Raw genomic sequence first — 57,671 nt, 5'->3', positions numbered from 1 at the left:
AAGTTCGGTCTATCTCATAGGACTGAATAACGGCCGGCTTGGTCAAAGCCAGCAGGTCAAACTCAGCCAGTTTATCCTCATAAAGAAAGGCCAGGTCTTTATCCGTGACCATTTTCACTAAATCTGACTGCTTCTGCTGAGGGGAAAACAGCAGCCAGCAGGAGCATCGCTCCGATAATATATAAAACCCTTTTCATATTAAATTGATTATAGCATAAAAAAACCGTTTCCCTGTCCTTTATTTGCTTGCCAGACAGGAGCTTTTTCCTGCCAAGATAAAATCTTTGAGCCCTGTTTCTGACCCGCTTTTTATGGTATAATAGAACCACTACTCAGAAATAAGGACAGCCTATGACACCGCAAGAATTTTACCAGATTTTAAGCCAGCAAGGGATTGAGCTGACCAACCATCAAAAAGCCCAGTTTGAGCGCTATTTTGAACTTCTGGTCGCTTGGAATGAAAAGATCAATCTGACGGCTATTACAGAGAAAAAGGAAGTCTATCTCAAGCATTTCTATGATTCGATTGCGCCTGTTCTGCAGGGGCTGATTGAAAATCGCGGGCTGAAACTGCTGGACATCGGAGCCGGAGCTGGCTTTCCCAGCCTGCCCATGAAAATCCTCTGTCCCCAGCTGGACGTGACCATCATCGACTCACTCAATAAACGGATTAACTTTCTTAAACTTCTGGCAGAGGAGCTCGGTCTGGAGCAGGTGCACTTCTACCACGGCCGTGCAGAAGACTTTGCCCAAGACAAGGCCTTCCGGGCCCAGTTTGACATCGTGACGGCACGGGCTGTTGCCCGCATGCAGGTACTGGCTGAGCTGACCATTCCCTACCTCAAGGTCGGCGGCAAGCTTCTGGCTCTCAAGGCTTCCAACGCCCCAGAAGAGCTAGAAGAAGCCAAAAATGCCCTCAGCCTTCTCTTCAGCAAGGTCGAGGACAACCGCAGCTATGCCCTGCCTAACGGCGATCCTCGCTTTATCACAGTGGTTGAGAAGAAGAAAGAAACACCTAATAAGTACCCCCGTAAAGCCGGCCTGCCCACTAAACGGCCTCTATAACTGAAAAAGCAAGCAATTCAAGATTGCCTGCTTTTTCTCTTTAGTAGGTGGTATAGCCTTTTAGTTTACTTTTAGTATAGTCTTTTAGTTTGCTTTTAGTACGAGGCAGCGAGCCGCAGACAGTACTGGCGTACGGCAAGGCGAGCTAACAAAGTAATAAAAGATAAACTAAAGGACGATACTAGGCAACGAGCCGCAGGCTGTACTGAGGTACGGCAAGGCGAGTTAACGACGCAATAAAAGATAAACTAAACGACGGTAGTAAATCAAGAGAGCAAGAAGGGATAGGGTCTGGGCTATGCTAATGCGAACGGTCAACAGCTGGTCGGCTCCGTTTTTTGACAGCACATGAAAGAGATTAACCACCGTGTTATTGACAAAATGCGCAGCCATCCCCATATAAAGACTGCCTGTCAGCTTGGTCATCAGAGAAAATTGGAAACCGATAAGAAAGCTGGTCACAACCAAAATCAGGCTGTTAAACCAAAAACCGGTCAGGCTCATTTCCCCATCCAGAAGACTCCTGAGCGGTGCCATGATATGCCAAAGTCCAAAAAGGATATTGGAGCAGACTGCTGCTGTCATAAAGCTGTGTTTCCGTTCAAAAAGTTTTTGAAAGAGACCGCGGAAAATTCCTTCCTCCATAAGGACATTGATCAGATTGCCTGCAAGACAGAGCAAAACGAAGATCATTTCTCTGTGCTGGCCGATATTACCGCTGACGGAGTAGGCAGAGACATAAAAATCAAGCCCCCGAAAACCGCCTTGGCTAATCAGCACTGCCATTTCCAGCAGGTAAGCCAAGGCAAAGGCGATCAGCCCCCAGATAAAGCCGATAAGCGTATTGCGGATAAAACCTTCTTTCTGAAAGCCAATCTGTTCAAGCTTTAATCTGTATACATAAAGGGCTGCCAGCATGAAACCAAGTCCTAACAGCTTATGAACAAAGGCTTCGCCCAGAATGGTCTGATCGGTTCTTAAAAATAAGTATTCCGCAATCCGAAACGAGAAACAGGCCATGTAAATCAGTAAAATTCCCGTTAAATTATGTTTTCTTAATTCCTGCATCACAGCTTCCTTTCTTTGATTGCACTTATTCTAACAACTCAATCTGCTTCATTCTTTCTTTTCTGACTTTCTCAAGATTTCCTGGATAGAGCTTATTAACCAATGTAATGGCAACATCTGCTGCCCACAGCCCATGGTATTTTACATGTGGGCTGGCTAAAATCTGCGCCATTGTCCTATAAAATTTAACCTTTACTGGATTTTTTCCCTATTTTGCCAAACGACCGACCTCAAAGCTCTTGTTTCTCGCAGCATGATAATTGGTCTTTCCAGCTAGCCAATCATCCATAGCTGCAAATCCCTGATACATCTCTTCTGTAAAGGAGAAGCCCGTCAATTCAGAGAGGTGGTCAGCATACATCCTGCAAAATCTAACTATATCCTCATGTGTCTTCTGCTCATCAATTTCGATAAAGGCTGACTTCAACTCTGGAAGATCCTCAATCTTTCCCAAGGGTTTTTGATAAGCGTAACTATCCATAGTCTTTCCTCCCTTATTCTAGGCCCAGGGATTGTAAAACCGTCCCTGATTGACGGCGAAGAGAGACAGGCTCAGCAGGAAGAGAGCCGCTGCCAGAGCCATGACCAGAAAATCCAGCTTGCCGAAAGCCTGATAAGTGTACCAGGTGCGCTTTTTATTTTTGCCGAAACGGCGCAGCTCCATGGCTGTCGCAATGGTATTGATCCGCTCCAGCGAACTGAAAATCAGGGGAGTGATAATCTGCAGATTGCCCTTGACCCGCTGAGCCAGCTTGGCTTTCTTGGAAAGCTCCAGACCGCGCGCTTCCTGCGACATCTTAATCAGGTAAAACTCCTCCTGCAAATCCGGGATATACCGCAGGGTCAGACTGACCGCATAGGCGATTTTATAGGAAATACCGATTTGATTGAGGCTGGAGGCAAACTGGCTGGGCTGGGTAGTCATCAGAAAAATAAGCGCCAGCGGAATGGTAGAGAAATATTTGAGCAGCAGATTCAAAAGATAAAAGAGCTCCTGACTGGTCAGATTGTAGGCACCAAAGCCTGTCCACAGGACATCTTTTGCCCCGTAAATTTCCACCGCATACTGAGGAGCAAAGAGATAGACCATGAGGATATTCAGAGCCGCAAAAGCTCCAGCAAAAGCCAGGACAAAGGAAATATCCCTGAGCCGGATATGAGACAGCCGAAAGAGAGCCAGCGAGGCCAGCGCAATAAAGAGCAAAAAACGCGTATCATAGCTCACCATAGCCGCCACCGAAACGACCAGAAAAAAGATCAGCTTGCTGGCACCTGACAGACGGTGCAGAAAGGTCGTCCCTGCATGATAGCCGATTAACTTCTGTTGATTAAGCATGGCTGTCCTCCTTGTGCTGCATATAGAATTGAGTCAGAGCCAAAGGATCTGCGCCGATTTTCTGGGCTAAAGCAAAAATCGAGGTTTCCTTGAGATTGGCTGCCTGAATCAGCGCTTGATCCGTCAGTACCTCAGCTGGCGGCTTATCTGCCAATATCTGCCCATCTGCCACGACAATCGCCCGATCAGAATAGTCCAGCATGAGCTGCATATCATGGGTAATCATGATAATGGTATGCCCCTGCTGATGAAGCTCATTCAGGAATTCCATAATTTCCGTGTAATGCCGCTGGTCCTGCCCCGCCGTCGGCTCATCTAGCAGGATAATCTCCGGATTCAGCACCAAAATAGAGGCAATAGTCACCCGCTTCTTCTGACCAAAGGACAGGGCAGCAATGGGCCAGTTGCGAAATTCGTACAGACCGCAGGTCCTGAGAGCCGCATGGACCCGCTCCTCAATCTCCGGCTCAGCAACGCCGCGCAGCCGCAGCCCCAGCGCCACTTCATCAACAATCATGGTCGTCGAAATCATTTGATTGGGATTCTGCAGGACATAGCCAATCCGTTCAGCCCTCTCCTTGATCGAATCCCCTTTGATGTCCTGCCCCTGCCAGCTACAGCGGCCCTCGGTCTCAATAAACTGACAGAGAGCCTTGGCCAGGGTAGATTTGCCGGCACCGTTTTTACCAACAATGGCCAGCCGCTGGCCCTTGGGGATGCTCAGGTTAATATCCTGCAGCACCGGGCGGTCGCTGTAGGCGAAGCAGACAGCTTCCAGCCTCATCAGCTCTTCAGGCTGAAGCGGATTTGGAGCAGCTATCACTTGCTGCGGCTGCTCAAAAGCTTCCAGCTGCAGCTGCTCTATACTGGACAGGTGCGCAGCCTTTTCCACATCAAAGCCCAGCTGGCGCAGGGTCGTGATATAAAGCGGCTCCCGAATCCCATTGTCAGCCAGCAGCTGCGTCTGCAGCAGGTCATCCGGCCGGCCGTTAAAGAGAAGCTGCCCGTCATTGATGAGGACGATCCGATCCACCGGCCGATAGAGGACATCCTCTAAGCGGTGCTCGATGATGATTGTCGTCGTTCCTGCTTCTGCATGGATCTGGTCGATGAGATCAATGGTATCCTGACCGGACTTGGGATCCAGATTGGCCAAGGGCTCATCAAAGAGCAAAATCGGACTTTCGTCAATGAGCACACCAGCCAGACTGACCCGCTGCTTCTGCCCCCCTGACAAGTCCTGCGGCCGATGCTGCAAGAGTGTCTGCAGATCCAGTTTCGCAGCCCAGGTCTGAACCCTGTCCTTCATGGCTCCAAGCTCTACCATGTCATTTTCCAGAGCAAAAGCCAGATCCTCAGCCACACTGAGGCCGATAAACTGGCCGTCTGTATCCTGCAGGACCGTGCTGACCAGGTTGGACTTGTCATAGATACTAGCAGCAAAAGCTTCCTGTCCCTCAATCAGGAACTGACCGCCGGCCTGCCCTTTATAGATATGGGGGATAATGCCATTCAGACACTGACCCAGAGTGGACTTGCCCGAACCGGACGGCCCGACAATCAGGACTTTCTCCCCTTCATAAATAGTCAGATTGATCTGTTTCAGAGTAGGCTCGGACTGAGCCTGATACTGAAAAGAAAAGTCTTCAAATTGAATGATTGCTTTTTTCATTTTATTTTCCTATACCGCCAGAGCGATTTGAACCGCTAAATTGGCAATCTTATCCTTTTCATCGAGGTCAGCGTGGTTGGCCAGATTGCGCATATCCCAAGCTTCCTCAGACAAGTGGTCAGCCGCATAAAAAAAGTGGCAGACTTTGATGTTTCTGAAAGCCGCCAGAGCAGCGACAGCCGAGCATTCCATATCAACACAGACAGCCCCAGCTGCCTTGCGCTTGGCCATCTTTCCGACCGTTTCCCGGTAAATGCCGTCGGTCGTCCAGACCTTGCCCTGACAGTGGGAAATTCCCCGCTCGTCCAGAAAAGCTGTCAGAAAGTCTTTCAGTCCGACATTAACCTCCAGCTCAGGACTGGCCGGCTGGTAATGGTAGCTGGTCCCCTCGTCGCGAATAGCTGCTGTCGGCAGGATAATGGAAGCAGCAGCAATATCCTCATCCAGGACACCGCAGGTGCCAAAGAGGACCAGCTTTTTCATGCCAAAGGCAATCAAGTCTTCCAAAATTGCGACACAGGCCGCAGCCCCAACCGGGGCATTGAAAAGAGCCAAAGCCTTGCCCTCCACCCAAATCCGATAAATCGGGATGTCTATATTGGCCATGCTGGTGCTGGTCAGCACTTCATGGTCAAAATCAGCCAGCAGGCGCTCAAAGGTCGCTCTGGCAAAGCAGGACAGGGCTGTTTCCGGAAAATTAGCTATTGGCTCAATGAGATCCTCGGGATTGATAATGGCCTTCGGATTCTGGTCAAATTCTTCAAGTATCAAGTGCTTCCTCCCTTGCCTCTGCAGTCTCTGGCACATCTTGTTTTGGTTCCATCTAAACTACTATTGTATCACAAAAAGGCCGGGCTTCGGGCCCGACCGTCATAGTTTCTGTTTAGCTTTATCTATAGTCAAATCTTATAACGCAAGGCGCCTTTGCTAATGGCAGTGCCATTGTGCAGATCGAGCAAAAGCTTGTCCTTGACGATAGCCGCCGTCTCCGTGATATAGTGCTGAAAGTGCGGACTTTGGCGGTGGCTCAGATAAGCCGCTTCGCTGGCATAGACTTCAAAGAAATAGAAACGGCTGCTCCTGTCCGCATCTCTCATGGCATACATGGCCAAAACACCCGGCTCCTTGTCCATGGACTGCTGCATTTCATGCAAAACATGGCCTTCAAAGTCAACGGCACGGCAGGGTTCGGTCTCCACCTGCGCGAATTTGAGATAAAAGTCATCCGCCTGGAGCCATTGGCCGCTCGGCAGCTTCTCCTGCAAAAAGAGGGGCTCCGCCTCATAAGCCACGCGCTCCGTCAGAAGCGGCCCGCCCTGAGCCGCAAAATCCTGAAACTGCGGCGACTGCCGGTGGATCTGATAAGCCTCCTCACTGGCATAAGCTTCAAAGACATAGCTGGTCTCCTGCTGCCCCTTGACAGGACTGGCATACATGGCCAAGGTCCCGCTTTCATTCTTCTGGGAAATCGTCAGATTCCGGACACCGATTTGCCGGAAAGCTTCTCTATTATCTGCTGCTACAGTCAGACGGAAAAGATGGATGACGGGTTTCATCGCGCTGCTCCTTTACTATTAAACGTTCTGCATTGCCGGCCAGCACCTGCTGCCGCTCACTGTCAGCCAGGGGCAGACTGTCTATAGCCGCCAAAATAGCGGCGGTTGCACCGCTGGGTGCAATGCCCAAGGGTGCATCCGTTCCAAAAAGGACATGATCAACTCCAAAATAATCTATCGTCAATTCCAAAGCTTTAGGGTTGCCTAAAATAGCTGTATCGACGTAAAATTTACGAAAATCCTCCGTTTGCTTAGACGGCAATATATGGCGGATGCGTTCTGCAAAGAAAGGCGCCATGGCTCCTGCATGGTGGACGATGATTTTCAGCTGGGGAAATTCCTGAAAAAGACCAGCCTCGACAATCTGCAGCATAGCCTGACTCAGCTCATACTCCCAAGAGAAGACCATGTTATTATCCGGCTTGCGCTCATCAAAAATTGGGTGCAGCCAGATGGGCAGCCCCAAGCGGGCACAGGCCTCAAAAATGACATGAAATCCCGGGTCGGCAATGGACCTGCCCAGAGCCCGCGTAAAAAGCTGAACTCCAGCCAAGTAAGGATTTTCAGCTGTCTCCTGCAGGATTTTAACTGCCGCTTCCAGATGACTCATGGGAATCATCGCCACCCCAGCTGCAAAGATATCCGCATTCTCCTCAACGGTCCGCGTCAGCTCTGCGTTGGCCTGCCGGCAGAGAACTGCAGCCGTCTCCGGACTGACATAGTCCTCCGGATTGATGTTGACATAGGAGATTATCTGCTGGGTCTGTCCGTCCCAAAAGCTGCGCCGCAGCTCCAAATCGCTGAGATGAGGATGCCGGATAAAAGGAAAGAGTGCCGGCAGCTTGGGCTCAATCTGCAGCATCTGCTGGTAGAAATCCGGCAGCAGAACATGAGCAAAAACATCAATTTTTCTAGTCATTTTTCACCTTTTCTTATTTGATATTCAAAGAAAATCGAAGATAACAGGGGATAAGCGTAAAGTCAAGGGGCGATAAATCGTCTCATGGGCTTAGGCGATGGAGCAAAAACTGCCGCAAACCGGTGCAGCTTCAGCTAAGGCAGTTTGTGTCATCTTGGCTCCATCAAAGAGACTTCGTTGCGGACAGAGCTTCTGTAAGAAAGTGTCAGCTTCGATTTTCATAGAGTACGAGGTTGCTAGTTATAGTATACCACTGCTCTGCCATTTTTTCTTCAAAAAAAGAGACTGGAACATTCCCAATCTCAGAAGTGCGGCAGGCAGCCAGAAGACGCAGCTGATTTATAGCAAGGCCGTCACGGCTGTAATGAGGCCAAAAACAATGCCCGGCATATTAGCCGCAGCCAAAGGAATATCGCGTTTTTCTTTGAACAGTCCGTAAATCACCCAGAGAGTGCAGTTAAGGGCTGCCACAGATGGCTGGATAAAGTCCCCTTTATTTCCGGCCAAATTGTTTACAATCTGCGGAATATAGGAAACATACATCATTACTGACATAAAAGTAGCTACCCAACCCAAAATTAACATGTGTTTTTCTTTCATCAAAACTTCCTTTTCTATATAAAACTGTCCTCTATTTTATGCTTCTTTCTCGGAATTTTCAAGTTTTTTTCAAAAATGTTACAAAAACGCAATCTATCACAAAATTGTGAGAAAACCTGAGTTCAGACAAAAAACAGGGCAGCTCAGTCCGGGCAATGAAAGACAGCAGCACTCCCTTTGACGAAACCTCCGTTTCTTCATCTGCAAGCTCTCACAGTCTCCCAGACTTGACAAAAGCCGGGAACTCCGTCCCCCTTATCTCCAGCCTCCCACCGCCTGCGCGGATGCAGCCGGTCAAATCGAAGACTAGAGGCCTTTCTTTGCAGGAAGTTCTGCTAAAATCTGCTCAATTTCCGGCCGGCTGAGCGGCTGAATGCGAATCTGACTGGAATCCAGATAGACATAGCGCTGCTCAGGGATACGGGCTAAAAAGTCTTTCAAATCAGTCGTTGTCAGGTACTTGTACCCTTCGGGACTGGACGCATCCTCAACGACGATATTGAGCTTCCAGTCTATCTCTTTGAAGGAGGAAGTCCTGTTGATTTCCTGAGCTGCATAACTGTCGGGAACAGGGTCCGTCGGAATAACTATATCCACTCCCTCTGTCAGAACATAAGAGCCCAAATAAGCGCCGGACTGGTCTCGATAGTATTTAGGCTTAGCAAAATAACTGGGAACCTGCTGCATCTCAGCCAAGAGCCTGCCAAATTCCTCCACCGGATCGTCTGCTTCCAGCAGTTCCAAGGCCTTTTCATGGGTCAAATACAGATCATGGGCATAGCCGGGGAAGCAGTGCATAGCCACATCCAGCTCCTTGAGATGACTCAGGCCATAAAGAATGTCCGCTTCGAAATCGAGATTGAAAATACCATCAGCCGTATAGGTCCTGCCGACTTCATCAACAATATCATTTTTCATTTTCTGGGCCAAGCGGCTCAGAAAGAGGATTGCCCCCTTCCAGTCGCCCACCGTCGAAGGAGTCAGGAGACGAATCTGATAGGTTTCCCGCTCTTTCAGATAGGCAATTTCAAAACCGCGGCCGGCTGACTCTTGGTAGACTGCCAAAAAAAGGCCCAGATGCTCCAGAGACTGATAGCCCTGCCTGCCCTGCAGACCAAAAGTTTCCAGCCCCTCAACCATTGATACCAAAGACAGGGGTGTTTCCACTCCCTTATAGCCAAAGAGCCCCTTACGATTTTGAACGTAAAACGAAATACTCATACGAAACAGCCTCCTCGAAAAAAGTCTATAGTATGAGTATAACATTTTTGGAGTGAAAAGACGAAAAAATCTGCAGCTATGAAGAGATTTTCCGACCGGAAGCTTCATCAGTACAGATTCTAACAATATATTTGAACTTCATAAAAAGGCAATGAATAAACTTCTAAGAAAGCAAAACTCCTTCTGAGCACTTCTTATTTTTTATCCTGCTGCGTCAGCTCCTGATTGTAAGACAAGGCTAGCTTGATCCAGTAAGACAGTTCCTTTTGTCCTTCGCCATCTAAATCAATATAACCATGATAAAGCCTGCCTTTCATCACTGTGACACTGGCACCATTTTTAGGCAGAACCTGCTTTTCCAGTTCCTTACCGATGCGGACCATGACAAGCTCTTGACTTCTCGAACTCACAGTAACGGTCATCTTACCGCGGATCATAAAAGCCAAGCCACCAAACATCTTCTTCTCTGCTGCCTCTTCTTCAAAAACATGAGGAGGAAGTTCAGTAACTAAAATGGTACGGACTTGCTGGGCTAAGGATTCACTATAAGCCATCCTTCTACCTCATTTCATCACATCCCAGCCGATACCAAAGCGGTCAATCAAGCGGCCATAAAACTCTGCGAAAGCTTGTTCCTCTAAAGGATAGAGAATTTGCCCACCTTCAGCAAGCTTAGCAAAGAGCTCATCAGCTTCTCCTCTACTGTCTGGGCTCAGAACCAACCATTGATTGGGCTGATGATTGCTAGGAATTGATAGGTCGTTTAAAACGCCTAAATCCTCACCATTGAGTGTCAGATTCTCCGTATCTAAGGCAATCCAGGCAATCTTATCTCGTTTTTCTGCAGGAAGGTCAGCTGAATCTATCATCTCACTGGCTCGGGCAAGTCCCTTTATCTCTGTCTGAAAAAGATCTGCATAAAAACGAAAAGCTTCTTCGGCCTGACCATTAAAACTTAAAAACACATCTAATTTCATTATTGTTCCTCCGATTTCTTATATCTGAGAATAAATCTCTAGTATCAGTTTATCAATTAGGATAAAAATTTTCTTATTCTCAATTGCGCTTGTTTGGCTAGGGAACGCATGATTAAAACCGGAAGATTAACTGTAATAGGTGGATCGCTGAGCAAGGGCCTGCGCATGCTGATTTCCTCCTGATAGATGCTATCGCCTGAAAAAGTGAGAGGCTCATCGCTGCCCCAGCGAAAATTATGCTTCAAGACATAGTTTTTAGTTAGGCGTAAATCCTCCAGCAACTCACAGGCCAAAAGATAGTAGCGACCATCGGGAACATTTTCAAAAATAAACCGGCTCTCCTGACTCAGTGCTACTCCGATAACCGGCTCTTCTTTGGGAATGCGGGTTTTAAAAAGCCCGACACAGCTAATGCGTGGTTCATACCCCTCAGGATAAGATAGCGCCACAGTCAAGCGATTGCCACTTTTACAGTCGGGATCCTGATGCAACAAAGCTCCCTTCTCATCCAGCTGTTTGACCATAAAATCATAAGCCTTGGTTGATTCCTGGTAATATTTTTTAGGCGAAAGTCCAGTATGCCGCTTAAAAGTATTAGAAAAACTGCCTAGACTATCATAACCAGCTTCCATAGAGGTCTCGGTCACATTTTGCCGGCCTTCCACAATTTCCTGAATCCCTTTTTCCATCTTAAGAGCTTCCACATATTGCTTGATAGAAAAGCCCATCTTTTTCTTAAAAGTTCTGGATAGATGGGAAGGGCTATAATGGAAATGCTGAGCCAAATCGGTCAGACTCAGCTCTTGAGCTGCATGCTGACGCAGATAGGCTGCCACTTCTTCCATGATAGCTTTAGACATAGACTTGCTCCTTTCCCATTTATTAAGCTCATTATATCACATCATAAAGAAAGGACAAAAAATCAAAACCGCGGAAAGAAAACCAGAAAGCAAGTAATACTCCGCGAGATGTCCCAAGAACATGAGTAAATAGTCTGCTTTCCCAAATCCCTATCCAACAAGCTTTTTATCTGTAAATAAATGATGAAAAAAACTTTAGACGCTTGAATCGTCTAAAGTTTTTTGATCTTTACTATGAGATTACTGAGCCACCAATGTTTCCAAGCTTTCTCCAATCGCAGCCAAACGCTCCATCACTTCTGCTTTGCTCAAGCCGTTTTCAGCCACATAGCGGTTGCGAGGGTGAACGCGGCATTCGTGAGAACAGCCACGGAGGTACTTGTCTTCATTTTCTTCTGAAGTCAGGATGCGGCGGTTACACTCTGGATTGCCACAGTTGACATAGCGCTCGCAAGGAGTACCGTCAAACCAGTCTTTCCCAATCACAACTGGATCAACATGGTTGATATCGACCGAGATACGCTCATCAAAGACATACATCTTGCCGTCCCACAGCTCACCCTGAACTTCTGGGTCTTTTCCGTAAGTCGCGATACCGCCATGGAGCTGGCCGACATCCTTGTAGCCTTCGCGCACCATCCAGCCGGAGAATTTCTCACAGCGGACACCGCCGGTACAGTAAACAACCACGCGCTTGTCCATGAACTTCTCTTTGTTATCACGGACCCATTGCGGCAATTCACGGAAGTTGCGGATGTCTGGACGAATGGCTCCGCGGAAGTGGCCCAGATCGTACTCATAGTCGTTGCGGGTATCTAGGACAACAGTGTCTTCGTCCAGCAGCGCCTCCTTAAATTCCTTAGGCGACAGGTAAGCTCCTGTCGTCTCCAATGGGTTGATGTCGTTGTCAAAATCATTGTCTTCCAAGCCCAAGTGCACGATTTCTTTCTTGTAGCGAACAAACATTTTCTTGAAAGCTTGCTCATTTTCTTGGTCAATCTTGAACCAAAGGTCTTCCATGCCCGGAAGGCTGTGCACATAATCCATGTATTTTTGAGTGGTTTCATAATCACCAGAAACCGTTCCATTGATTCCCTCATCTGCCACCAAGATACGGCCCTTGAGACCGATGGATTTACAGAAGGCCAGATGATCAGCTGCAAATTTCTCAGCATTCTCAATGGGAACATATTTGTAGTAAAGCAGGACACGAATATCTTTTGCCATAAGATTTCAACTCTCTTTTCTCTATAAAATTTTCAGAATTTTTAATTCATCTCTTTATTATAACGCTAGAGGAGAACTGAGGCAATTTATTTGATTGAAAAATAGCATTGAATTCAAACTTCAAAATTTACAGTTTTAGCTATTTTTTACAAAAAAAGATCAGGAATTCTCCCAATCTTTCATTTTTTGATGTAATCAATCTTTTTTGAGACTTCCTGCGCGGGTGCGGGTACGGGCATAGGCAGTCAGCAAGACCGTTCCGATAATTGCTACAGTCGCAGAATTTACCAGAATGGCTACAATACTTTGAGCAATGACCTTATTGACCGGCTCACCTGATACAATGACATCCCCAATGGGACCAATCAGCCAAGCGACTGCATTGGCTCCAAACTGGATCAGGTTAAAGCGAATCATATCCTTCACTTCAAATTTACCGTCTTCCACTCGGAAAAATTTTCTGAAGAAGCCGACTAATAGGCCAAAAACCCCGCTGCCGGCAATCCAGAACCACCAAAGTCCGCCTCCGCTCATAGCATCCTTAACTGCATGGCCAATAAAGCCCATGAGAAAACCGACGATGGGGCCAAAGATAATGCTAAAAAGGGCTTGCAAAGGATACTGGAGCTGGATGCTCGTATTGGGCACAGGCGTTGGGATATTAATCATACCAACAACCACGAATAAGGCTGCTCCAATCCCTGTTGCGACTACGTTTCTGATTGTATTATTTTTCATTCTCTTCTTCCTTAATTTTCAATTCGCTTGATTTCAATGTGCCATTGGGCGCCGACACCGACATTGTAGGCCTTGGCAAAGGAACCTTGGTTGATGGCCAGACCGACCCGATAGAGGGAGTTGATATAAAGAATCGGCTGACCAATGCGGACATCAGCAAAGGATTTGCCGTAAGTGACTTGATTTTGATAGACCAGCATATCATTGTTATAAATGGTCACTTCAAAGCGATCGCCGAATTCCGGACTCAGAGTATAGAATTCTTCACGGGTAATGGAGGTCCAGAGAGAGCCAAAGCGCACATCCAGAATATCAATCGCTCCGCTGACATAGCTGTCAGCAATGGTGGTTTCCACAACCGGGATTTCAACAATATCCTCTACTCTCAGCTCCGGTCCCACTTCTTCAAAGCTGATATGGCCGCTGGCCAGCTTGGCACCTGTATAGGCGTAAACATCACGGCCATGAAAAGTATAGGAATGCTCGGTGTCCTTGCGGCGGTTTTCCACCTCAGAGATTTCCCGAATGGCCTCAATGCCTACATGCTTCTTGATGAAAGACAGGGTGCCGTTGTCAGGAGTGACGATGTACTGTCCCTGACTGGTCTTAGCGACTACGCTCTTGCGCTTGGAGCCGACACCGGGGTCAACGACGGATACAAAAGTCGTTCCCTCCGGCCAGTAATTAACCGTCTGAAAAAGGCGGTAGCTGCCCTCAAAGATATTATAAGGGGTAATATCATGGGTCAGATGATGGATTTTCAGGGTCGGTGATTCTTCCAAAGCCACCCCGATCATAGCAGAAACAGCTCCGTCTACCAGACCGAAGTCCGACTGGAGCACTAACAAATTATTCATGACTGTTTTTCTCCTTTCAGGCCAGCATTCATGGGCTGCCTGAGATTTTCGCATGTCTACTAATCTTACCAAAAATAGCGGGCTTTCGCTATAGTTTCAGTCATAGGTAATTCTTATAAGAAAACATTTCTGAAAGATATACCCTCCAGAAATGCTTTTTTATTTTCCTAGATGAAAGAGCCTGTCGGCTGTCAGTTCCAGCAGTTCCTCATCATGAGAAATCAAAACGACCACCTTGCCCTGCTTCTTCAGCTCCTGCAGCAAGCCGGCTACATGCTGCATCTGTAAATAGTCCAGACCTGAGCTGGGCTCATCAAAAATGAAGATGTCCTTTTGGGACAGGAGCTGGCTGGCAATAACCAGCCGCTGCTGCTCACCGCCGGACAGGGTCATGGGATGACGGTCCTTGAGATCCTGCAAATCCAACCTTGCCAGCAAAGCATCCGCATCAACTGCCTCCTTGACCCCCAGCAGCAGCTCCTTTTCCACACTGTCAGCAAAGAGCTGCAGGCGGACCTCCTGCATGACCAGGGCTGTCTGCTGCAGACGCTGAAGGGCTGACAAGGCCTGCCCTTTAAAACTGAAAACGGCTTCTTTGTCATCCAAAAGTCCGGCCAGATAGGCTGCCAGAGTCGACTTGCCGGCACCATTGGGACCGACCAGAGCTGTGATTTGCCCCCGGCCAAAGACGGCCTCTTCGATAGAGGCCAAATCCTGGTTCCCGGCTTTCAGTCTTAGATTTTTTACACTGAGACTTTCTTCGGGAAATGGCAGAGCAGGCCCTGTCTTTTCCGCTGCCGCTGGATAAGCCGGCAGGTGCAGGCTGCGCAAGCTCCGCTCATGCCGCTCCTGATCCGACAGGGCCAGAAAATCCTCCCGCCCATAATCTGTCAGCAGCCGGCCCTGATCAAAGTAAAGATAGCGGTCTGCCAGATCCTGCAGATAGTCCAGCCGATGCTCGGCTACAATAATGGTCTTGCCCTTAGCCTTCAAATCAGCCAAGTGACTGGCCACCTGCTCGATTCCGCCACGATCCAGATTGGCTGTCGGCTCATCTAAGACCAGAATCGGTGTATCCTGCATCATAGCGGTCAGCAGGGCCATGCGCTGCTTTTCACCGCCCGACAGGCTGAGCATTTCCCGCTCCAAATAGCCGGACAGCGAAAACTCTGCGGTCAGCTGCTCCAGCTGCTGCAGAATCTGCTTCGCAGGTTTCCCCTGATTTTCACAGGGCAGGACCAGCTCATGCTTGACGATTTTATGAAAGAACTGACTGGCTGGATTCTGAAAGACGGAGGCGACAGAGGATGAAAACTCTTCAGCCGGCTTCTGACCGGCTTCCAGACTGTCCACGCGCAGCTGTCCGCGCAGCTGTCCATGATAATAGTCCGGAATGAGGCCGTTGAGCAGGCGCAGAAAGCTGGACTTGCCGCTGCCGCTCGGACCGCAGAGGACAAGGAACTCTCCTGCTGCAATCTGCAGGTCCCCAATCTGCAGGCTTTCCGCTCTGCTATTGTCATAAGAAAATGCCAGTGAGTCCGCCGCTATTAACGGCTGATCATCCAGCACATCATGCCTAACATCCATGCACACACACTCCAATCTGCTAGTCTAAATCTGGAAGCGAAGGTTTCTGTTGATTTGCGGCCCAGCGCCAGCCCTTTGGTCAGGGAGGCAATGGTCAGGTCCTGCACTGTTCGCAAAAGCGACATCAAGAGGGGGATTATCAGATACTCAAAATAGCGCAGCGGCTGCAGGAGGATATCCCGCTTTCTGAGAAAAATACCGCGCAGGCGCAGGCTGCGGTTGATAGTGTTGGCATCTGCTTTGATAGCCGGCAGAAAGCGCATCATCACAGCTAAGGTTAAGAGCAGGCTTTCAGGCAGCCGCCATTTTCGGAGACCGTGAACCAGCTCATAAGCCGTGGAGCTCACAAGCAGCAGAGCGCCAGCCATGATGGAAGGCAGCATAAAGCGGCCGGCAGCCGCAAAAGTCGTCAGCACATGAAAAGACTGACCGGCCGGCAGATGCAGCAAGGCAGCATCAATCAGCCAGAAGAGGGCGAAAATGACCAGAAAATGCAGGGCCATTTTCCTTCTGCCGACCAGATAGATAATGAAGGCTATCCCCCCTACCAGAGCCAGCTCCAGCCAGCCCTTAACCCTGAAGAGGAAAGCCATATTGGCAAAGAGGACTAAAAGAACTTTGCTGCGGACATCCAAACTCATGACACCATCCCTGCTTTGACAAAGTGCTTTTTCAGCAGATACTGGCCAAAAAGACCGCCAATCAGCGCCCCCACAACGACCGTCAGGACAAACCAGACAACGGTTGAAGCCTCTACCGGCAGCATAACCCGATCGATATATTCCTGCGTCTTGCCGCGCGCCAGCAGGCTGTTGATATAGGTCTGACGCGCCAGCCACATAAGGATAATCGGTCCTGAATTGACAAAGGAAAAGACGACAAAAGACAGGAGATTGATTACCTTATTTTCATAGTTTCCCTGTTTGGCAATGGCGTCGGCCAAGAGACCGAAAATCATCCCCGGAAGAAAGGAAGCAAAGAAATGGCCGGACAAAAGGAAGAAAGCTCCCATAACCAGCCCCAGCAGGGTAATAGCGCCAAACTTCCTGACCTTGCTCTGCAGAAGCATATAAACCGTTCCTCCCAGCACTGCAGCGCAGGCAGGCGCATACATCATACTGCCTGAGCGGTCAAAGAGAATGCTGGAAAAGGTCCCCAATCCAACACAGAGAAAATAGAGAGCTGCAAAAGCCCCAGTCAGCATAATATCTTTTACTTTTAATTTGTTCATTATTTTATCCTCTTTATATGTGAAGCTTCTAACTCATAAATTTCATCTGCCAAGGCCACCGTTGACGGACGGTGGGAAATCAGAAAGACCATGCCGCGGCATTCCTCCTTGACAATCGCCAGAAAGGCCGCTTCGTTAAGCGAATCCAGATTGCTGGTTGGCTCATCAAAAATATAGCAGTCCGCATCCTTGAGCAGAGCCCGCATCAGCTCCAGACGCTGGCATTCTCCGGCTGAGAAATCCGCCTCCCCGTCAATCACCGTGTCCAGCCCCTGCGGCAGTTTTTCCAAACGCTCTTTCAGCCGGCACCTTTCTGCCAGCTCCCAGATATCAGCATCACTGATGTCGGTCCTGCCTAAGAGCAGATTTTCTCTCAAGCTTTGGTGAAAGAGCTGTGCAGTCTGCGGAACATAGGCAAAGAAAGCCTGCAGATGCTGGCGGCTGATGTCTCTGGAATCTTTCCCACTGAAGGAAATATGGCCTGTCTGCGCATCATACCAGCGCATGATGAGCTTCATCAGAGTGGATTTGCCGCTGCCGCTGGCACCAAGCAGGCCGATAATCTTTCCCTTATCAAAACGAGCCGATAAGTCTGTAAAAACGGACCGCTCCCGCCCCTCATAGGCAAAGGTCAGATTTTCAATCAGCACATCATCCAGAAGAACAGGCTGCTCACTCCCTGTCAGCTCAGGCTCGGCCTCATCCAAAAGGGCAAAAACATTGCGGCCGGCATTCATGGCCCGCTTAAAGCCCAAAGGCAGACGCCCCAACTCTAAGAAAGGGGCAAAGGAGCTTGAAAAAGCGGCCAGAGCCAGAACAGCCGTCTGCACTTCCAGCTCTCCTCTTTCCGCCTGAAGCAGGGCCAGCAAAGCAAAAACCGTCAGAGAAAGGCCCAAAACCAAGAAGCTCCAAGCTTGCTGCAGAAACTGCTTCTGAGCTGTCTGCAGTTCCAGACGGTTGACTGCCTGACTCTGCTCAGTCAGACGGGCAAAGCGCGCCTGTGTTTTGCCCAGCTGCGCCAAATCTCCCATCGCTTTCAGACTTTCCAAAAAGAAAGAAAGATAAGCTGAGCGCACCCGATGCTGCTCCTCCATCCCTGCCTGCAGCTGTCTCGCAAAATAGCGGGGCAGAACTGCTGCTAGCAACAGATAGGCCAGCAAGGCTGTCAGAGCAAGCCAGGGAGACAGAACCGCCAGACCAAGGGCCATCAAAAGAGCTGACAAAATTCCTGTGCAGACAGGGGCAATGGTATGAGCGAAGAAGACTTCCAGTGCTTCAATATCCTCAGCTATTATTTTAAGCAGCCGGCCGCTGTCCTGCCGGTCTAATTTGGCCGGTGCCAAACGGCGCAGCTTAGCAAAGGTCAGTTTGCGCAGATCCGCCAAGGAATGAAAGGCCACGAAATGTCCGAAATAATGCTCTCCATAACGGAAAAGACCGCGAGCAAACGCAAGGCTGATCAGAAACAGCAGCGGCCAGACTGTCAGAGGCTGCCCGGCCAGAACTGTAAAGCCCAGCTGAATCAAAAGGCTGGGAATGGCTGTCGTGGTTACAAAGCCCAGAAGGGCAAAAAAGACAGCCAGTCCGATAAAAGGCAGCAAATGCCTCATCAGTCTGAAAAGGCGGGAGAGAATCAGGCGGGTTGAGTAAGTTTGCTTAGTTTCCATCTGTCAGTCCCTCCAAAGCTTGCTGGGTATCCGCCAGCCGGCGATATTCCTCATTTTCCTCGTACAGGCGCTCAGGACTGCCCAAGTCAAAGCCATGCCGGCCCATAAACAGGACTTGGCCCGCCTTGGCCACCCGCTTCATCTTGTGAGTAATCTCAATCACCAGAGCATCCTGAGCCAGCAAGTCCAGCAGCTCGTCAATAACGGCTTCATTTTCCTTGTCTACGCTGGATGTGATCTCATCAAAGATATAAAGCGAGCGCTGGGCCAAGATTGCCCGGACACAGATAATCTGCTGGCGTTGTCCCGGCGACAGGTAGCTGCCATTCTCACCGACCGGAGTGTCCAATCCTTGGGGCAGCTGATCGGTAAAGGTCAGCAGCTTCCTTGCAGTCAGCCACGCTTCCAAGTCGGTGCGGGACCAGTCTGCAGCCAACTGCAGATTCTCTAAGATAGAGGCATTTAAGAGCTGACTGTCAGAGGAGCTATACAGGACTTGCTGGTAAATGGCGGCTTGAGGCAGGCCTGCAATGTCCTTTGACCCCAAAAAGACTGAACCTTCCTGCAGACCTGCTTTTCCCAGCAACGCTTTCGCCAGCCTTGTTTTCCCCCGGCCGCTTTCACCAGCAAGGGCAAAGACCTGACCGCGCCGAACCTTGAAACAAAGATGTTCAAAGAGGTTCCGGCCGTCAAAAGCAACCGTCAAATCCTCTGCCCTCAGTTCATCAAATGCCGGCAGAGTCTCCCTATCCGCTGCGGCCTGCCTATCGACCGAATCCAAAAAACTGAAAATCCGATCAGCCATTTTAGTATTCATCATGACCAGATGCATGCCATAGCCTGCTTCCCGAATCGGACTGAAAAATTCCGTCGCTATAAGGACGAAATAAATCAGGGTAAAGAGTGTCAGCTGTCCGGACCCCAGCATAGAAGCCGCCGCAAAACCTGAGATGCCGATTCCCAAGTACATGACTGTATCCATGTAACCAACAGACTGCAGCTGAAAGCCTAAAAGCTCCATGGTCGCATCCCGAAACTCCTCTGCCTGCTGAGCAAATTCCTGTTCATATTTGGCATCAGCCTGATAGGAATAAAGGGTATTTAAGCCTTTCAAATCATCCAGAAAGAGATTGCCTACATCCATATAAGAGGTCCAATAGCGATTCATGATACTGCGCGAACGCTTCTGCATGAGCATGATAGACACCGGTATCAAAGGCAGAGACAGGAGAAAAATCAAGCCGCCCAGCGGAAAAAGCAGGAAAACGAGAAGCAGAACGGTCAGACAGTTAAAATAGGTCCGCAGACGGAGAGTCAGATAGTAGGAATAATAGGTATCCAGACTGTCAATGCCCTGCGAAGCGACCGTTAGGATGTCCGCAGCTGTCCGGCCCTCCTGAAAGCTGCCGTCTTTATCTATGAAAGCCTGAAAAAAGGCAGCTTTCAGCCTGTCTCGGGCAAATTGGGAAGCCAGTCCCTGATACTGCTTGGCTAAGAGTGAAACTCCAAAGCCTAAACCATTAAAAAGCAGCAGCCAGAAGGCCGCCGACAGGAGCAAGACCGGCCGCCCTTCATAGAGGTCTGACAGCAGCTTAGCCAGCAGGGCAAAGCTTGCAATGCGCATAAGAAACTGAATCCAAGACAAAAAGGCTGATAGATAGACCAGCTTTATTTTAGGCTTGATTTGCTCGTTCAAGCGGGCTGTCAGCTCTTTCTTTCTGGCCCGTGAAATTTTCTCTCGCTCCTGTGCCATTGTCTCTCCTTATATAGTTTTTTAGCCTGCTCCCGCGCTCCTGCACCAAACTATTCCAAATCCAGACAGCAAGATGCTCAAAAGCTCTGCTTTGAGGCGCAACAGCCCAGCGACACGGACGGTCACGGCTAACGCCAGCCGCAACAGCCTCCCAGACCTGACGAAAGTTGAGAGGGGAACAAAAATCGGTCAGACAGAGGCTCCAATCTCATCAGCAAGTCTTCATTTCTGGCTGCTGACCTGAAACAGCCTAACCCCAGGCTGTTTTTGACACTTACTTTGTCAGTTTTATTTTCAACCCATCTCCGCACCGCTCAGACAAGCAGGGAATGATGGTCTGAGCTTGTGAATACAGTCCAGCAAAGCTGACTGTCAAAGCAGCGGCTTGTAAGGGCTGATGGTCCAAGAAATGACAAGCCGCTCAGCAGTGGTTGATTGGCGCCAAAGCGCCTAATGAACTGTGCAGGAGAGATCCTAATTGACCAAAGTCAGCAGAGGCTCTTCCACCACTGGGTCTTGCCGTCAAACGATAGAAAGATACGAAGTTGGGGGCTCTTGTCCCAGCCTCTTTATCTGCAGCTTAAAATGAGGCTGAGGCAAAAGTTCTTCAGTCCCGGCCTCGTAAGGTAAAGGAGACGATTGATTGCCCGTTGGCCTTGCTCTTCGCCCCTGTCATCTTCACTTTGGGTATAAGTTATTGAAACAAAGTGAGCTAGCGGCAGTGAGTTTAAACATGCGGGATTAAAATAGAAAGGGTTTCAGAACTGCACAGATGACAATTTCCTATATTTATTCATTATATCACTCTGCCGAGGGAAAGTAAATTAAATTTTCAGACGATTTGGCAGTCCTGCTTCTCCCTTGGTGCTCAAACCACGAGGATTTATACAAGGCTGCAGACAAGTGACTGGCCTCGCGAAAGAGCTTGCCGCAGCTGCTCAAATAGACCAAGAAACTATTTGAGGTTGTGACTAGTGCTTCTGACAGAAAGCCACAAAAGCAGGGCTTTATCGTCATTTAGTTTATCTTTGAGTATCAGCAACTATAAAAAAGACTTCCAAAAGGAAGCCGCAGTTTTTATCCCCTGTGTTCACAGAGGCCTTCAGGCAGTGGGACAGCCTCTTATTTATGGCTGATTTTTCTGGTGATGCTGTCTCCGACAAACTGGATGAAGAAAATCAAAAAGAGAATCAAGAGAGTCGCCAGAACGGTGACATCGTTGTTATAACGCTGGAAGCCGTATGCCAGAGCAACATTTCCCAGACCGCCGGCTCCGATAGCTCCGGCCATGGTCGTTTCTCCGACCAGAGAAATGAGGGTCACCGTTGTGACACGGACCAGATCCGGCAGTCCCTCCCGCAAGTAAACGCCGACGATATCCCAGAAAGTAGCGCCGCTGGCCTGAGCCGCCTCAATAACTCCCTTATCCAACTCCGACAGAACCACCTGCACCTGACGGGCAAAGAAAGGAAAGACCGCCAATGACAGGGGAACCAGAGCCGCTGTCGGACCAATCCCTGTTCCTACCAGCATGCGGGTGAAGGGGTTGATTAGAGCCAACAGGATGATGAAAGGAATCGCCCGAAAGATGGAAGTGACCTTATCTAAAATAAAGAAGACAGGTCTATTTTCCAAAATACCGCCGGGACCGGTCAAAACCAGCAGCAAGCCAGCAATAAAGCCCAAAAACCCGCCAACCAAAAAGGGGATAATGGTCATATAGAAGGTCAGGTAAATAGCTGTTCCCCAGCCCGCCTGACCCCCCCAGCCCATCCTATAAACATTGGGCAGATAGGTCTTGATTAATTCTAACATTCGCTGCTCCCTTCTTTCAGTACTTTCAGCTCTACTCCTGCTTCCTTCAGACTGGTCTGGGCAGCCTCAAGGCTGGCTGCTGCTCCAGATAAAATAACCACCATTTCTCCAACCGGCACATGAGCCAGAATTTCAATATTGGCATGAAGAATATTGGCCGAAATCTGATACTGCTTGTAAATATCATTGATAACGGCTGTATCCGTCACTGCACCCGTATATTTGAGGTGGGCCAGAATAGAGTCAGACGGCAGATTTTTCACAATCTTCTGCTGATTGATTTTCATCATGGCTTCGTTGATGCCTGTCGCTGTTGTGATAAAATCCTGAGTCAGTTCATTCTGCGGATTGCTGAAAATTTCCAGCACAGAGCCTTCCTCAATCAGCCGGCCATTCTGCATGACAGCCACACGGTTGGCAATATCCTTGACAATCTGCATTTCATGAGTAATCAGCACAATCGTCAGACCTAATTTTTGGTTCAAATCCTGCAGGAGAGCCAGAATTTGCTTGGTTGTCTTCGGATCTAAAGCGGATGTCGCTTCATCAGAAATAAGAATCTTGGGATCATTGGCCAGAGCCCGCGCAATCGCTACCCGCTGCTTCTGACCGCCGGACAGCTGAGCCGGATAGTTATCAGCCCGGTCTTCCAGACCGACCAGCTCAAGAAGCTTGCGCACTTTTTCCGCCTTGGCAGCAGCAGACAGAGGGGAATGCTTGAGGGCAAAAGCCACATTTTCTCTGGCAGTCATCTGAGCCATGAGATTAAAATGCTGAAAAATCATCCCAATATCCTTGCGTTTTTCCCGCAGCTGGGCTGCACTGAGCTGAACAGCTCCCTGGCCGTAGAGAACCGTCTCATCAACCGTAATCTGACCGGCAGAAGGGACCTGAAGCAGGTTGATCACCCGCACCAGCGTTGATTTCCCTGCTCCAGAGTAGCCCACGATACCGTAAATATCGCCTCGTTCAATATGAATGGTCACATCTTCAACAGCCTTGATTTTCTGTTTTTTCTGATGAAAGGTTACATCGATATGCTCTAATTTGATAATGTCATTGCTCATAACTTCTGATCAACTCCTTGATTAATTCAATATGGGTGTAGTAATCCGCAATTTTCACGTTTTCATCGCCGCCATGATCATGGCTGTTGGCATTGCCCAGCCCAAAAGCTGCCATAGGAACTTTAAGCGCCTTAAAAACCGTGTGCATCGGTCCCGTACCGGCCGTCGTCGGCAGGACAGATACACCTTCTGGATAAAAGTCCTTAGCCAGCTGGATAACATTGAGAATGGAAGGAGCGCTCATATCGCTGCGGTAACTCATTTCACCTAGGGTATAGGTCAGCTCTACCTGATCAAAACCGTTTTTCTGCAGCTGCCGCTGGATCTTGTCCAAGACATCATGCGGTTCCAGCCCCGGCACCAAACGGACTTCCAGCTTGGCCTGCGCTTCTGCGGGCAGAATGGTTTTGACGCCCTGCCCTTGATAGCCTGAGCCAAACCCCTCAATATTCATGGTTGGTTCGAAATAGAAGCGGCGCAGAAATTCCCTGCGATCCTCCTTCAAAACAGGCAGTTTCAGGCCGTAAATATCGGTCAGTTCCTCCGGCGTCTTCAGAGCATACTGCTCCATCAGAGCCAGCTCCCGCTCATTAGGCTCCTGCACCTGCTCATAAATCCCCTCCACCAAGATACGGCCGTCCTGGCCGCGCAGACTGGAAATGGCATTGAGCAAATACCAGGAAGCTGAGTCAATGACGCCCCCATAGCTGGAATGAATATCCACATCCGCACTCTTGACTGCCATGTCAAAGGTGACAATCCCCTTGTTGCCGCCGGAGATCTCCAGCTGGCCCAGATGATTGCGGGTGCCTTGCTCCCAGACCAGCAGGTCTGCTCCCCGCAGATGTTTCTTGTATTTGGTCAGATACTGATCCAAATCGGTAGAGGCAGACTCCTCAGCTCCCTCTATAATAAAAATGATATGAACCGGAAGACTCCCCTTTTCACGGATATACTTACGGACAGCTGTCAGCCGGGCCGTGATGTGCCCCTTGTCATCGTCCACTCCGCGGCCGTACATGACGCCGTAGTGGACAGACAGGGTAAAGGGGTCATTGGTCCAGGGCTGATCATTATCAGCCGGCACCGTATCATAGTGATTGTAGAAAATAATAGTCTTGGCATCGGGATTGTCTGATTTAAAGTCAGCCATTACGAAAGGGGCTGTATAACTGTCATCCACCGTTACCTTGGCACCGGCAGCTGTAAAAATTTCCCCCAAATACTCGGCCACTTCCTTGAGACCAATCTGCTGGGCAAAAATGGATTTTTTAGAAATCAGGGTCCGCAGCACTTCAAAATAGTGCTGGGCCACTTCGTCGTTTTCAAATTTTTTGATTTGTTCATTCTCAGTCGAGAAAGGCATAAGCAACTCCCAATATTATCAGTATCGATAGACCGTTCACAGCAGAGGACCGGCTAATACTCAAACGATTTTATACTAAATTTATTCAGAAACCGTATGTTGAGTCAGCCCGCCTTAAGCGGTCGGCCCGCAAGCAAACGGCTCCGTCCATTCATTGCTCTTCCGGACGGCTGAAGCTAATAAAGCAATAAAAGAGACATCAAATGACGATAAAATCGGATGAATGAAAGACAGAAAGAGGATAACAGCAGATAAAGGGCTGGAGAAATGAATCTCCGCCCTTCTTATCTTCAGTTTATAGAGGGAGCGGGCGGCAAACTCATGATTTGCAAAAAAACAGTATCCCGCTCCTTTGTTTGCAGGCCGGAGGCTGAAAAGGTCCGTCAGACCGTTTCATTCCGGACGCCTTCATTCTTTACCAGACTGGCTGGTCCATACCGTCAGATGATTCTTCGATGACCTTCTTGACTTCATCGGTATGGTAGGCCTTGATAATTTTCTCAATGGCTGCCGCCTTGTCAGATTCTTTCCAATTCTTATTGGCTGCAATCAGGTTGTACCATTGTTTGGAATTTTCATTGGCTTCTTCCTTGAAGAGTGCATTTTTGTAGTCCAGCTTGGCTTCGCGGACAAAAGTATTATTGACAACGGCTGCATCTACAGAAGTCAGGGAAGCCGCTGTCTGAGCTGCATCCAATTCAGAAATCGTCAGGTTCTTTTTGTTTTCCTTAATGTTAGCAACGGTCGCCAGCTCATTTCCTTCAACATCCAGTTTAATCAAACCAGCAGACTCAAGGAGATAGAGGGCGCGGCTTTCATTGGTGGCATCATTTGGCACCGCAATGGTTCCATTGTCTGGAATGTCTTTGACGCTGCTGTATTTATTTTTGCCGTCTTCAGTGCCTGAGTAAAGGCGGATTGGGGCGATGTAAGTGTCTGCGACCGCTACAAGGTCCGCATTGTTTTCCTTATTCCAGTTTTCCAAAAAGTTGTAATGCTGGAAAGCATTGATATCCACATCACCGTCAACCAATGCCCGGTTGGGCTGAGAATAGTCTGTGAACTGAGTAAAGTCCAATTTGATGCCGGAATTTTCCTTGTCCAGAATTTCCTGCACCTTGTCCCAGCGTGCCTGCTCTGTATCGCTGAGGCTCATCACCCCAACCTTAACAGTGCCGTCATCTTGCTTTTTGCTTTCTTCCTTATTGGCAGATGAAGAGGCGCATGCCGCCAGTCCAAATGCTGCAACAGCCAGCAAAGCCGCTGCACCAAACCATTTTTTCAATTTCATGAGATTGCTCCTTGTTTTAAATTTAGTAGCTGCGTTCGAATCAAAAGATCAGAAAAGATAGAATTCCTCGGAGGCAAGACTGCCAGTTCAGCTTCCTCTCGCCGCCTTTTTCAGCCGTTCGCACTTTCCTTTACTTAATATCCTTCGCATCCGGCAGATAAGAACCGCCGAAGAACTCCTGGGACAGTTTTTCCAGCGTACCGTCATCGTAGAGTTCCTTGATGCGCTTATTGACAAACTCCTGCAGGTCTTCCTGACCTTGGGCAAGAATCGGATAGACATAAGGCTGCTGGTCGCTTGGAAGTTCAATCACTTCTAGATTTTCCAGCCCTTGCTCTTTGATGATGGAGTCTACTGTGATACGCTCAAAAATCTTATAATCTGTACGGCCGTCATTCAAGTTCACCAAGGTTTGCTGAATGGTTCCGTCTGTATAGTTGATTTTTGTCGGATTGTCCGTATGCTCCTTGTTGTAGTCTTCCAGCTGCTGGGCTGTCGAAGTCCCTTGGACAACCTCAGTTGACTTGCCGCCAATGTCATCCAGCGACTTGATATCAACGCCTTTGCGCACCACTAAAACGGTCGGATTCTTGGCATAAGGGTTGGTATAGAGATATTTACCAGCCCGTTCTTCCGAGTAGCTGATATTGTTGGCACCGATTTGGTAGCGGTCACTGTCCAAACCTGAAAAGATAGAAGCCCATTTCGTTTTGTTGAATTTGACTTCATACTTGTCTGAACCCTTAAAGATTTCACGCAGAACCTCAATCTCATAACCGGTCAGACTGCCTTCCTTGTCCTCGTAGGAGAACGGTTTTGTCGTTCCTACCGTACCAACTTCTACCGTTGTTTTCCCGCTGTCGCTTTTTTTATTGGATGAAGAGCAGGCAGCCAATGCTCCTGCTGCAAGGACTCCAACTGCTGTCAAAGCAAGGTATTTAAAGGTTTTTTTCAAATTCACGTTTTTGTTTCCTCCTAAAAAAGTCTTTCTCTATCATAGCAAATAATAGACCGTTTGCCTATTATATATTTTCTATGGAAGTGATAGCTTTTCTTTATCAGAGTCTGTCTGCTCTCTGACACAACGCACCTGTTGTTCTATCATACCAAAAGAAAGGCCGCTTGCCCATTATCTATTTTTTATAGACTCTCATAGTTATTGCTTATACTCAAAGAAAATCAAAGAGAACAAGGGCTAAGAGCAAGGTCCATGGGCAATCAAGCGTCTCATTGGCCTAGGGCGGCAAAGAGGCTGAGACAGACTCCCATGATGGCTGTGCCCTCACCCACAGAGGGATGTATCTTTGGGAAGATACTGTATAAGACTCCCATGATGGCTGTGCCGCCGCCTTTCGCAGTGACAGGACGGAGCCGTCTGCTTGTGTGCCGGCCGCTTAAGGCAAAGAGACTCAGCATCCGGTTTCCGAACAAGTCTATTAAATGTAAAAGCAAGCGGCAGCTACAGCTTCTGATAGTGCTGAAGAAGAAAGCGGGCACTTTCTACATAATAGGGGACAGAGACTCTAAAGGCCTGATCGTCAATAATCATGCTGTCATGATGCAGATCCGGCGCATGCTCCGCTCCGTTTGAGCCGATAAAAGCGAAAACCCCCGGCAGCTGCTCCTGATAGAAGGCAAAATCCTCTCCAGCAGATGATGGCTCAGCCTCTAAAAGCTGTGCAAAATCCTGCGAGTTTTTAAAAAGCAGCTCCGCTAAGTCAGGGTCATTGTAAGTGACTGGCGGGGTCCAATCCCAAGCAATGTCTGCCTGAGCTCCGAAATTCTCAGCCGTATTTTCCACAATCCGTATAAAATCAGCCTTCAGGCGCTGCTGCAGGTCCGGATTAAAAGTGCGGATAGTCCCCTCAAAAAAGCCGCTTTGAGGCAGCACATTCCAAGTCGCCCCGGCTTCGATATGGGTCACCGACAGCACCGCCGGCTCAAAAGGGGAGACTGTACGGGAAACCAAGACCTGCAGATTCTGAACCATGCTGGTCAGCGCCAGCACCGTATCTACTCCCAAATCCGGTCTGGCTGCATGACTGCTGACACCACGGACCGTCACCTTGAATTTTTCCACACCGGCCATCATCGCTCCCGGCTTAAGGGCCAGCTGACCTGCAGACAGCTGCGGCATATTGTGAAAGCCAATAATGGCAGAGACGTCGTCTAAAAGTCCAGTGGCCAGAACGGCTGAGGCTCCCTGCGAAATCTCCTCCGCCGGCTGAAAAATCAGGCGGACAGTGCCCCGTAAATCATCTTCCATGGCCTTGAGCAGTTCTGCTGCCCCCAACAGGCTGGTCTGATGAAAATCATGGCCGCAGGCATGCATGACTCCCGCATTCTGACTGGCATAAGGCAGACCGGTCTTTTCCAAAATAGGCAGGGCATCAATATCAGCGCGCAGTGCGACAATCGGCCGGCCGCTGCCAATATCCGCAATCAGACCAGTGGCCAAACCCGAATCCAAAATCTTAATATCCAAATCCTGCAGATAGCGGCGCAGAAATTCAGTCGTTTCGAACTCCTGACCGGACAGCTCCGGATGCTGATGAAGATAGTGACGGGTCTGTATCAGTTTATTATAGAATGTTTTCATGGCTGACTCCTTCTGCTCTTTATAAATCTCGGATGACTGTATTTAGTCAAAAACTGCTGTCAGGCCCTGCTCCGACAGTTATCAAAAAAGAAGAGCGAAACGCTGTCCAGAATTTTGCTGCTCCCCTCCCTTAAACTTAGCTCTGCTTAATCATGGCTGATCTGCTTTTGCCAAGCCCTTTTCGCTGCCAGAAACCCTATAATCCGGTCTGAAAACAAAAGAGCAGGCTGCCAAATCAGCAGTCAAGCGCACTTATGGTCTCTCCCTCACATAAATTTTCTTTATTTTATCACACCTGAACAGCAGGGTAAATATCTTTTTAAAGAATTCACAGAATTTCCCCCAAAAATGAACAAGAAAGCAAAAACAGGCTAGAGCGATACTCCTGCTCAAAGAAGAGCGAAATCAAATCAGGCAGGAGCAGACATGATGAACAGCCTCGCTGCCATCATATCCGCTCCTGCCTGGTTGGCTGATGATGTTCATTAAGTATTGGGGCGAATCTGTTCACTGTCATAACAGATGATGAATAGACCCTCTCTTGTCTGGAGTTTGGCTGATTTTTACTGATCTTCGCCTGTCACAGCCGAAGAAACTGTGGCAGTATCAGTGACAGCTGCTGTTGAAGAAACCGGCGCAGTCTCGGTGCCCACGCTGGTATCTGTGCTCGGGTAAGAATAGGTATCATAGCCGTTATTATAAGCCGGCTGACTGTAGCCGCCATAAGTGTCTGCGGTACTGCTGTCAGCAGAGCTGGCACTGCTGCTATCTCGCAGACTGGTTCCGCCCATAATGTCCTCATAAAGGACAGCGTTGGTCTTGAGGCTGTCAACGGTCTCCTTGCCCAATGCCTTGCGGATAAGGTTCTGCATTTTAAGCAGGTGCTCTGAGGTCACCAGCTGGTAGCTCCCTCCATCTGCCAGAGTGGCATCTTCTCCGCGCAGCTGTTCGGATTGGATATTCTTAAAGGCATCCTGATAGCCCAAGAGCTGCGGGATACTTTGCGAATCAAGAGCAATATTGGTCTGCATATTGTCACTGACAGCTTTCAGAATAGCTTGATAATGGCTGACACTGTTGAGGCTGAGAACCTTCTCAACGACTTTCTTGATGACTTCCCGCTGGCGTTTCTGCCGGCCGTAGTCGCCTTCCGGATCTTGATAGCGCATGCGGGCATAAACCAGTGCCTGATCGCCGTTAATCGTCTGCTTGCCTGGTTCCACGGTCGCTGTGTATTCGGGTTCGTTTTCCTCGATAGAGATAGGGAAATCAAAGGTATTGTTGACTTCAATACCGCCGACAGCATCTACCAGCTGGACCAAGCCCTGCATGTTAATCATGACATAGCGGTCGATGTGGATATTCATCAGCCCTTCAATGGTTGAGATAGCCTGCTCCGCGCCGCCGGTTGCATAGGCCGCATTGAGCTTAGCCTCCACAGTCTGACCATTTTCATCAATCTGCGTCAGAATATCGCGCTCCAAGCTCATCATGACGGTTTTCTTTGTCTTAGGATTGACCGTCAGAAGAATCATGGTGTCGCTGTTGCCGACCCAGGTATCCTCACGCGAGCCGCTGCCGGTGTCCACTCCCATCAGCAAAATCGTCATCGGCTTGGTCGCAGAGATAACATCGGTTTCATTGCCCAGACCCTTGTAGGTCTTAGACAGGGTATCCGCTGACTGCTGGTAAATGGTCCAGGCGTAGGCACCGATTCCTGCTGTGGTAACGGCAACAAGAGTCAAAAACATCAGTACAATTTTTTTTAACATATTTCTTTATTTATCTATCAGCTTTCCCATGAGGTAAACGTCAAGAAATTTCCCTTCTTTTAGATAGGCTCCTCTTTTTAGCAGCCCTTCAATTTCAAATCCTAAATCTTTATAAAGATGAACAGCCCGCTCGTTTCTGACTTGAACGGTCAGCTCCAGCCGTCTGAGAATGCCGGATTCCTGAGCCCAGGCAACCGCCTCGTCCAGCAGTATCCGGCCCATCCCCTGATTCCAAAAAGCCTTTTTCACTACGACAAAAACCTGACCGATATGCCGGATCCGCTCGTGAAAATCAGCCGTAATGCTGACAAGGCCGGCAATGTCATCATTGAGAAGCGCCAAGAGATAGAGCTGATTGGCTGAATCGGCCTGGCGCTCGATAAAAGAGGACATTTCCGCTTCATTCATCAAGATCCCTGCCTCATCCAGAGTCATATAGTCCGACTCAGAGCCGACCTGATTGAGAAAAGCAATCAAATCAGCAGCATCCGCCCTTTCTGCTTCCCGCAGCGATAGATCAAACTGAGCCATGTTTCAGCTCCTCCAGCAGCTCCTGAGCCCGCCGACCCTTGGCTTCAAAGACTAACTCCCGTCCGTCTTCCCTTTTCAGAAGGCTTAATTTCAGATAATCATCAGGCAGACTGGAAGCCAGCAGCTCTCCCCACTCTATCACTGTAACCCCCTGACCAAAGAGAAAGTCGTCTAAGTCAATGGAGTCTGGATCCTCACCGATACGGTAAACATCCAGATGATAGAGAGGCAGGCGTCCTTCATATTCACGGACAATGGTGTAGGTAGGACTCTTAATCATTTGTTCAATAGCCAATCCCCGTGCAATCCCCTTGGTAAAAGTCGTCTTTCCGGCACCCAAATCACCTGTCAAAATCAGAACATCCTGTTCTTTCAGTAGGAGACCCAAACGGCGCCCCCACTCTATCAATTCTTGCTCATTATGACTAAACATTCTTCTATTATATCAAAAGTTTTTATTTTCTGCTTCATTTTTCACATTTTGTCCACAAAAAAACCGGCCAGATAAAGCCAGCTTTTTATACCTGTCAGGCCAAGGCCAGACTGATAAAGTTGAGGATATTGAGGGCATTGAGCACCCAGATCATCGGGTGGACTTCCTTGGCCTCGCCCTTGATGACCTTGACCAGGGCATACATGATAAAGCCAGCTGCAATCCCGTGGGTGATGCTGTAGGTTAAGCCCATAAAGATAGAGGTAAAGAAAGCCGGCACTGCTTCTGAAAGGTCATTCCATTTGATGTCAGTCATACTGGACAGCATCATGATGCCAACAATAATCAGAATAGGGGCTACTGCCACTGTCGGCACAATCGCCAGCAAAGGACTGAAGAAGCTGGCAACGATAAAGAGCAGAGCTACCACCAGAGCGGTCAGCCCGGTCCGGCCGCCGGCTTCAATACCGGCTGCTGACTCTACATAAGTCGTCACATTGGAAGTTCCGGCAACGGCTCCGACAGTCGTTCCGACCATATCTGAAAACAGAGCCTTATCCATCTTGGTCTGCAAGCCGGATGAATCACGCGCCGCTTCCTCATCTGCCACATTAAAGATTCCCGCCTTGCGGCCTGTACTGATCAGAGTCCCGATATTATCAAAGACATCCGTAATGGAGAAAGCCAAGACAGCCATCAAGACCTCTGGGATCCGCTCAGGCTTAGAAAACAGTGACACCAGGCCGTCCTTTCCCAAGGATGCACCAAAAATAGTGCCTAAATCCTTAAAAGCTGCGCCCAGATTGTTTGAAGCAAAATTGATGCTGCCCAGATTGACCACTCCGCTCAGAATAGCCACAATCGTTGTGGCTGCAATAGAAAGGACAATACCGCCTCTGACCTTCTTCAGAACCAACACAATGGTCAAAAAGATGCCAAAGAGAGCCACCAGCACAGCCGGATTGTCAAAATCAACCAAAGCAGGCGTAGCCATACCATTGGCCGTAAGAGCCGCCTGCCCCTTGTCTGCCCCTTCTCCTGCTGCCGTATAGGTTCCCGGGTCAATGGAAAATTGCAGAAGACCGGCTTTTTTAATCCCAATATAGGCCAAAAAAATACCAATCCCGCCTGAGATAGCGTGCTGCAGGGCATCTGGAATGGCCCGGATAATCGTCTTGCGGATGCTGCTCAAAGTCACAATGATACTGATCAGACCGCAGAGAAAGACCATGGCCAGCGCTTCCTGCCAGGTATAGCCCAAAGCGAAGACGACAGTATAAGTAAAGAAGGCATTCAGCCCCATGCCGGGAGCCTGTGCATAGGGGATATTGGCATAAAAAGCCATCATCAGTGTTCCGGCCACCGTCCCGATAATCGTAGCCAGAAAGACTCCCTGAGCTGGCATTCCTGTCTGACTGAGCATTTCAGGATTGACAAAAAGAATGTAGCTCATGGCAAAGAAAGTCGTCAGGCCGGCAAGAATTTCTGTACGGACAGTCGTACCATTCTCCTGCAGTTTAAAAAGTTTATCCATGATTGAAATAATCTCCTTGCTGAAAAGATCTGAGTGTTTCAAGACTCGAAAACAAAAAAACAGCAAACTTGCCCAAAAACTGTTCAAGTTCTGTTTAACTTCATTTATAAGCTGCACGTCGCTATTTACGAACGATAATATGATTATAATAAAAAACATTCACTTTTTCAAGATAAATGTTTTCTTTTTTCTTATTTTTTATTTTCTTTGGCTGAAAATACCAAACACATGAATTGCAGAAGAGCAAAACCAGCTACAAAAGGCAGCCGCTCCTGCTGCAGAGCAGACCAGAGCTTTTGCAGAACCAGCTGGGGCTGAGCGAGCAAATCCCAAGTATTGAGCCGATCATAGCGGCCGATATAAATTGCCAGACCAGAGATGAAAGACAGGCCGGCCGTCAGCAGCAGCTCCAGATACCAGCTCAGCTGCCAGCGCCCCTTGACCAGAGTCCAGCTCTCCAGGCCGCAGAACACAGCAAAGAAAATGCTGAAAACAAAGGCAAAAAAGAGTAACAGAACGTTGGGCTGAGATAAAACATCTGCCGCCCAAGTCATATGGACCAAATCCGTTATCATATAGAAGGTGTTGGGGAAAAATCCCAGCCAGACGATGAGGAAAAGAGGATAGAGCCACCTCTGTTTTTTAAATAAAAGAGTCAAAACTGCCGAATCATAAGCAATTAGGGCCAGAGTCATATTCCAGATAAGATAGGTCGGACCGCCGTTTGAAGACTGGAAATAGATAAAAAATGAAATGAACAGAAAAAAAGCATGAATCAACAGCGGCTTGCGCATGGGAAAAACCTCCTTCATCTGACACAGCTCTTTGGCTGACTGAAGCTTCATTATAACATAAGTCGTGTTATTTAGGCCTATTTCTGTTATAATAGTCTGTATTATCACTTGGAAAGAGATGAACATGACTAAAAAAGTAATTGCCGTGGATTTGGACGGAACCTTGCTGGACTCTAACAGCCAGCTGTCAGATTTCACCAAAGAAACCATCAAAAGAATATCAGCCAAAGGCCATAAGGTTGTCATTACCACCGGCAGGCCCTACCGCATGGCTCTGAAGTTTTACAAGGAGCTGGAGCTCAATACCCCCATGATCAATTTCAATGGCGCTCTGACCCATCTGCCTGAAAAAAAATGGCCGCACGAACAGTCTCTGACTCTGGATAAATCTTTCCTTTTAGACATGGTAGAGCGCAAAGAAGAAATCGAGGCCGATTTTATCGCAGGCGAATACCGCAATAAATTCTATATCACCGACCCCAACGAAAAAATTGCCGACCCCAAACTCTTTGGCATTGAAAATTTCAAGCCGGAAAATCAGTTTCAGTCGCATCTGGTCACCGAAAATCCCAATGCTATCCTCCTGCAGACCCGGGCCAATGACAAATATGCCCTAGCCGAGGAAATGAATGCCTTTTACCAGCATGAGCTGTCAATCAATACCTGGGGCGGTCCGCTGAATATTCTGGAATGTGCCCCCAAAGGTGTCAATAAAGCCTTTGCTCTCCAGTATCTGCTCAACCTCCTTAATGTAGACCGCCAGCATCTGATTGCCTTTGGCGATGAGCATAATGATACTGAAATGCTGTCCTTTGCCGGCACCGGCTATGCTATGAAAAACGCCAGCACTGATCTGCTGCCCTATGCCGACAGACAGCTGGATTTTACCAACGACCAAGATGGTGTGGCCCATGAATTAAATAAATTATTTTTATAAATCAGACACTTTGGAGACTGGAACAAAAGCGTTCCAGTCTCGCTTTGTTCTGGTAAAAAACTCTTGACGCGGCAGCTGATTGCTCAAAAGCTCCAGTGGAGGTTTTGTGGTTATAGATAAAGCTTCTAAGAGGAACAAACAAAAGCACTGCTTTGAGGTTACGGATAGCTTTTAGACTCCAAAAAGCTCCTACATTGAGGAAAACTCTGTTTTCCTCACCTTATGCCTTTTTCATGAGTTGAAGCCTTTTTTATACAGTATCTTCCAAAAGATGCATCCCTCTGTGGGTGAGGACACAGCCATCATGGGAGTCTGTCCCTGCGTCCTATGGCTCCGGATAGAAAACCAGTTAAGCATCTTTTCAAAGAGTTTCTGTAAGCGTTTGCTCTTTGTTTGACTTTGTGATATAATTAACATAATCATATTTAGTACAACAGGAGGAAACTCATCATGAAAGCAGTTGTTGTAAATGCTCAAGGAAACGGAGTCGAAATTACTGAAAATAAGGAACTCCGGCCGCTCCAAACCGGCGAAGCGCTGGTTGAAATCGAATACTGCGGAGTCTGCCATACAGACCTGCATGTTGCTCACGGCGACTTCGGAAAGGTTCCGGGCCGTGTTCTGGGACACGAAGGCATCGGCATTGTCAAAGAAATCGCAGCAGGTGTCACCAACCTCAAGATTGGCGATCGCGTCAGTGTCGCTTGGTTCTTCGAAGGCTGCGGCTGCTGTGAATACTGCACCACTGGCCGTGAGACTCTCTGCCGCTCTGTTAAAAATGCCGGTTATTCCGTTGACGGCGGTATGGCGGAGCAGTGTATCGTAAGGGCGGACTATGCAGTCAAGGTACCGGATGGACTGGATCCAGCTCAGGCTTCCTCCATTACCTGCGCCGGTGTCACAACCTACAAAGCCATTAAAGAAGCACAGCTGCAGCCCGGTCAGTGGATTGTTATTTACGGAGCCGGCGGACTGGGCAATCTGGCTGTACAGTATGCCAAGAAAGTTTTCAATGCCCATGTTGTTGCGGTAGATATCAATCCTGACAAATTGGCTTTGGCCAAGGAAGTCGGTGCCGATATAATCATCAACGGCAAGGAAATTGCGGATGTGCCGGGACTGATTCAGGAAAAGACAGGCGGTGCGCATTCTGCCGTGGTCACCGCTGTCTCCAAGGTTGCCTTTAACCAGGCTGTAGACTCTGTCCGGGCTGGAGGCCGTGTGGTGGCAGTCGGTCTGCCGTCCGAAATGATGGACCTCAGCATCGTCAAAACCGTTCTGGACGGCATTCAGGTCATCGGCTCCCTTGTGGGTACTCGGAAAGACTTGGAAGAAGCCTTTCAGTTCGGCGCTGAAGGCCTGGTCGTTCCAGTGGTCCAAAAACGCCCTCTTGCAGATGCTGTTCAAGTCTTTGATGAAATGCAGGCCGGTACCATTCAGGGCCGGATGGTACTGGACTTCACGAACTAAGCAGACCGCATTCCCAAGCTGGACGAAAGCTTGGGAATTTTTTAAAATCTCTATTCATGAAAATCTGGGGGCCTGTTCCCGTCAATCCAGGAAAAATTTGCAGAAATACCGCTAATCTTTCAAAAAGCTTGAAGCAAGTGTGACGGGGAAAGAGAAATTTTCCGAACAGATCTGCCAGACTGCAAACGAACATTTTTTCAAACAAATGCCTCTATTTCATACCTCAGGCGTTTCTTTCAAATTGTTTCATTTTCTTTCATATGTTAATCATCTAAATTTCGTTTTTTGGGTGGCTGGGCCAAAGAATTCTGCAAACAGCTTTTTGGCAAACCATGATTTTTCAGTATCTTGCCTCAGCCAGCTCATTTTGAAAGAATTTGATAAAATCGCTTGCATTTTTCATGAAAACGTTTTATAATAAACTTGCCTTAAAGTTTTCTTAAAACTTGAGTCAAACATTTTATAAGGAGGAAAAACAATAATGAGTATCGGAATCATTATTGCTAGCCATGGTGAATTTGCCGCTGGTATTCATCAGTCAGGTTCCATGATTTTCGGCGAGCAGGAAAAAGTTCAAGTTGTGACTTTCATGCCCCATGAAGGACCGGATGATTTATATGCCAAATTCAATGACGCTGTGGCTTCGTTTGACGCGGACGATGAGGTATTGGTCTTGGCTGACCTTTGGAGCGGTTCTCCGTTTAATCAGGCCAGCCGTGTCATGGGAGAAAATCCTGACCGCAAGTTCGCCATTATCACTGGTTTGAATCTGCCCATGCTGATTCAGGCCTATACAGAAAGGATGATGGATGCGAATGCCGGCGTCGATGCTGTCGTTGCCAATATCATCAAAGAAGCCAAGGAAGGCGTCAAAGCTCTTCCGGAAGAGCTCAACCCTGCTGAAGAATCAGCTGCAAGTGCTCCTGCTCCAGAAGCCGCGCCTCAGGCTGCTATTCCAGAAGGAACGGTCATCGGTGACGGCAAACTTAAAATCAACTTGGCTCGCTTGGACACACGACTCCTGCACGGTCAGGTTGCTACCAACTGGACTCCTGCATCGAAAGCAGACCGTATCATCGTTGCATCAGATGATGTTGCAAAGGATGAATTGCGTAAAGAATTGATCAAACAAGCGGCACCTAACGGTGTCAAAGCCAACGTTGTCCCTATTCAAAAACTGATTGATGCTTCTAAGGACCCCCGCTTTGGCAATACGCATGCACTGATCTTGTTTGAAACCGTCCAAGACGCCCTTCGGGCTGTTGAAGGCGGTGTTGAGATCAAGGAGCTGAACGTCGGCTCCATGGCTCACTCAACTGGAAAAACAATGGTGAACAACGTATTATCAATGGATAAAGATGACGTTGCTGCCTTTGAAAAGCTGCGTGATCTGGGCGTTTCATTTGACGTCCGCAAGGTACCAAATGATTCTAAGAAAGATTTGTTCGAGCTGATTAAAAAAGCCGATGTGCAATAATCTGCTCCTTCTGCTTAGACTTTATGAAAGGATTTAGAATATGTCAATTATTTCTGCTATCTTGGTCGTAATTGTTGCCTTCCTTGCTGGTCTTGAAGGTATCCTCGACCAATTCCAATTCCACCAACCGCTCGTTGCTTGTACTCTGATCGGTGCAGCAACTGGTAATCTCACTGCAGGCGTTATGCTTGGTGGTTCCCTGCAAATGATTGCCCTCGCCTGGGCCAACATCGGTGCAGCCGTTGCTCCCGATGCTGCTCTCGCTTCTGTAGCCGCTGCCATCATTATGGTTAAGGGCGGAAACTTCTCTCAAGAAGGTATCGGTGTTGCGACTGCGACAGCTATTCCCCTTGCCGTTGCCGGCCTCTTCCTGACCATGCTGGTGCGTACTGCTTCTGTTGCGCTGGTTCACACTGCTGATAAGGCCGCCGAACACGGCAACATTGCAGGTGTGGAGCGCGCTCACTATTTTGCCCTCCTTCTCCAAGGACTGCGTATCGCGGTTCCTGCTGCTCTCCTGCTGGCTATCCCTGCCAAATCAGTCCAAGGCGCTCTTAGCATGATGCCAGACTGGCTCAACCACGGTATGGTTGTCGGCGGCGGTATGGTCGTAGCCGTTGGTTATGCTATGGTTATCAATATGATGGCAACCCGTGAAGTTTGGCCATTCTTCGCCATCGGTTTTGCTCTGGCAGCTGTCAGCGAACTGACCCTGATCGCCCTTGGTGCGATTGGTGTTGCTCTTGCCTTCATCTACCTCAACCTCTCTAAACAAGGCGGCGGTAATGGCGGCGGAACCTCTTCAGGTTCAGGCGACCCAATTGGCGATATCTTAGAAGATTACTAGGAAAGGAGCTAGACTATCATGACAGAATTGAATACTGTAAAACCTGAAGAATCAGGAAAAGTAGCTCTTACCAAGTCTGACCGTCAAAAGGTTTGGTGGCGCTCGCAATTCCTGCAAGGTTCATGGAACTATGAACGGATGCAAAACCTGGGCTGGGCTTACTCCCTGATTCCAGCTATCAAAAAACTCTACACTAAAAAAGAAGATCAAGCTGCCGCTCTTCAACGCCACTTGGAATTCTTCAATACCCACCCATACGTTGCAGCTCCTATCATGGGGGTAACCTTGGCCCTGGAAGAAGAAAAAGCCAATGGTACAGAGATTGAAGACGCTGCTATCCAAGGGGTGAAAATCGGGATGATGGGACCTCTGGCCGGTATCGGTGACCCTGTCTTCTGGTTCACTGTACGTCCTATCCTCGGAGCTCTCGGTGCATCCTTGGCTGCATCTGGTAACATCGCAGGTCCGCTCATCTTCTTCATTGGCTGGAACCTGATCCGGATGGCCTTCCTCTGGTATACTCAAGAGCTTGGTTATCGTGCTGGTTCAGAAATCACCAAGGACATGTCCGGCGGTATCCTGAAAGACATCACCAAAGGCGCTTCTATCCTCGGTATGTTTATCTTGGCCGTATTGGTCGAACGCTGGGTATCCATCGTCTTCACTGTCAATCTTCCTGGTAAGATTTTGTCTGAAGGTGCTTATATCAAATGGCCTAAAGGCGCTGTCAATGGAGAACAATTAAAAACCATCCTCGGTCAGGTTCAGGAAGGGCTGAGCTTTGATAAGATTCAAGTTGACACCCTCCAAGGCCAGCTGAATTCCCTTATCCCTGGTCTTATGGGACTGCTTTTGACCTTCTTCTGTATGTGGCTGCTAAAGAAGAAAGTATCACCAATCACCATCATTATCGGACTCTTTATAGTCGGTATCATTGCAAGCTACTTCAGTATTATGTAAGCAAAAAGAAGGTTTCGGCCTTCTTTTTATCGTCAGTTAGTTTATCTTTTATTCCGTCCTTAACTCGCCTTGCCGTACCCCAGTGCGGCCTGCGGCTCGTTGCCTAGTACTAAAAGCAAACTAAAAGACTATATTGTGGTATAATAGAGACAGTTTTTATGATAAAGGAGCAGCTATGGCACAGTCTTTAAATAAATCAGTTGAATTTCAAACTACAGGCGTTTCCTACATGGCCATTGGCGGAAAAGTGGGGAAATTTTTAATCGGAGATGAAGCAATTGAATTTTATCCCGATGTCAATGTAGAACAATTCATTCAAATTCCATGGACAGCCATCAAGCAGATTGGGGCCAATGTCTCCGGCCGGCGGGTCAGCCGCCACTTTGAAATCTTTACCGACCAAGGCAAGTTTCTCTTTGCCTCCAAGGACTCAGGGAAAATCCTCAAAATTGCCCGGGAGCATCTCGGCAATGACAAGGTGATCAAGCTGCCGACTCTAGTCCAGACTATCGGGAAAAAGTTTAAAAATTTGTTTGCAAAAAAGTCATAATTTTTGTATAATCGTATCAACGGATAAGTACTATTGGACGCTTTTCAGAAAGTCTGCGGCGGCTGTGAGCAGATAGGGGGAAAATAGGAAATTCTACCGTTAGCATAAAAATGAATAATCAATCAAGCGCACACCTGTGAAGTTGGATGGAACCGCGGCCCTGCCGCTCCAACACTTTTCATGGGCGTGCTTTTCTTTTGGAGGTACTATGTTAGATTTAAAACGCATTCGGACAGACTTTGATGCTGTCGCTGAAAAATTAGCCAGCCGCGGGGTGGATGCAGCCACGCTTGGTCAAATGAAGGCACTCGATGAAGAACGCCGTGAGCTGCTGGTCAAGGTTGAGTCGCTCAAGGCTGAGCGCAATACCGTTTCCGCCGAAATTGCACAAGCTAAACGCAACAAAGAAAATGCAGATGATAAGATTGCAGCCATGCAGAAGCTGTCTGCCGAGGTCAAGGCTCTGGATGCTGAGCTGGCGGCCATCGATGACAAGCTGATCGACTACACCACCACCCTGCCCAACATTCCCCATGACAGCGTGCCAATCGGAGCGGATGAAGATGACAATGTTGAAGTTCGTCGCTGGGGTACACCGCGCCAATTTGACTTTGAAGCTAAAGCTCACTGGGATTTAGGTGAGGATTTGAACATCTTAGACTGGGAACGCGGGGCAAAAGTCACCGGGGCCCGTTTCCTCTTTTATAAGGGCTTGGGCGCACGACTGGAACGCGCCATCTACAACTTCATGCTGGACGAGCATGGCAAAGAAGGCTATACAGAAGTCATCACGCCCTACATGGTCAACCATGACTCTATGTTTGGGACTGGTCAATATCCTAAGTTCAAGGAAGACACCTTTGAGCTGACTGATACCAACTTTGTGCTCATCCCGACAGCTGAGGTTCCCCTGACCAACTACTACCGCGATGAGATTTTGGACGGTAAGGACCTGCCTATCTATTTCACTGCCATGAGCCCTTCTTTCCGCTCTGAGGCTGGCTCTGCCGGCCGTGACACCCGCGGGCTGATTCGCCTGCACCAATTCCATAAGGTGGAGATGGTCAAGTTTGCCAAGCCGGAAGAATCCTATGAAGAGCTGGAAAAGATGACAGCCAATGCGGAAAATATCCTGCAAAAGCTGAATCTGCCTTACCGCGTGGTTGCTCTCTCCACAGGAGACATGGGCTTCTCTGCTGCCAAGACCTACGACTTGGAAGTCTGGATCCCCGCTCAGAATACCTATCGTGAAATTTCCAGCTGCTCTAATACAGAAGATTTCCAAGCCCGCCGGGCGCAAATCCGCTACCGCGATGAAGCAGACGGCAAGGTCAAACTTCTCCATACCCTCAACGGTTCTGGACTGGCTGTCGGACGCACAGTAGCTGCTATCTTGGAAAATTACCAAAATGAAGACGGCTCCGTGACCGTTCCTGAGGTCCTCCGTCCTTACATGGGCGGACTGGAAATCATTCAGCCTCTATAAGATAAAAAATCCGAGTCCGCTCGGATTTTTGTCTATATTTAGAACGATGTCCCGTCTTTTTCTAGGAATAAAAGGCCAATGTACCCCCAGCAAACAAAAACTAGCACAGCGCATGCCAAGGCGGCTTCCAGATGACTGAGCCAAACCAGGCTTTTCCATTGCAGAAAGTCAATCCCCAGTTTCAGGGAAAAGGCTGTATTAACCAAAGGGAAGGTTAGAGCTGAACAGGAAGGCTGAAAGCCCAAACGAAAGATTTTAGGCAGGAGAAAAAGGACCAGCAGGTAAAAAGCCTGCGAGAGAAAAAGCAGCAAGACGACAAACCAGCCCTTCGCGTCAGCACCCGCTAAGCGGATGCAGCTTCCCAAGAGAAGCGAGAAAGGTGCACAGTAGATGGCCCACTGCGGCTTGAGAGCGTCCGGCAGACCGGTCTTTCTCAAAGTGCAAAAGATCAAGGGATACAGCAAGAGGCTCGTTAGCAGGCCAAAAACAATCGACAGGCAGCCTAGCATCGGCTGCTGGACAACTCCATTGGTCAGACCGACCATAGCAAGCCCTACATAGAGAACCGTCCAGCTGGGCGTAACTGACCACTGTTTAGCCCTGACCAGATACCGCCAAGTGAAAAAAACAATCAGCCACAGGTGCAGCAGCAAGGCCGCATACCACAGCAGCTGACTTATCCGCACCCAGCCCAGCTTGCTCAGATAGGAAGCCAGCAGCATACTGGCCATAGGATAGGTGGCAAAACTGGAACAGAGCGGCGGCTTTTGCAGGTCCAGCCAATATGATTGCCTAAAGAGCAAAAAAGCAGCTGTCAGATAAAGCCAGAGCAAGAGAGCCAAACCGTTAAAAAAATGAAAAAAGAAAGAATGATAGGCTGATAAAAGATTGGCCAAGCCAAAAAGCCCCAAAATCAGACCAGATAAGAGCAGAGGCGGACGACTTAGCTTCACAGATACACTCCTTATAGTCTTTTGGCAATGATACTCAAAGAAAACCGAAGATGACAAGGCAAACCCGATGCAGATAGGCGGTGGGACAGACTCCCATGATGGCTGCGCCCTCACCCACAGAGGGATGTACCTTTGGGAAGATACCGTATAAGACTCCGGCGGATGGGTCTTCCGTAAAGAAGTGTCATCTTCGATTTTCAAAGAGTACGAAATGAGCTGGAAGAGCAAAAATGAACGAGCTGACAGCTACAATCAGTCTCGCTCATTTTCTAGCAGCATGTTCCTTCCTTTAAGAAACTTCTAAAATATGCCGCAGCTGCACCGCACTGGGCGAGACAATCGGCAGAAAGGCTCCTTCATTCCACCGACGGATAAAGCCGGATGTGGAATTGCTGAAATAACCGCGGCCGCCGCCAGCCTGTAATTCTAAAAGCAGACTTTGGGCCACTACATCCACAATATCAATCCGTAGTTGAAAGAGTTCCCGGGGATGCTGGACAAAATAGCCCTCCTTCAACAATCCGCTATAAAGGGCTTCCTGAATAGCAGTCAGGGCATCCAGCTGCTCCTCCCACTCTTCTCTTAAAACAGAGCGGACGGAGAGATTGGCTTCTACCTCAGCCAGCGAACGCTCCGCCAAACCAAGGGCCAAGCCAAACTGATAGCCCAGAAAGGCCGGCCGATTTTGGGCCAGAAAGGCCTGAGCATCCTGAGCCAGAACCCATTCCTCTTTCAGAGGGACGCGGTTAAACGTCAGAGAAGCCGTATTGCCGCCCTGCAGGGAAACAAATTCCAAATCTGCTGAGCGAGAGAAGTTTTCTGCATCAGAAGGCACAGCAATGACCAACGGCTTGCGGCCGCCCTTCTCGAAATCAGCAGCAAAAACACTGATAAAACGGTCAGAGCGAGCATTGGTTACCCAAGGCAAACGCCCTTGCAGATAGAGCTGCCCCTCTTCTTCCACAATACTGACATTCAGCTCCTCCAGGTCAGACAGGAATTTGACTGCATTGGAAAGACCAGTAGCGCCGGCATATTCACCGGACAGGAGCCCTTCCAGATAATGCTCTCTAAAATAAGGATTGTCACTTTTGATAATATTGTCAATAAAGGTTCTCTGCCCCCAAGAAATGAAAGAAGCAGTCAGAGAATGCCGGGCCAGTTCCTTGAGGACTTCGATGACGTCGGCATCATTGCCGCCGCTGCCTCCCAGTTCCTCAGGAACACCGACGCGATAAGCTCCTTCGGCAGCAATCCGTTCGACCAGCTGGTCAGCTGCCTGACAGGATTCCTTATCAATTTGGTCTGCATGCTCATCCAACCAAGTGATAAATTCTTCTGAAAAAAATGTCATTGGGACCTCCTTGACTTAAGCATACGGCTGCAGCTCTGGATTAATCGGTGTATTGGCCAGATTATTGGCATAATTGCAGAGGGTTGCCAGACTGACACCCAAAACGACATCCAAAGCATTTTCGTGAGTATAGCCTGCTTCCAAAAAGTCCGCAAAGGCTTCCTCACCGACCCGCCCCTTGGTATTCATAACTGCAATGGTAAATTTTGCAAGAGTATCCAGTTTTGGCTCAGAATCAATAGGTGTCCGGTTGCGGAGGGCTTCCAGAAGATCATCATTCATCTGAATCTGCTTAATCGAGAAAGCAGTATGACCAGCCACACAGAAAGCACAGCCGTTGGTTACAGCAGCCGTAATCTGCACCACTTCCCGCTCAGTCGGTGTCAGGCTGTTGCGGCGGTTGATGGCTCCCACTGTGCGGTAGGTTTCCAAAGCCGTCGGCGCATTGGCCAAGAGACCGATTAAGTTTGGAATAAAGCCGCCGTTGTCTTTTTGGACTGTTTCCAAAACTTCCTTAACCTCGGCTGGTGCGGACTCAATCGTGTGGATTGTAAATTCTGGCATAAAATTTCCTCATTTCTTTTGTTTAAGTTTTATCTTAACATAGGAGCAGAAACTTGTATAATATATATTTTATATCAGCTTGATAAATAGAATTTAACCCTTATTATCAAACTAAAATATTATAAGCCTTCTGTTTCATCCCTATGACCTTCCCTCGCTTTCCTGCTTTTAGGCTGAGGCTGAGACAAAAGTTCTTCAGTCTCGCTTTGTTTTGGTAAAAAACTCTTGACGCGGTAGCTGATTGGACTTTTTGTTCGTCTTTTAGACTCCAAAAAGCTCCTAATCATCCTCGCGGGGCTGGGACAACGAACTAAATTTTTAAAAATTTAGTTCTTATACGGTATCTTCCAAAAGATCCATCCCTCTGTGAGTGAAGGCGCAGCCATCATGGGCGTCTGTCCCACCGCCACTACTAAAAGCAAAGGAAAAGACTATCAGAGGAAAATGGAGTGCAACAAAAAAAGAAGCCTCCCGGCTCCCTCTTAGTATTTTCTAAATCGCTGGTAGCGATTTTCCAGCAGTTCTTCCAGCGGCAGCTGTGAAAGGCTGTCCAGTTCAGCTGCAATTTCTTCCTTGACAGCTGCCAGCAATTCATGATTATTAAAGCCTCTTTCAGGAATGACCTTATCCACCACTTTCATCTGCAGCAGCTCATGAGACGTGATTTTCATCAGCTCTGCAGCCTCCATGGCCCGGCTGCCGTCCTTCCAAAGAATAGAAGCAAAGCCTTCCGGACTGAGCACAGCATACATGGAATTTTCCAGCATCCAGACCTTGTCAGCAACCGCCAAAGCCAAAGCTCCGCCAGAGCCGCCCTCACCGATGATAATGGCAATAATTGGTACCTTGAGATTGCTCATTTCCATGAGGTTGCGGGCAATGGCTTCTCCCTGACCGCGCTCCTCTGCACCGACACCGGGGTAAGCTCCCGCAGTGTTGATAAAGGTCACAACCGGACGGCCGAATTTCTCAGCCTGCTTCATGAGCCGGAGAGCCTTGCGATAGCCTTCCGGATGCGGCTGACCGAAATTGCGGCGGAGATTGTCCTGCAGATTGCGGCCTTTCTGAATACCGACTACCGTCACCGGACGGCCCTTTAAGCTTCCAATACCGCCAATCACTGCACCGTCATCCCGAAAAGAGCGATCCCCATGCAGCTCGATGAAGCCATCCAAGATTCCCTGCGCATAGTCCAGTGCAGTCATCCGCCCCTGATCACGTGCCTCTTTGATAATCCGAGTAATTCTTGTCATACTTCTCCTCCATGAAATGCCAAGAGACTGCCAATCGTCGCCCGCAAATCACCGCGTTTGACAATCGCATCAACAAAGCCGTGTTCCAGCAGAAATTCTGCCTTTTGAAAATCATCCGGCAGTTTCTCCCGCACAGTAGACTCAATCACCCGACGGCCTGCAAAACCAACCAAGGCCTGTGTTTCCGCCAGAATAATATCGCCTTCCATGGCAAAAGAAGCCGTCACGCCGCCAGTCGTCGGATCCGTCAAAACCGTCAGATAGAAAAGACCGGCCTGAGAGTGCTTCTGCACTGCAGCCGAAATCTTGGCCATCTGCATCAGGCTCATAATCCCTTCCTGCATGCGGGCACCGCCGGAAGCCGTGAACAGCGTCACTGGCAGCTCCTCTTCCAGCGCATACTCAAAAAGGCGGGTGATCTTTTCTCCGACAACTGTCCCCATGGACGCCATGATAAAGTTTGAATCCATGATTCCCAGAGCAGTTTTTTGCCCCTTAATCACCGCTGTTCCAGTCAGAACAGCCTCATCCAAGCCGGTCTTTTGGCGGGTCGCAGCCAATTTATCACGATAATTAGGAAAATTTAAGGGATCCTTGGTTTCAATCCCTGTAAACAATTCCTCAAAACTGCCCTCATCCACTGTTAGATGCAGCCGCTCAAAGGCAGAGATACGGAAAGTATAACCGCAGTTAGGGCAGACATGATCGTCCCCCAAGTCCTTTTGATAAATGGTGTGCTTACAGCCGGGACATTTTGAAAAGAGTTCATCAGGAACCTCAGGCTTCGCTTGAGGTTTCTCGCGACTCGCCCGGTTGGGATTGATTCGGATATATTTATCCTTTTTTGAAAACAAAGCCATCGTTTACCTTTTCTCCTTTTCAAGTTTGGAGGCTCAGACGACTCCCATCGTTTGAGCCTGGCCTTTTCATTTCACGCCAGCGTCTTGTCTTTGATTGGTAAAAGCCGGCAGCCTATACTCAATGAAAATCATCAGCACACTCGGCAGGAGCTGACATGGTTGGAAGAGTATGAAACCGACAAATCAGCGAACAGGCAGAAATCAGAAAAGACCCTGTCACTTGAAGTTCTTTATTGTTTTTCCTGATAAGCCGGCAGGAATTTTTCCATCAAAAAGGCGGTATCATAGTCGCCGGCAATAACATTGGAATCGGAAATCAGATCCAGCTGAAAACCGCTGTTGGTCACGACACCGTCAATTTCCAGTTCGTAGAGGGCCCGCTGCATCTTCATCAGGGCATCAAAGCGATTTTCCCCGTGGACAATAATCTTAGCAATCATACTGTCATAGTATGGGGGAATAGTATAGCCGGGATAGACCGCTGAGTCTACACGCAGGCCCACTCCTCCGCTCGGCAGGTAAAGATTGGAAATCTTACCCGGGCTGGGCGCAAAGTTAAAGGCAGGATTTTCAGCGTTGATTCGGCATTCAATAGCATGGCCCTTGATTTCAATGTCGTCCTGACAAAAGGACAGCTCCTGACCATCTGCGATTCGGATCTGCTCCTTGACAATATCCACACCAGTGACAAATTCTGTCACCGGATGTTCCACCTGAACGCGGGTGTTCATTTCCATAAAGTAAAATTCACCCTTGTCCTCGTCCAGCAGAAACTCAATCGTGCCGGCGTTTTCATAGCCGACTGATTGAGCCGCCCGAACGGCAGCCGCCCCGATTTGCTGGCGGAGAGTCTTGCCGATAGCCACAGACGGTGCTTCTTCCAAGACTTTCTGGTTGTTGCGCTGCAGCGAACAGTCACGCTCCCCCAGATGCACGACATGACCCTGCTGATCGGCCAAAATCTGCACCTCAATGTGCCGAGCTGGATAGATGACCCGCTCCATATACATGGCACCATTGCCAAAGGCCGCTTTGGCTTCACTGGAAGCAGACTCAAAAGCCGCTGTCAAATCCTCAGCCTTTTCGACCTTGCGAATCCCCTTGCCGCCCCCGCCGGCAGAAGCCTTGAGCATGACAGGATAGCCAATCTTTTCAGCTACTTGCAGGGCTTCTTCAGAAGTATGAACTTCTCCGTCAGAGCCTGGGATAACCGGAACCTTGGCCTCAATCATCTGCGTCCGGGCATTGATTTTATCCCCCATTAGGTCCATAACAGCACCAGACGGTCCGATAAACTTAATGCCGACTTCCTCGCACATGGTCGCAAACTTGGAGTTTTCACTCAAAAAGCCAAAGCCAGGGTGAATGGCTTCTGCACCTGTTAAAACAGCTGCTGACAGAACTGCATTCATATTGAGATAAGAATCAGTGGACTTGGCTGGTCCGATACAGACCGCTTCATCAGCCAAGAAAGTATGGAGAGCCTCCTTATCAGCCGTTGAATAAACGGCTACTGTATCAATTCCCAGCTCGCGGGCTGCACGGATAATTCTGACCGCAATTTCCCCACGGTTGGCAATTAAAATTTTACGAAACATGGTGAAATCTCCTCTTCTCTACTGGCCGATTGCAAAAGTCAGGGTGCCGCTGGCTGCTAATTTGCCATCCACCTCTGCTTTAGCTTCCACCACTGCGATAGTGCCGCGGCGCTTGACAAACTTAGCCGTCATGATGAGCTGATCGCCGGGAACGACCTGCTTCTTGAACTTAACCTTGTCCATACCGGCATAGAAAACCAGCTTGCCCTTATTTTCTTCCTTCGACAGCTCCAGCACACCGGCTGTCTGAGCCAAGGCCTCCATAATCAGCACACCCGGCATGACCGGATACTGAGGGAAATGCCCATTAAAGAAAGGCTCATTGACCGTGACGTTTTTCAGAGCTACAATCTCATCTTCACTGACTTCCAAAACCCGGTCAACCAAGAGCATGGGATAGCGATGCGGAAGTGCTTCTTTTATTGCATTGATATCAATCATTTGATACGTACCAGCCCTTTCCCAAATTCAACCATTTCTTCATTTTGGACCAAAATTTCTGTGACGAGGCCGTCTTTCGGTGCCGGTACCTCATTCATCACTTTCATGGCTTCAATAATCATCAGGGTCTGGCCTTTCTTGACCTGATCCCCGACAGCTACAAACGGCGGCTTGTCTGGGCCGGCTGCCAAGTAAGCAACCCCAACCAGAGGGCTTTCAACGACCTCACCTTCGGCTGCTGCAGCTGGGCTGTCTGCCGAAGCGGCTTCCTCTGCCGGAAGCGGCCCAGCAATTTCTGCGGAAGCTGCTGGGACAGCAGGAGCTGCCGGAGCCTGAATCGGTGCGGCTTGCGGCACTGCGCTGACAGCAGAAGCAGCGGCCTGTCCTTCGTTCTTACTGAAAGTCAGCTCATCGCTCTGATTCTTATAAGAAAATTCACGCAGACTTGATTGGTCAAACTGCGCCATCAAATCTTTAATTTCATTGATATTCATAGACTATTAAGCCTCCCAGCGTTTAAAGGCGAGTACGGCATTATGGCCGCCGAAGCCGAAAGTATTGGAAACAGCGTATGGAATTTCCTGCTCTTTTCCTTGGCCATAGATGACATTGGCTTCAATATAGTCCGGCAGTTCTTTGGTTCCGGCTGTTTTGGGCACAAAACTGTGGCGCATGGCCTCAATTGTTGCAATAGCCTCTACAGCACCGGCTGCACCAAGCAAGTGGCCTGTAAAGGACTTTGTGGAGGAGACCGCCACATCTTTGCCCAAAACGGAAACAATGGCGCCGCTCTCTCCTTTTTCATTTGCCGGTGTTGAGGTACCATGGGCATTGACATAGGCCACTTCCTTAGGCTCAATCTCTGCCTCTTCAATGGCTTGTTTAATCGCTTTGATTGCTCCCAAGCCTTCTGGATGCGGAGAGGTCATATGGTAGGCATCGCAAGTATGGCCGTAGCCTACTACCTCAGCCAGAATGGCTGCGCCGCGTTTTTCAGCATGCTCCAGACTTTCCAGCACCAAAATACCAGCTCCTTCTCCCATGACAAAGCCATTGCGGTCCTTGTCAAAAGGAATAGAAGCGCGCTCTGGGTCTTCTGTCGTAGACAGGGCCGTCAGAGCTTGGAAGCCAGCGATTGCAAACGGTGTGATAGAAGCTTCTGAACCGCCTACCAGCATGACATCCTGATAGCCAAACTTGATGGAGCGGAAAGCTTCACCGATTGCATCGTTAGCAGAAGCACAGGCTGTATTGACCGATTTGCAGATACCATTTGCACCGAAGCGCATCGCTACATTGCCGGCTCCCATATTTGGCAGAGCTTTGGGCAGCGTCAGAGGTTTGATGCGCTTAGGTCCCTTTTCGTGCAGGCGCACTACCTGATCTTCAATTTCCTTGATTCCCCCGATACCGGAAGCAACAATCACACCAAAGCGGTCCTTGTCCAGCGCTTCAACATCTAAGTGAGCGTTATTGACTGCTTCCTGAGCAGCGTAGAGCGCATAAAGCGTGTAGTTATCATAGCGGTTGGTATCTTTTTTGACAAAATACTTATCAAAAGGAAAATCCTGAATTTCTGCGGCATTGTGAACATCAAATGCACTGTGATCAAACTTGCTAATGGGACGGATGCCGATATTTCCTTCTTTCAAGTTATTCCAAAAATCTTCTGGAGTATTTCCGATAGGCGAGGTTAAACCGTACCCTGTTACAACAACTCGATTTAATTTCATTTTGAGCTCCTTTATTTAGATGATTGAATATCTTCAGTCTGTTTTCTCTTTAACCTTACTGCATGGTAAATCCGCCGTCAATGGTGATAACCTGACCCGTCAGATATTCCTGACTGGCTAGGAAAATAGCAACATCAGCTACTTCTTCCGGACTCCCAAAGCGCTTCATAGGAATTTGCGCCAGCGATGCCTCCTTAATCTTTTCAGGCAGGACATCTGTCATATCTGATTCTATAAAGCCGGGGGCAATGCAGTTAACGCGGATATTGCGAGCAGCGACTTCGCGGGCAACTGATTTGGAAAAACCAATCAGTCCCGCTTTAGAAGCCGAGTAGTTGGCCTGACCGATATTGCCGGTCAGACCGACGACACTAGATAGGTTAATGATAGCACCCTGACGGGCTTTTGTCATCGGTTTCAAGACGGATTGTGTCATATTGAATGTTCCTGTCAGATTGACCTTGAGCACCTGCTCAAAATCTTCTTCGGTCATTTTCAGCATCAGCTTGTCCCGCGTAATACCGGCGTTATTGACCAGAACATCTACAGAACCCAAAGCTGCAATGGCTTCTTCTGTCATCCGTTTTGCGTCCTCAGACTGGGAAACATCTCCGCTGATTGCCACAACCTTGCCGGGATAGCCGGCAAATTCAGCTAGCACCTGATCGGAAATCTCTCTTAGTCCATTCAAAACGATGTTGGCGCCGACACTGGCAAATTTATGAGCAACTGCCAGACCGATTCCGCGGGCGGAGCCAGTAATAAACACATTCTTATTTTGTAGTTCCATGATGATCCTCATTATTTTTCTAGAAGTGCTAAGAAACTTTCAACATCTTCAACTTGGCAGACAGAGGCCGTTTTATCAATTTTCTTGACAAAACCTGACAGGACCTTGCCCGGACCGATTTCGATAAAATCCGTCACACCCGCTGCCTGCATCCTTGCAATGCTGTCATAAAAGCGTACCGGCTCCATGACCTGCCGGGTCAAGAGTTCCTTGATTCTATCCTTTTCCATGATGTCTGCTTCTGTATTGCCGACTAAGGGCAGCGCAAAATCAGAAAATTCAACGGCTTCCAAGGCCTGAGCCAGTCTGTCACTGGCAGGCTTGAGAAGAGCTGTATGGAAAGGGCCTGATACATTGAGCGGGATTAGGCGCTTGACGCCGGCAGCTTTCAAAAGCTCCACAGCCTGATCTACCGCTGCAATATCCCCGCCGATGACAATCTGACTGGGGGTATTGTAGTTAGCCGGAGAAACCACCCCCAAGGAGCTGGCTTCCTGACAGGCCGCTTCGATCTGAGCCGGGTCAGCATTGAGAACTGCCACCATCTTACCAGAACCAGCCGGAGCTGCCTCTTCCATGAAGGCGCCGCGTTTGGCAATCAGAGCGACCGCTGTTTTAAAATCCAGCGCTCCCGCTGCCACCAAGGCAGAGTACTCTCCCAGCGAGAGACCGGCCACCATATCAGGGTGGAGGCCGTTTTCAGCCAAGAGCCGATAGATTGCCACCGAAGTTGTCAGAATAGCCGGCTGGGTATAACGGGTTTGGTTGAGTTTTTCTTCATCCTCATCAATCAAAGCCCGGACATCATACCCCAGCACCTGACTGGCTTCATCAAAGGTGGAGCGGACTGCTTCATACTGCTCGCAGAGGTCGTGCCCCATCCCTAAGTACTGTGCTCCCTGACCGGCAAATAGGAAAGCTGTTTTAGTCATTTCTGCTTACTCCTGCCCAACGTTTTGCTTCCTGCTGAATTTTCTCAGCTGCACCATAGTAAATATCCTTCAGAATTTCTTCGACTGTTTCTTCCTTGCTGACCAGACCGGCGATTTGTCCCGACATGACCGATCCGTTTTCCACATCTCCGCGGACAACCGCATTGGCCAGAGCACCGGCACCCAGATTATCAAAGACAGTCAAGTCTGGATTTTCCTGCTTGAAGGCTTCTTTTTCCGCCTTTTCAAAATCACGGGTCAGTTTGTTTCTAAGAGCCCGGACTGCATGGCCGAAATGCTGGGCAGAGATGGTGGTATCAATATCACGGGCCTTGAGAATCATGTCCTTATAATTTTGGTGGGCGTTGGATTCCTTGGCAACGACAAAGCGAGTCCCTACCTGCACAGCTTCTGCACCCAGCATGAAGCCAGCTGCTGCACCGCAGCCGTCAGCGATACCGCCGGCCGCAATGACCGGGATAGAGACAGCCTCGACAACCTGACGGACCAGAGACATCGTGGTCAGCTTCCCGATATGGCCGCCGGCTTCCATTCCCTCAGCAATAACCGCATCCGCACCAATCTTTTCCATCCGCTTGGCCAGAGCCACACTTGGCACAACCGGAATCACCGTGATGCCGGCTTCATGGAAACGGGTCATATACTTGCTTGGATTGCCGGCCCCAGTGGTCACGACCTTAACACCTTCTTCAATGACCAAATCCACAATGTCTTCCACAAAGGGAGACAGGAGCATGATGTTGACACCGAAAGGACGGTCAGTCAGGGATTTGATTTTATCAATATTGGCCTTGACCACATCCTTAGGAGCGTTGCCGCCGCCGATAATTCCCAGACCGCCGGCCTTAGAGACAGCACCGGCCAAGTCACCGTCAGCGACCCAGGCCATCCCGCCTTGAAAAATAGGATAATGAATATTCAATAGTTCTGTAATACGTGTTTGCATAATACCTTCCTTTTACCATTGCTTAAGTAATAGCTTGATTCCAAACTACTACATGCTAGATGTATTTTCTTTACTTTGACAGTCAAACTATTACCTAAACAAGAGAGAATATCTCTCGATACTCTCAGTGCCTTGTTTATTTAGTTTTTTCTTCTACGTAAGCAACCAAGTCACCAACTGTGTTCAAACCTTCTTCAGTTTCGATTTGGATGTCAAACGCATCTTCGATTTCTGAAATCACTTGGAACAAATCCAGTGAATCTGCTTCAAGATCATCGAAAGTAGACTCAAGTGTCACTTCTGATGGTTCTTTACCGAGTTCTTCAACGATAATTTCTTGTACTTTTTCAAATACTGCCATGGATAGACTCCTTTAAAAATAAAATATTTTTTATCATTGTGTTTCCACATGATTAACTAAATTGTAACAATAAGCGTGCCCCATGTCAAACCTCCGCCAAAACCTGACAGTAAAATTGTCTGGCTGCCGTCCAGTTTGAGCAGACCCTGATCTGCACACTCAGATAATAAAATGGGGATACTGGCCGCACTGGTATTGCCATACTCCATCATATTGGCCGGAAATTTCTCCCTTGCCACCCCAAGCTTCTTGGCCATCTTATCCAAGATACGGATATTGGCCTGATGCAGCAGCAAAAAATCAATCTCTTCTGCTGTGACTGGGCTGTCCTCAATCGTCTGCTTGATAGACTGGGCAACATCACGGATAGCAAAATCGAAAATAGCCCGGCCGTCCATAGTCAAGTAGATCTGATTCTCCTCCTTATCAGAGAAAGGAGAAGCTAAACCAACTGTCCCGCAGGTCAGACTGTCGCCTCTGGAACCGTCTGTAAACTGACTTTCTGCCAGAAAATGCTGCTCTGAAGCACGTTCCAGCAGCACACCGCCCGCGCCGTCTCCAAAGAGAACAGCCGTTGAACGGTCTGACCAATCCACTGTCTTGGAGAGAGTTTCACTGCCGATAATCAATCCTTTCTGATAGCGGCCGGAAGCAATAAACTTCTCGCCGGCTGCCAGAGCAAAGACAAAGCCGCTGCAGGCTGCGGTCAGATCGAAAGCAAAGGCCTTAGCTGCACCAATCTTGGCCTGCACCCTTGCAGCCGTTGAAGGCATGAGAGAGTCCGGCGTGATCGTTGCAACGATAATAAAGTCCAGCTCCCGGGCAGAGATGCCGGCTTTACTCAGCAGCTGCTCGGCGACTTTGGCTGCCAGGTCACTGGTTGATTCATTTACCGAGACATGGCGCTTTTTAATTCCTGTCCGGCTTGAAATCCACTCATCGCTGGTATCCATCACTTTGGCCAAATCGTCATTGGTGATGACCTGACTGGGAGCATAATGAGCCACTTGGCTAATTTTAGCATAGTTCATTATTTCAAATCCTCTAGGAAACTATATAAATTTTGCAGGCCCTTTTGCATCACCTGTCTCTCCTCAGAGCTCATCCCGTCAATCACCTGCATCACCATGCGATTGTGGAAGCGCTTATGAAGACGATACAAAAGCCGCCCATTCTTTGTCAAACTCAGATGCACTACACGGCGGTCAACCTCTGAACGGCGACGTTCAATATAGCCCTTGCGCTCCAGATTGTTCAAGCTGGTCGTGACAGTCCCCAGAGTCACCATCAGTTCCCTTGAAATATCACTGGGAGTTGCATTGGGGGTTGAGCCGATCACATCAATGGTATGCATTTCTTTGATAGAAACATCATTGAAACGGCTGCTTCGGAGGCTCGATTCTTCAATAACCAAGACGTTATTAAAAATCGAAGTTAAATAATCGTTTACTAATTGGAAATCCAAACTCTACACCTCCTTGAAAAATACTTTGACAATCAAATTTTATCAGATAGGACAGCATTTTGCAAGTCTTTTTGAAAAATATTTTGATTTTCAAATAATTTTCTATTGCTTTTGCACAAATATTAAAAGAACACGTCATTGAACACTATTTACCAGTAAAATTGGGCCGGCGCTTTTCAGAATAAGCCCGAACACCCTCCTTAAAATCTTCTGTGAATGCCAGAGATTTCTGCAGTTCCAGCTCCAGCTCGGCATATTCCTGCCAGCCGCTGAAAAGGCTCTTCCAGACCATTTGCTTCATAGCACTGTAAGAATTGGCCGAACCGCGCTTCAGCTTCTTGAGGAGCTGCTCTGTCGTTTTGGTCAGCTTTTCAGCTTCGCAGACCTTGTAGAGCAAGCCGTAATCAAGCGCCTTCTCAGCTGTCAGAGCCTCACCTGTCATGACCAGATGGGTCGCCCGGGTCACACCGATAGCACGGGTCAGCAGATAGAGCCCCCCCGCATCAGGAGCCAGACCGACACCGACAAAGGCCTGAATAAAGCGGGATTTCTCCGTAGCAATACAGAAATCAGCAGCCACAACCATATTGGCCGCCGCTCCGGCGACTGGACCATCCACACTCATAATCACTGGTTTCAGCAGGCGTTTCATCGCAAATGAAATATCATTAACCAGCTCAGCTATTTTTACCAGTGATTGGACATCATCCTCACCGACTGCCCGCTGCATCTCTGCTAAGTCACCGCCGACAGAGAAAACCTTACCATTGGCATTGATGACTAAAAATTTTACCGACTCGTCCTTATCCGCCAGCTCTATCGCTTCCAGTATTTCCTCGCACATGGGGATATTAAAACCATTGGAAACTTCCGGACGATTGAAAGTAATCGTTGCTACCTCGTCAGTCACATTGTAGAGAATACCCTTAAAAGCCATTCGAACTCCATTCCCGGCCGAACCACAGCAGCCGTTTTTGTTTTATGATTAAATAATTTGATAATCAAATTATAACTCGTAACTTATTGTATCATAAAATTGAAGACAAAGAAAATAAAAATCATAAAAAATGAAATTATATTCGGATTTTGCTTAAAAAATCTCTGAAATCGTTCAAAAAAATGAAGTAGAATCCCGTTTGAAAAATTTTCAGAATTTTGTTATAATTTTCTAAATAAGAATGAGGAGCCACTATGAAAGTCGTAAAATTCGGCGGAAGTTCGCTTGCTTCTGCAACCCAGTTACAAAAAGTCCTAAATATCGTCAAGTCGGATAAAGAACGCCGCTTTGTCGTTGTCTCTGCTCCAGGAAAGCGGGATGGCAGCGATATGAAAGTGACCGATGCCCTGATACGGTATTACCGCGATTATCTGGCCGGAAACGATCTGGCTCCGCATCAGCAGTGGATCATCCAGCGCTATTCAGATATCGTCACAGAGCTGGGACTCAAAGCCTCCGTTCTTGAGAGAATTTCAAAAAACATCCTCTCGCTGGCAAGCCTCCCTATTGATGACAATGAATTTCTCTATGACAGCTTTCTAGCTGCCGGTGAAGACAATAACGCCCGACTGATTGCAGCCTTTTTCAGCCAAAACGGCCTTCCTGCCCGCTATATCCATCCAAAGGAAGCTGGTCTTCTCGTTTCCAGCGAACCCGGCAATGCGCGCATCCTGCCATCCAGTTATGATAAAATCGAAGAATTAAACAATTCTGAGGAAGTTCTAGTTATCCCAGGCTTCTTTGGCGTTACCCGAGATGGGCAAATCTGCACCTTTTCACGCGGCGGATCCGACATCACCGGTTCCATTATTGCAGCAGGTGTCAAAGCAGATATATACGAAAACTTCACTGATGTTGACGGCATCTTTGCTGCCCACCCGGGAATTGTCCATAAACCCCACTCTATTTCCGAGCTGACCTATCGGGAGATGCGGGAATTGGCCTATGCCGGCTTTACCGTTTTGCACGATGAAGCCTTGCTTCCAGCCTATCGCGGCAAAATCCCTCTGGTTATCAAAAACACCAACAATCCCGACCATCCAGGAACAAGAATCGTCCATCAGCACAGCAGTGAACATCTCCCTGTTGTTGGAATTGCCGGAGATGCCGGCTTTGTCAGCATCAATATGTCCAAATATCTGATGAACCGGGAAATCGGCTTTGGTAGAAAAGTTCTGCAAATTCTTGAGGAACTCAATATCGGCTGGGAGCATATGCCGACAGGAATTGACGACCTTTCCATTATCCTGCGCGAACGGGAACTGACACCAATCAAAGAAGAAGAGATCCTTCGCCAGCTGCTCCAGAAAGCTGAGGTTGACCACGCCGAAATCGAGCATGACCTTTCTATTATCATGATTGTCGGCGAAAAAATGAAAAGCCGTATCGGGGTTACAGCAACTGCAACCAAGGCCCTGTCAGAAAACAAAATTAACATTCAGATGATGTCACAAGGTTCAAGCGAAGTCTCTATTATGTTCGTTGTCAATAAAGAACAGGAAAAAGCAGCTATCCGAGCCCTTTACCGTGCCTTTTTTGAACCAAAAACAGAAAAATAACGGACGAAGCTGGTTCAAAAATTCTGTTTTGAGTCAAGATTGCCTTAGCTAGCTAATGAGGCTGTAAACAACCGACTTTGTCGCTTCATTCGGATTGTTAGAAGCTGGACTAAGAAGACAAGGTTTTCTTCTTAGTCTAGCCCGGGCCATTGAGAGTGAAACAGACTCCCATGATGACTACACCCTTACCTACAGAGAGATGTCTCTTTTGGAAAAACTGAATAAACGGGTTTCCGTATCGCCTTGCTCTGGATCTGATAAAAAACATTTATAGTCATTTAGTCTGAAAACAGTATGTTAAGGCATCAGTAACAGAGCTCATTCCCCGAAGGAATTCCGTGACTGCTTTTTGATTTTTGATGAGTATCAAATGCCAAAAACTTTAGAACAAGAAAAAAGAGGTAACTATAACCTCTTTTTCAATACTCCGCCAGTAGGACTCGAACCTACGACATCATGATTAACAGTCATGCGCTACTACCAACTGAGCTATGGCGGAAAAAAGCTAAGCGACTTCCATATCTCACAGGGGGCAGCCCCCAACTACTTCCGGCGTTCTAGGGCTTAACTGCTGTGTTCGG

The 57,671-nt window shown here is 48.5% G+C and carries 55 protein-coding genes, 1 tRNA gene and 3 pseudogenes (1 of these 59 running past the window's edge); 9 read left to right on the top strand and 50 right to left on the bottom strand.

All coding sequences use genetic code 11. The features are described 5' to 3' along the window. Positions 1-154, bottom strand: the 5' portion of a protein-coding gene (locus DHL47_RS08595) for a DUF1310 family protein (protein WP_420853841.1). It extends 1,292 nt beyond the left edge of the window; only the first 154 of its 1,446 coding nucleotides appear in the window; the start codon lies at positions 152-154; its stop codon lies beyond the left edge, outside the window. 197 nt (positions 155-351) lie between these two features. On the opposite strand from DHL47_RS08595, the gene rsmG reads away from it, so the two are divergent. Beyond that, positions 352-1,065 (top strand): 16S rRNA (guanine(527)-N(7))-methyltransferase RsmG, encoded by a 714-nt coding sequence (gene rsmG / locus DHL47_RS08590; RefSeq protein WP_209551574.1) that lies wholly within the window; start codon positions 352-354, stop codon positions 1,063-1,065. A 225-nt stretch (positions 1,066-1,290) separates the two neighbouring features. On the opposite strand, the gene DHL47_RS08585 is transcribed toward rsmG, so the two are convergent. From DHL47_RS08585 to DHL47_RS08435, 32 genes and pseudogenes are all read right to left on the bottom strand, one after another. After that, complete coding sequence (locus DHL47_RS08585) at positions 1,291-2,136, bottom strand: CPBP family intramembrane glutamic endopeptidase (RefSeq protein WP_420853840.1); 846 nt, start codon at positions 2,134-2,136, stop codon at positions 1,291-1,293. A 22-nt stretch (positions 2,137-2,158) separates the two neighbouring features. Next, a pseudogene (locus DHL47_RS13570) lies at positions 2,159-2,614 on the bottom strand (putative immunity protein). 18 nt (positions 2,615-2,632) lie between these two features. Further along, positions 2,633-3,469, bottom strand: coding sequence for an energy-coupling factor transporter transmembrane component T family protein (locus DHL47_RS08575; RefSeq protein ID WP_209551572.1), 837 nt, complete (start codon positions 3,467-3,469; stop codon positions 2,633-2,635). Then, positions 3,462-4,265: pseudogene (locus DHL47_RS13645) on the bottom strand (energy-coupling factor ABC transporter ATP-binding protein); the annotation flags it as partial. The gene DHL47_RS08575 and the pseudogene DHL47_RS13645, both read right to left, overlap by 8 nt. A gap of 24 nt (positions 4,266-4,289) precedes the next feature. Further along, positions 4,290-5,141 (bottom strand): annotated as a pseudogene (locus tag DHL47_RS13640) (ATP-binding cassette domain-containing protein); the annotation flags it as partial. Between the two features lie 9 nt (positions 5,142-5,150). Continuing rightward, complete coding sequence (locus DHL47_RS08565) at positions 5,151-5,912, bottom strand: nucleoside phosphorylase (RefSeq protein WP_128835487.1); 762 nt, start codon at positions 5,910-5,912, stop codon at positions 5,151-5,153. Between the two features lie 128 nt (positions 5,913-6,040). Beyond that, complete coding sequence (locus tag DHL47_RS08560) at positions 6,041-6,697, bottom strand: putative quinol monooxygenase (RefSeq protein WP_209551570.1); 657 nt, start codon at positions 6,695-6,697, stop codon at positions 6,041-6,043. Continuing rightward, positions 6,651-7,616, bottom strand: a complete 966-nt coding sequence (locus tag DHL47_RS08555) for an amidohydrolase family protein (RefSeq protein ID WP_209551569.1) — start codon at positions 7,614-7,616, stop codon at positions 6,651-6,653. Before DHL47_RS08555 ends, DHL47_RS08560 begins: the two co-directional genes overlap by 47 nt. 339 nt (positions 7,617-7,955) lie before the next feature. Then, positions 7,956-8,216: a SemiSWEET family transporter gene (locus DHL47_RS08550; RefSeq protein WP_128835481.1), complete on the bottom strand. Its 261-nt coding sequence runs from the start codon at positions 8,214-8,216 to the stop codon at positions 7,956-7,958. A gap of 306 nt (positions 8,217-8,522) precedes the next feature. Next, a complete protein-coding gene (locus DHL47_RS08545; RefSeq protein ID WP_128835479.1) occupies positions 8,523-9,437 on the bottom strand; it encodes a DUF4299 family protein in 915 nt (304 codons plus the stop codon). Positions 9,438-9,631: 194 nt separating this feature from the next. Continuing rightward, complete coding sequence (locus tag DHL47_RS08540) at positions 9,632-9,991, bottom strand: TfoX/Sxy family protein (RefSeq protein ID WP_209551568.1); 360 nt, start codon at positions 9,989-9,991, stop codon at positions 9,632-9,634. A 9-nt stretch (positions 9,992-10,000) separates the two neighbouring features. Continuing rightward, positions 10,001-10,414 (bottom strand): VOC family protein, encoded by a 414-nt coding sequence (locus DHL47_RS08535; RefSeq protein ID WP_209551567.1) that lies wholly within the window; start codon positions 10,412-10,414, stop codon positions 10,001-10,003. Positions 10,415-10,470: 56 nt separating this feature from the next. Next, positions 10,471-11,274 carry a helix-turn-helix transcriptional regulator gene (locus tag DHL47_RS08530; RefSeq protein WP_209551566.1) on the bottom strand — a complete coding sequence of 268 codons (804 nt, stop codon included), beginning with the start codon at positions 11,272-11,274 and terminating at the stop codon, positions 10,471-10,473. A 240-nt stretch (positions 11,275-11,514) separates the two neighbouring features. Further along, entirely contained in the window at positions 11,515-12,501 is a 987-nt protein-coding gene (gene trhO / locus DHL47_RS08525) for an oxygen-dependent tRNA uridine(34) hydroxylase TrhO (protein WP_209551565.1), read from the bottom strand. A gap of 195 nt (positions 12,502-12,696) precedes the next feature. Then, complete coding sequence (locus DHL47_RS08520) at positions 12,697-13,239, bottom strand: ECF-type riboflavin transporter substrate-binding protein (protein WP_128835471.1); 543 nt, start codon at positions 13,237-13,239, stop codon at positions 12,697-12,699. 11 nt (positions 13,240-13,250) lie between these two features. Next, a complete protein-coding gene (locus DHL47_RS08515) occupies positions 13,251-14,096 on the bottom strand; it encodes an SAM hydrolase/SAM-dependent halogenase family protein (protein WP_128835469.1) in 846 nt (281 codons plus the stop codon). A gap of 159 nt (positions 14,097-14,255) precedes the next feature. Further along, entirely contained in the window at positions 14,256-15,683 is a 1,428-nt protein-coding gene (locus tag DHL47_RS08510) for an ABC transporter ATP-binding protein (RefSeq protein ID WP_209551564.1), read from the bottom strand. Further along, the gene (locus tag DHL47_RS08505) at positions 15,644-16,324 is read right to left on the bottom strand and encodes an energy-coupling factor transporter transmembrane component T (RefSeq protein WP_128835465.1); all 681 of its coding nucleotides are present in this window, start codon (positions 16,322-16,324) and stop codon (positions 15,644-15,646) included. Before DHL47_RS08505 ends, DHL47_RS08510 begins: the two co-directional genes overlap by 40 nt. Further along, the gene (locus tag DHL47_RS08500; protein WP_128835463.1) at positions 16,321-16,914 is read right to left on the bottom strand and encodes an MptD family putative ECF transporter S component; all 594 of its coding nucleotides are present in this window, start codon (positions 16,912-16,914) and stop codon (positions 16,321-16,323) included. Before DHL47_RS08500 ends, DHL47_RS08505 begins: the two co-directional genes overlap by 4 nt. Beyond that, positions 16,914-18,581 (bottom strand): amino acid ABC transporter ATP-binding/permease protein, encoded by a 1,668-nt coding sequence (locus tag DHL47_RS08495; RefSeq protein WP_209551563.1) that lies wholly within the window; start codon positions 18,579-18,581, stop codon positions 16,914-16,916. The genes DHL47_RS08500 and DHL47_RS08495 overlap by 1 nt, the downstream gene beginning before the upstream one ends. Then, entirely contained in the window at positions 18,571-20,334 is a 1,764-nt protein-coding gene (locus DHL47_RS08490; RefSeq protein WP_209551562.1) for an ABC transporter ATP-binding protein/permease, read from the bottom strand. Before DHL47_RS08490 ends, DHL47_RS08495 begins: the two co-directional genes overlap by 11 nt. 1,122 nt (positions 20,335-21,456) lie before the next feature. Then, a complete protein-coding gene (locus DHL47_RS08485) occupies positions 21,457-22,149 on the bottom strand; it encodes a methionine ABC transporter permease (RefSeq protein WP_128835457.1) in 693 nt (230 codons plus the stop codon). Beyond that, positions 22,143-23,216 (bottom strand): methionine ABC transporter ATP-binding protein, encoded by a 1,074-nt coding sequence (locus DHL47_RS08480; RefSeq protein WP_209551561.1) that lies wholly within the window; start codon positions 23,214-23,216, stop codon positions 22,143-22,145. The genes DHL47_RS08485 and DHL47_RS08480 overlap by 7 nt, the downstream gene beginning before the upstream one ends. Then, on the bottom strand, positions 23,206-24,582 hold the full coding sequence (locus DHL47_RS08475) for a M20/M25/M40 family metallo-hydrolase (RefSeq protein ID WP_209551560.1): 1,377 nt from the start codon (positions 24,580-24,582) through the stop codon (positions 23,206-23,208). The genes DHL47_RS08480 and DHL47_RS08475 overlap by 11 nt, the downstream gene beginning before the upstream one ends. 415 nt (positions 24,583-24,997) lie before the next feature. Then, the gene (locus tag DHL47_RS08470) at positions 24,998-25,873 is read right to left on the bottom strand and encodes a MetQ/NlpA family ABC transporter substrate-binding protein (protein WP_128835453.1); all 876 of its coding nucleotides are present in this window, start codon (positions 25,871-25,873) and stop codon (positions 24,998-25,000) included. Between the two features lie 130 nt (positions 25,874-26,003). Next, the gene (locus tag DHL47_RS08465) at positions 26,004-26,834 is read right to left on the bottom strand and encodes an amino acid ABC transporter substrate-binding protein (RefSeq protein WP_128835451.1); all 831 of its coding nucleotides are present in this window, start codon (positions 26,832-26,834) and stop codon (positions 26,004-26,006) included. 498 nt (positions 26,835-27,332) lie between these two features. Further along, the gene (locus DHL47_RS08460; RefSeq protein ID WP_209551559.1) at positions 27,333-28,472 is read right to left on the bottom strand and encodes a M20 peptidase aminoacylase family protein; all 1,140 of its coding nucleotides are present in this window, start codon (positions 28,470-28,472) and stop codon (positions 27,333-27,335) included. 563 nt (positions 28,473-29,035) lie between these two features. Beyond that, positions 29,036-30,244, bottom strand: coding sequence for a glycopolymer--peptidoglycan transferase LytR (gene lytR / locus DHL47_RS08455; RefSeq protein WP_209551558.1), 1,209 nt, complete (start codon positions 30,242-30,244; stop codon positions 29,036-29,038). 6 nt (positions 30,245-30,250) lie between these two features. Next, positions 30,251-30,775, bottom strand: coding sequence for a GNAT family N-acetyltransferase (locus DHL47_RS08450; protein WP_209551557.1), 525 nt, complete (start codon positions 30,773-30,775; stop codon positions 30,251-30,253). Then, on the bottom strand, positions 30,762-31,208 hold the full coding sequence (gene tsaE / locus DHL47_RS08445; protein ID WP_128835441.1) for a tRNA (adenosine(37)-N6)-threonylcarbamoyltransferase complex ATPase subunit type 1 TsaE: 447 nt from the start codon (positions 31,206-31,208) through the stop codon (positions 30,762-30,764). The genes DHL47_RS08450 and tsaE overlap by 14 nt, the downstream gene beginning before the upstream one ends. Before the next feature lie 94 nt (positions 31,209-31,302). Then, the gene (locus DHL47_RS08440) at positions 31,303-32,742 is read right to left on the bottom strand and encodes an NCS2 family permease (RefSeq protein WP_209551556.1); all 1,440 of its coding nucleotides are present in this window, start codon (positions 32,740-32,742) and stop codon (positions 31,303-31,305) included. A 191-nt stretch (positions 32,743-32,933) separates the two neighbouring features. Then, on the bottom strand, positions 32,934-33,536 hold the full coding sequence (locus DHL47_RS08435; protein WP_209551555.1) for a DUF1361 domain-containing protein: 603 nt from the start codon (positions 33,534-33,536) through the stop codon (positions 32,934-32,936). A gap of 124 nt (positions 33,537-33,660) precedes the next feature. Here DHL47_RS08435 and DHL47_RS08430 point away from each other — a divergent pair, with 124 nt between their 5' ends. The 7 genes from DHL47_RS08430 (at position 33,661) to serS (ending at position 41,263) form a co-directional block, all read left to right on the top strand. After that, positions 33,661-34,473 carry a Cof-type HAD-IIB family hydrolase gene (locus tag DHL47_RS08430; protein WP_209551554.1) on the top strand — a complete coding sequence of 271 codons (813 nt, stop codon included), beginning with the start codon at positions 33,661-33,663 and terminating at the stop codon, positions 34,471-34,473. Between the two features lie 450 nt (positions 34,474-34,923). Further along, the gene (adhP, locus tag DHL47_RS08425) at positions 34,924-35,943 is read left to right on the top strand and encodes an alcohol dehydrogenase AdhP (protein WP_209551553.1); all 1,020 of its coding nucleotides are present in this window, start codon (positions 34,924-34,926) and stop codon (positions 35,941-35,943) included. 481 nt (positions 35,944-36,424) lie between these two features. Further along, positions 36,425-37,420 (top strand): PTS sugar transporter subunit IIB, encoded by a 996-nt coding sequence (locus DHL47_RS08420; RefSeq protein WP_128835428.1) that lies wholly within the window; start codon positions 36,425-36,427, stop codon positions 37,418-37,420. Between the two features lie 40 nt (positions 37,421-37,460). Further along, positions 37,461-38,267, top strand: a complete 807-nt coding sequence (locus DHL47_RS08415) for a PTS mannose/fructose/sorbose transporter subunit IIC (RefSeq protein ID WP_128835426.1) — start codon at positions 37,461-37,463, stop codon at positions 38,265-38,267. Positions 38,268-38,285: 18 nt separating this feature from the next. Beyond that, on the top strand, positions 38,286-39,227 hold the full coding sequence (locus DHL47_RS08410) for a PTS system mannose/fructose/sorbose family transporter subunit IID (RefSeq protein ID WP_128835424.1): 942 nt from the start codon (positions 38,286-38,288) through the stop codon (positions 39,225-39,227). Between the two features lie 175 nt (positions 39,228-39,402). Further along, positions 39,403-39,777 carry a DUF956 family protein gene (locus DHL47_RS08405; RefSeq protein WP_209551552.1) on the top strand — a complete coding sequence of 125 codons (375 nt, stop codon included), beginning with the start codon at positions 39,403-39,405 and terminating at the stop codon, positions 39,775-39,777. 208 nt (positions 39,778-39,985) lie between these two features. Beyond that, a complete protein-coding gene (serS, locus tag DHL47_RS08400; RefSeq protein WP_209551551.1) occupies positions 39,986-41,263 on the top strand; it encodes a serine--tRNA ligase in 1,278 nt (425 codons plus the stop codon). A gap of 38 nt (positions 41,264-41,301) precedes the next feature. On the opposite strand, the gene DHL47_RS08395 is transcribed toward serS, so the two are convergent. The 16 genes from DHL47_RS08395 to DHL47_RS08320 form a co-directional block, all read right to left on the bottom strand. Further along, positions 41,302-42,216, bottom strand: a complete 915-nt coding sequence (locus DHL47_RS08395; protein ID WP_209551550.1) for a TDT family transporter — start codon at positions 42,214-42,216, stop codon at positions 41,302-41,304. 289 nt (positions 42,217-42,505) lie between these two features. Further along, entirely contained in the window at positions 42,506-43,570 is a 1,065-nt protein-coding gene (locus DHL47_RS08390; RefSeq protein ID WP_128835416.1) for an acyl-CoA dehydrogenase family protein, read from the bottom strand. A gap of 15 nt (positions 43,571-43,585) precedes the next feature. Then, positions 43,586-44,134, bottom strand: coding sequence for a carboxymuconolactone decarboxylase family protein (locus DHL47_RS08385; protein WP_209551549.1), 549 nt, complete (start codon positions 44,132-44,134; stop codon positions 43,586-43,588). A gap of 482 nt (positions 44,135-44,616) precedes the next feature. Further along, positions 44,617-45,387: an acetyl-CoA carboxylase carboxyl transferase subunit alpha gene (locus tag DHL47_RS08380; protein WP_128835411.1), complete on the bottom strand. Its 771-nt coding sequence runs from the start codon at positions 45,385-45,387 to the stop codon at positions 44,617-44,619. Next, entirely contained in the window at positions 45,384-46,247 is an 864-nt protein-coding gene (accD, locus tag DHL47_RS08375) for an acetyl-CoA carboxylase, carboxyltransferase subunit beta (protein WP_128835409.1), read from the bottom strand. The genes DHL47_RS08380 and accD overlap by 4 nt, the downstream gene beginning before the upstream one ends. Positions 46,248-46,477: 230 nt before the next feature. After that, positions 46,478-47,845, bottom strand: a complete 1,368-nt coding sequence (locus DHL47_RS08370; RefSeq protein ID WP_209551548.1) for an acetyl-CoA carboxylase biotin carboxylase subunit — start codon at positions 47,843-47,845, stop codon at positions 46,478-46,480. Positions 47,846-47,863: 18 nt separating this feature from the next. Then, positions 47,864-48,286 (bottom strand): 3-hydroxyacyl-ACP dehydratase FabZ, encoded by a 423-nt coding sequence (gene fabZ / locus DHL47_RS08365; protein WP_002896886.1) that lies wholly within the window; start codon positions 48,284-48,286, stop codon positions 47,864-47,866. Next, positions 48,283-48,780 (bottom strand): acetyl-CoA carboxylase biotin carboxyl carrier protein, encoded by a 498-nt coding sequence (accB, locus tag DHL47_RS08360; protein ID WP_209551547.1) that lies wholly within the window; start codon positions 48,778-48,780, stop codon positions 48,283-48,285. The genes fabZ and accB overlap by 4 nt, the downstream gene beginning before the upstream one ends. A gap of 6 nt (positions 48,781-48,786) precedes the next feature. Next, positions 48,787-50,019 carry a beta-ketoacyl-ACP synthase II gene (gene fabF / locus DHL47_RS08355; RefSeq protein WP_128835402.1) on the bottom strand — a complete coding sequence of 411 codons (1,233 nt, stop codon included), beginning with the start codon at positions 50,017-50,019 and terminating at the stop codon, positions 48,787-48,789. A 55-nt stretch (positions 50,020-50,074) separates the two neighbouring features. Next, positions 50,075-50,809, bottom strand: coding sequence for a 3-oxoacyl-[acyl-carrier-protein] reductase (fabG, locus tag DHL47_RS08350; protein WP_128835399.1), 735 nt, complete (start codon positions 50,807-50,809; stop codon positions 50,075-50,077). 11 nt (positions 50,810-50,820) lie between these two features. Further along, on the bottom strand, positions 50,821-51,741 hold the full coding sequence (gene fabD, locus DHL47_RS08345) for an ACP S-malonyltransferase (RefSeq protein WP_128835397.1): 921 nt from the start codon (positions 51,739-51,741) through the stop codon (positions 50,821-50,823). Next, positions 51,734-52,708 carry an enoyl-[acyl-carrier-protein] reductase FabK gene (fabK, locus tag DHL47_RS08340; protein WP_128835395.1) on the bottom strand — a complete coding sequence of 325 codons (975 nt, stop codon included), beginning with the start codon at positions 52,706-52,708 and terminating at the stop codon, positions 51,734-51,736. The genes fabD and fabK overlap by 8 nt, the downstream gene beginning before the upstream one ends. Positions 52,709-52,844: 136 nt before the next feature. Continuing rightward, positions 52,845-53,069: an acyl carrier protein gene (locus tag DHL47_RS08335; RefSeq protein WP_002893611.1), complete on the bottom strand. Its 225-nt coding sequence runs from the start codon at positions 53,067-53,069 to the stop codon at positions 52,845-52,847. Positions 53,070-53,125: 56 nt separating this feature from the next. Beyond that, positions 53,126-54,100: a beta-ketoacyl-ACP synthase III gene (locus DHL47_RS08330; RefSeq protein WP_209551546.1), complete on the bottom strand. Its 975-nt coding sequence runs from the start codon at positions 54,098-54,100 to the stop codon at positions 53,126-53,128. After that, positions 54,100-54,534, bottom strand: a complete 435-nt coding sequence (gene fabT / locus DHL47_RS08325) for a fatty acid biosynthesis transcriptional regulator FabT (protein WP_128835393.1) — start codon at positions 54,532-54,534, stop codon at positions 54,100-54,102. Before fabT ends, DHL47_RS08330 begins: the two co-directional genes overlap by 1 nt. 145 nt (positions 54,535-54,679) lie before the next feature. Continuing rightward, complete coding sequence (locus DHL47_RS08320) at positions 54,680-55,471, bottom strand: enoyl-CoA hydratase (RefSeq protein ID WP_209551545.1); 792 nt, start codon at positions 55,469-55,471, stop codon at positions 54,680-54,682. A 254-nt stretch (positions 55,472-55,725) separates the two neighbouring features. Between DHL47_RS08320 and DHL47_RS08315 the strand changes: the two genes are divergently transcribed. Further along, positions 55,726-57,090 (top strand): aspartate kinase, encoded by a 1,365-nt coding sequence (locus DHL47_RS08315; protein ID WP_209551544.1) that lies wholly within the window; start codon positions 55,726-55,728, stop codon positions 57,088-57,090. Positions 57,091-57,515: 425 nt separating this feature from the next. Here the strand turns inward: DHL47_RS08315 and DHL47_RS08310 are convergent. Continuing rightward, positions 57,516-57,589: transfer RNA gene (locus DHL47_RS08310), tRNA-Asn, on the bottom strand. Positions 57,590-57,671: the final 82 nt, after the last annotated feature.

Source organism: Streptococcus panodentis (assembly GCF_017884005.1).
In the GTDB taxonomy this organism is placed as follows: domain Bacteria; phylum Bacillota; class Bacilli; order Lactobacillales; family Streptococcaceae; genus Streptococcus; species Streptococcus panodentis.
The sequence above is the reverse complement of the archived record's forward strand: the minus strand, read 5'-3'. Positions and strand labels throughout refer to the sequence as shown.

Coding starts and splice junctions, on each gene's coding strand:
- rsmG (WP_209551574.1), top strand. CDS start 352: ATGACACCGCAAGAATTTTACCAGATTTTAAGCCAGCAAGGGATTGAG.
- DHL47_RS08575 (WP_209551572.1), bottom strand. CDS start 3,469: ATGCTTAATCAACAGAAGTTAATCGGCTATCATGCAGGGACGACCTTT.
- DHL47_RS08560 (WP_209551570.1), bottom strand. CDS start 6,697: ATGAAACCCGTCATCCATCTTTTCCGTCTGACTGTAGCAGCAGATAAT.
- DHL47_RS08555 (WP_209551569.1), bottom strand. CDS start 7,616: ATGACTAGAAAAATTGATGTTTTTGCTCATGTTCTGCTGCCGGATTTC.
- DHL47_RS08550 (WP_128835481.1), bottom strand. CDS start 8,216: ATGAAAGAAAAACACATGTTAATTTTGGGTTGGGTAGCTACTTTTATG.
- DHL47_RS08545 (WP_128835479.1), bottom strand. CDS start 9,437: ATGAGTATTTCGTTTTACGTTCAAAATCGTAAGGGGCTCTTTGGCTAT.
- DHL47_RS08540 (WP_209551568.1), bottom strand. CDS start 9,991: ATGGCTTATAGTGAATCCTTAGCCCAGCAAGTCCGTACCATTTTAGTT.
- DHL47_RS08535 (WP_209551567.1), bottom strand. CDS start 10,414: ATGAAATTAGATGTGTTTTTAAGTTTTAATGGTCAGGCCGAAGAAGCT.
- DHL47_RS08530 (WP_209551566.1), bottom strand. CDS start 11,274: ATGTCTAAAGCTATCATGGAAGAAGTGGCAGCCTATCTGCGTCAGCAT.
- trhO (WP_209551565.1), bottom strand. CDS start 12,501: ATGGCAAAAGATATTCGTGTCCTGCTTTACTACAAATATGTTCCCATT.
- DHL47_RS08520 (WP_128835471.1), bottom strand. CDS start 13,239: ATGAAAAATAATACAATCAGAAACGTAGTCGCAACAGGGATTGGAGCA.
- DHL47_RS08515 (WP_128835469.1), bottom strand. CDS start 14,096: ATGAATAATTTGTTAGTGCTCCAGTCGGACTTCGGTCTGGTAGACGGA.
- DHL47_RS08510 (WP_209551564.1), bottom strand. CDS start 15,683: ATGGATGTTAGGCATGATGTGCTGGATGATCAGCCGTTAATAGCGGCG.
- DHL47_RS08505 (WP_128835465.1), bottom strand. CDS start 16,324: ATGAGTTTGGATGTCCGCAGCAAAGTTCTTTTAGTCCTCTTTGCCAAT.
- DHL47_RS08500 (WP_128835463.1), bottom strand. CDS start 16,914: ATGAACAAATTAAAAGTAAAAGATATTATGCTGACTGGGGCTTTTGCA.
- DHL47_RS08495 (WP_209551563.1), bottom strand. CDS start 18,581: ATGGAAACTAAGCAAACTTACTCAACCCGCCTGATTCTCTCCCGCCTT.
- DHL47_RS08490 (WP_209551562.1), bottom strand. CDS start 20,334: ATGGCACAGGAGCGAGAGAAAATTTCACGGGCCAGAAAGAAAGAGCTG.
- DHL47_RS08485 (WP_128835457.1), bottom strand. CDS start 22,149: ATGTTAGAATTAATCAAGACCTATCTGCCCAATGTTTATAGGATGGGC.
- DHL47_RS08480 (WP_209551561.1), bottom strand. CDS start 23,216: ATGAGCAATGACATTATCAAATTAGAGCATATCGATGTAACCTTTCAT.
- DHL47_RS08475 (WP_209551560.1), bottom strand. CDS start 24,582: ATGCCTTTCTCGACTGAGAATGAACAAATCAAAAAATTTGAAAACGAC.
- DHL47_RS08470 (WP_128835453.1), bottom strand. CDS start 25,873: ATGAAATTGAAAAAATGGTTTGGTGCAGCGGCTTTGCTGGCTGTTGCA.
- DHL47_RS08460 (WP_209551559.1), bottom strand. CDS start 28,472: ATGAAAACATTCTATAATAAACTGATACAGACCCGTCACTATCTTCAT.
- lytR (WP_209551558.1), bottom strand. CDS start 30,244: ATGTTAAAAAAAATTGTACTGATGTTTTTGACTCTTGTTGCCGTTACC.
- DHL47_RS08450 (WP_209551557.1), bottom strand. CDS start 30,775: ATGGCTCAGTTTGATCTATCGCTGCGGGAAGCAGAAAGGGCGGATGCT.
- tsaE (WP_128835441.1), bottom strand. CDS start 31,208: ATGTTTAGTCATAATGAGCAAGAATTGATAGAGTGGGGGCGCCGTTTG.
- DHL47_RS08440 (WP_209551556.1), bottom strand. CDS start 32,742: ATGGATAAACTTTTTAAACTGCAGGAGAATGGTACGACTGTCCGTACA.
- DHL47_RS08435 (WP_209551555.1), bottom strand. CDS start 33,536: ATGCGCAAGCCGCTGTTGATTCATGCTTTTTTTCTGTTCATTTCATTT.
- DHL47_RS08430 (WP_209551554.1), top strand. CDS start 33,661: ATGACTAAAAAAGTAATTGCCGTGGATTTGGACGGAACCTTGCTGGAC.
- adhP (WP_209551553.1), top strand. CDS start 34,924: ATGAAAGCAGTTGTTGTAAATGCTCAAGGAAACGGAGTCGAAATTACT.
- DHL47_RS08420 (WP_128835428.1), top strand. CDS start 36,425: ATGAGTATCGGAATCATTATTGCTAGCCATGGTGAATTTGCCGCTGGT.
- DHL47_RS08415 (WP_128835426.1), top strand. CDS start 37,461: ATGTCAATTATTTCTGCTATCTTGGTCGTAATTGTTGCCTTCCTTGCT.
- DHL47_RS08410 (WP_128835424.1), top strand. CDS start 38,286: ATGACAGAATTGAATACTGTAAAACCTGAAGAATCAGGAAAAGTAGCT.
- DHL47_RS08405 (WP_209551552.1), top strand. CDS start 39,403: ATGGCACAGTCTTTAAATAAATCAGTTGAATTTCAAACTACAGGCGTT.
- serS (WP_209551551.1), top strand. CDS start 39,986: ATGTTAGATTTAAAACGCATTCGGACAGACTTTGATGCTGTCGCTGAA.
- DHL47_RS08390 (WP_128835416.1), bottom strand. CDS start 43,570: ATGACATTTTTTTCAGAAGAATTTATCACTTGGTTGGATGAGCATGCA.
- DHL47_RS08385 (WP_209551549.1), bottom strand. CDS start 44,134: ATGCCAGAATTTACAATCCACACGATTGAGTCCGCACCAGCCGAGGTT.
- DHL47_RS08380 (WP_128835411.1), bottom strand. CDS start 45,387: ATGACAAGAATTACTCGGATTATCAAAGAGGCACGTGATCAGGGGCGG.
- accD (WP_128835409.1), bottom strand. CDS start 46,247: ATGGCTTTGTTTTCAAAAAAGGATAAATATATCCGAATCAATCCCAAC.
- DHL47_RS08370 (WP_209551548.1), bottom strand. CDS start 47,845: ATGTTTCGTAAAATTTTAATTGCCAACCGTGGGGAAATTGCGGTCAGA.
- fabZ (WP_002896886.1), bottom strand. CDS start 48,286: ATGATTGATATCAATGCAATAAAAGAAGCACTTCCGCATCGCTATCCC.
- accB (WP_209551547.1), bottom strand. CDS start 48,780: ATGAATATCAATGAAATTAAAGATTTGATGGCGCAGTTTGACCAATCA.
- fabF (WP_128835402.1), bottom strand. CDS start 50,019: ATGAAATTAAATCGAGTTGTTGTAACAGGGTACGGTTTAACCTCGCCT.
- fabG (WP_128835399.1), bottom strand. CDS start 50,809: ATGGAACTACAAAATAAGAATGTGTTTATTACTGGCTCCGCCCGCGGA.
- fabD (WP_128835397.1), bottom strand. CDS start 51,741: ATGACTAAAACAGCTTTCCTATTTGCCGGTCAGGGAGCACAGTACTTA.
- fabK (WP_128835395.1), bottom strand. CDS start 52,708: ATGCAAACACGTATTACAGAACTATTGAATATTCATTATCCTATTTTT.
- DHL47_RS08335 (WP_002893611.1), bottom strand. CDS start 53,069: ATGGCAGTATTTGAAAAAGTACAAGAAATTATCGTTGAAGAACTCGGT.
- DHL47_RS08330 (WP_209551546.1), bottom strand. CDS start 54,100: ATGAACTATGCTAAAATTAGCCAAGTGGCTCATTATGCTCCCAGTCAG.
- DHL47_RS08320 (WP_209551545.1), bottom strand. CDS start 55,471: ATGGCTTTTAAGGGTATTCTCTACAATGTGACTGACGAGGTAGCAACG.
- DHL47_RS08315 (WP_209551544.1), top strand. CDS start 55,726: ATGAAAGTCGTAAAATTCGGCGGAAGTTCGCTTGCTTCTGCAACCCAG.